This is a genomic window from Corynebacterium sp. ACRPF, from assembly GCF_022347395.1.
GTDB classification, from domain to species: domain Bacteria; phylum Actinomycetota; class Actinomycetes; order Mycobacteriales; family Mycobacteriaceae; genus Corynebacterium; species Corynebacterium tuberculostearicum_D.
This window is the reverse complement of the sequence record NZ_JAKRNB010000019.1, coordinates 1-45,950: the sequence shown is the minus strand read 5'-3', so window position 1 is coordinate 45,950 and position 45,950 is coordinate 1. Positions and strand designations below refer to the sequence as shown.

The window sequence follows — 45,950 nt, the reverse complement described above, 5'->3', positions numbered from 1 at the left end:
CGACAACGCTATCCCAACCGAGTACGAACACTCGATAGGAATCAGAAAAGGCCCCATGAAGTAACTAACCGTGTACCCGCCCGCGACACGCCGAGCGGACACACATTCTGCTACTTAACCCCGACCTCGTCTACAGTGTATAGCTTATATAACTGGAGAAGGTTGGGAAGCTTTCGAGGTGGGCATATTAAATATTGCTTAACGCTGATCCTGGTAGGGTTGCAGCGGCTTGACCAACTATGAAGAAAAGCCTAGTGGATAACTCCACTAGGCTACTTGCTCCTCCAACTGGGCTCGAACCAGTGACCCTTCGATTAACAGTCGAATGCTCTGCCAACTGAGCTATGGAGGAATACATGCTGTACGTCGAACTCTGTGTTCTCTGTGCAACGAGGAATAACTATATAGGGTTCATGCGATTTCAACAAATTGCCAGCACACGGCGGTAAAATGACTGAATTCGTTGTCCTTATGTAGCGGGAACGCGTCAGGAATGGGTCAGGACTCCACTCACGGGGGTTCCTGTGCAAAAATGGTGGGTAAGAAGACTAGTTCTATGGGAACCAGTAAGCTGGAAATAGTGGCTCAGTACGCTATTGAGGCTTGAGAGCGACGGATTTAGTACTAACGAAAGAGAGAAAATTGCGGATCCTCATCATTTCGCAGTATTGGTCGCCAGAAAGTAACGTGCCGCAGCGTCGCTGGGAATGGATCGCTAGCATTCTAAAGTCTCAAGGCCACGAGATTAGAGTCATTGCTCCTCCGCCGGCTTCTGTTCGACGGGCCTCTATTAAGCACTGGTGGAGCGCATCTCTTTTCCGTCCTCGAACAGAAGAAGAAAAGAATGACGCCGTAGATTTAGTCATCCGGAGTGGGTTTATCCCGTGCGGTGGCTCATTGATACAGCGTGCAATCGGTCAAGCAGGCATCGCTCTGGGGTCTCTCTATGCAGTACTAGTAGAGTTTGGCTTTCGGAAATCTTGGAAGCCTGAATTGGTTATAGGTACAGTGCCGGCTTTGCCAACCGCCGTGGTCGCCTTTGTAGCAGCGAAAATCTCAAGGGCGAAATTGGCTATCGACTTAAGAGACGCCTGGCCCGACCTCTTAGCCTATTCGAGTGAGTGGAATAAGGGGATCAAGAGTGCTTCGCTAAAGCATAAAATCTTGAGCAGAGGGCCGATTCAGTTCGTTAGTTTTGTGGTTGCTAGGACTCTCTACTACGTCTTGGGGAAAGCCCAAGGTGTCATTTTTACGGCAGAAGATTTGAAATTAGATTTTCAGAATCGACCTCAGCTGCGGAAGAACTCAAAACTTCTGAACAATATGGTTACTATCCGGAATGTTTTTCCCCGAGAGGGATTGGGGCAGAAGAAGGCTCCAGGCTCAGGGGAAGGACCTCTAAAGGTGCTGTATGCCGGCACTATAGGTCGCGCCCAACGACTTCAAAACGTGATTGATGCAGCGGTGATCGCGGCGGAGCGTGGAGTGCCGATTGAGCTAAAGTTCGTGGGCGCAGGAGATGCTCGCTTGTCAGTAAAAGATTATGCAAAGCAAAGAAAAGTTCCCGCAACTTTCATTAAGCGGAAGTCAGCTGACTCCATCTCAGACTATTACGACTGGGCAGATACCGCGCTTGTCCATTTAACTGATTGGAAGCCATTAGAAAGAACTGTTCCCTCTAAACTGTTCGAGCTTATGGAGTACGGGGTGCCAATAACAGGTGTTGTAGCCGGGGAATCGGTCAGGTTGATCGAGTCCTTGGAAGCCGGTTATGCGGTTCCTCCCGAGTCGCCGGAAGCTCTAGCGAACCTGTGGTGTGCCTTAGCTCAGGGCGAATTGTCTCTCAAGGCTAGCGAAAGAGCTAAACATTGGGTTGAGAACGAACAGAACAACGTTGTGCCCAGCTTGATTGCTAAGTTCTTGAAGCAGATGGAGTCATAAGCATGCCGGCTGGAATTGGTCGCTCGGTCATCAAATTTTGGTCCATCAATGTTGTGGGACTTGTACAGGATCCTGTGCGATTTTCGAATCAAATGGTTGAATTCGTGCGCTTAAACTCAGAGTCCAAGGTAGCCCGAGCATGTGTGAAGGGGGCGCACTTTGTACTTTCGGCAATGAGGAGCCCCGGGTACGAGACCGCCGAGGCCGGGGAATTGAGTAGGGCGATAAAACAGCTGAAAAAGGCGCGATTCCTTAGGCCATTGACGTTTTCGTTTGAGAGATATCTCCGCGGGAAACTTTTGCAACTCCAGTCAGTTGAATGCTTTGAGGGAGCAGTTGAACGCAGCGGTAGCGCAGCCGCCCCGCGGGTACTGTTTCATTTCACGAATGCATTGCCCTATACCCAATCTGGATACACGCTTCGGTCTAAAGCACTATTCAAGAGTTTAAGGGCAAGGGGAGTAGAAGCGTTTGCTTGTACGCGCTACGGATATCCGGAGAATATCGGTAGATTCCATCATGGTCCATATTTTGTCAACGATGGTCTCGAATATTTCGTGTTGGGCTCCTTATTTGCTCCGTTTTCAATTACTCGCCAGGAGGATCTGGCCGTCCGCCAACTAGTAAGACTCGCGAAGGAAAAGCAAGTAAACATACTTCACACCACCACCCCGTACACAAACGCGCGCGTGGTGGCTCGCGCAGCCGCTCTACTTGACGTCCCATGGATCTATGAGGTCCGAGGCGAGCCCGAGAGCACGTGGGCTTCGCAGTCTCCAGACCCAGAAAAACGCCGCAGCTCGGAGTTTTTTGAATTAGCGCGTCAGGCCGAAACAGCGGCGATGATGGCTGCAAATCAAGTAATAGCGTTAAGTGAGGTGTCGAAAGGGGACCTAACGCGTCGAGGCGTTCCAGAATCGAAAATCAAGGTCGTTCCGAACGCTCTGGAGGCTGATCAGCTTAAAACTCATACTGACAAAGCGCACGCCCGAAAACGATTGGGCCTAGGCGACGAGTTCTTAATCGGTGCAATTACCTCAGTCGTGGATTACGAAGGGCTAGACATTGCTATAGCTGCGATGAAGGAGATTCCAGACGCAACTCTCATTATCGTAGGAGATGGAGTGGCTCGACCAGGTCTTGAAGACCTAGCCGATGAGCTTGATTTGAATGATCGGGTTGTCTTTACTGGTAAGCAGCCGGCTACTGATATTCACCTTTGGTACTCTGCCTTGGATGTGTTCGTGGTACCGCGGCGAGACGTTGAAGTTTGTAGGAAAGTCACTCCGCTTAAGCCGCTACAGGCGATGGCCTGCGGAGTACCGGTAATCGGAACTGACCTACCAGCGTTAAAGGAAATCACCGGTGGATTAATGGTTGAAGTTGAACCGGATAACCCCTCCGCGCTGGCCAAATCAGTTGATTTAGTCCGGCAGGTGGAACTCATCGTGAATCCTCGGGAGCTTGAAGAATGGGCCAAGAAGCGATCATGGGAGCGGAATGCGCACATCTTGGAGGGTCTGTACTTAGAGCTACTGAGGGGAAGATGAATGGGTCAAAAACTTTGCGGCTTCAGAATCCAGTAGGATTTTGTGCGGCTTAAACGCCTTCCGTTGCCGCTTGATGATGCGGTCAGCTTCTTCAAGTTTTCCTGTACTAACTCTGTTTCCCCAGACACGGTAAGTTGTAGTTACGGTTTCCGCATCTCCGTCAGCAATCATGTCGCCTTCGTGCAGCCATATGGCACGAGTGCAGTGAGTTTGAATTGTCGCAGCACCATGAGACACGAGAAAGACTGTTCCGGATCCAGCGAGAAACTCGTCCATACGATCCTTAGCCTTAGCTTTGAACGTGGAATCTCCGGTGGAAAGGGCTTCGTCAATTAGTAGTAGCTCGCGTCGAACTGCTGTAGAGATCGCAAAAGTCAGGCGAGATTTCATGCCCGACGAATAAGTCTTTAAGGGACGATCGATTGCAGACCGGAGATCCGCCCAATCGATAATCGGATCCACTAGCTTCGAAGATTCCGCTGGGGTTAGCCCCATTGCCAAGAGGCCTAAATTAATATTTTGGCGACCGCTTAAATTCGATTGGAGAGCCGCCCCGACGCCGAGCAAGGTGGGCTGGGAGGAAACAAACACGTCGCCGGAATCGGGCTTTGATGACCCAGCAATCATTCGTAGAAGGGTTGACTTTCCTGAGCCGTTTTTACCCAGGATGCCGATCGATTCTCCAGAATAAGCTACAAAGCTAACGTCTTTTACTGCTTCCACAGTATGCTTCGAAAGTTTTTTGGATAAAACATGCTCAGAACCGGAGCGATTAAGGTAGTAAGACTTCTTGAGATTACGAGCGACAACCGTTGGGTTATTTGACAACTGCGTACCTTTCCTCGGCTTGCCAAAAGTAGAAGTATCCAATAATCAATACCCCGAATGACCAAGCTGCAATATACAGCCAAGTGCCTAAGGGCGGTACCTCACCGTCCAAAACCAGTTGCCGTACGGCGGTAAGAAACTGGTAAATGGGATTAGCTTGCATGATCTCTTGAATGTGGGGATTTTTATCAAATTTGCTCAGATCGAAGAATACACCCGAGATGAAAAAGAGACCTCGATTGATGATTCCCACTACTGACTTTAGATCCGGGATGAATGCTGTAGCTCGTCCCACAATGAACATGCAACCGAGCGAGAAGCAGTGGATTAAGAAATACAAGGGAACCACTAGAATGATGGTCCAAGGAATTCCTTTATCGAGCTGAAAGAGAAGTGCGCCTATTATCGCAACCATGGCGGGGATTGCATGGTCGATCATTTGCTTAATAGTCGTTGAAATAGGGACGGCTGCTGTGGGGAAGTTAAAACTGCTAATCAACCCTTTTGATCCACGGATGATGGAAGTGCCAGCTGACAAACCGCCAGTTGCGAATTTGAGGTAAATTACACCGATTGTTAGGAAGCCAATGAAATTGTCCATTCCCCTAGATACGTGAAGAACGTAGCCGAAAATGAAAGCGTAGACTGCCACGTCTAGGATCGGTTGAAGGATAAGCCAAGCGCGTCCGAGGAACATATTTCTACCTCGGCTAAGCGATTTACTGCGTGCATAAGCCAAGATGAAATGTCGGCGGTCAAAAAGACGACGAGTATAAGACGCTAGGTTATCTCGGCTCCGTAGGTTATATAACTGGGAATCGTCAACGAGCTCCAAGTTGCGGAAACTAGCGTTTTTAACGCGCTTGGGCTTTTCTTGTTTTGCGTTGGTTCCCTCGGGAGCACTGTCGCTGTCGTTGTTCAATTGTGATTCCACAATTTCTCCACTGTGATGATTGCTCTGTAGTTACGGTCTAAGCTGTCACTGAGGATAGTCTAGAATCATCGTATGCAGTTAGGAAACTTTGAGCCGGCATCTTCCAAAGAAGAAGCCACGCCTGTCCGTACCTTTATTTTTGGTGGGTGTGTGAGTCGGGACACTGTTGAGTTTGCGAAGCACACCGACTTCAAGGTGCTCCGCTATGTAGCGCGTCAGTCTCTACTTTCCGTGGGCTCAGACGCGAAATCCAACATTCCTGATTTCAAACTGAAAAGCTCTTTTCAGCAGCGCATGTTAGAGAGTGATTTGTCGGGAAACCTCATGCGCGAGATATCGAAGAAAAACGGTATTGATGTTTTTGTCTGGGACTTGGTCGTTGAGCGGACCGGGGTTTGGGAGTTTCCAGATGGGAGCATTGCTACCAATAGCGCGGAACTCAGGCGGCTGGACGGCATGCCCCAAAATCTGAAAAAGGCCAGAAAGATTCCTTTCGGGTCCGCCGAGCACTTCCAGCGTTGGCAGGGGGCTGCAGCTTTATTTACTGAGTTTTTGGATTTTCTGGGGTTGAAGCAAAAATGCCTAGTCTTGGCACCGGAATGGGCCGAGTATCGCTCAGACAATAAGAAGACTGGCCGGATACGTGGTTTATCTGCCTCGCAGTATAATGAGATGTTCCGTAGATATTACGTGGTTCTAGAAAGGCTGGGGATTACTGTGTCAAGGATCGACGGCACAGTAGCTGACGAGAACCATAAGTGGGGAAATGCACCATTCCACTTCACTCGTTCGGCGTATGCTTCGATGGAGTACGAGATTAAGAAATCAGTGCACCAGACCAGGAATTAGCGGCATAGATATGAAACTAGAAGGTTTGCTGGCTTCCTTGCTGAAGAGAGCTCGTCAAATCCTGCACGGTATTAGAGCGCGAGTATACTGGGGGCGTTCCAGAGTCGAGGCGACTGTGGGTACTCGCTTTCTCGGACCGGAATTGGACGAAAACGCGAAATCCACCCTGCAAGGAGCTTGGCGCGGGTTGTCAGACGCTGCGGTGGGAGAGAAACGGCGAACGTCTAGCAGTAGCGGGGAAGTGCGGGCTTTTTCGCGTGGATATGAGTTCAGCAACCAAGGGTTCCTTCAACCACCGCCTTCACCGCGTTGGAAGGAGCTGGCTCTAGGTGAGGGGCGCCTTCGGGTTGAAGAAAACCTTCCTGTTGCATTGGCCCAGAAACGTGGAGTCTCAGTTGCCGTGCTGGGGCTTGCTATCGACTCGGAGGAAGGAATATCTGATAGCGACCTCATCGCTGACCGTATTGCTGATTTAATATTGTCTGGAAATAGCCTCGAGGCGATTGATGAGTACGTCCTGTGGCTAGGGGGCCGGTTCGTCCTTATCGCCGGGTGTGAAGACCAGTGGCGTATTCACGTAGATGCAATGGCAAGCAGAAGTTGTTACTGGACCGTCAGAAATAAACAACTTTTCGCTGCATCGCATTCTGCGTTGGTCGCTAGAGAGATAGAAGAATTCTCGAGGAAGCGGGCATATTGGGTTCTTTCAAATCCTGACTATGTGAGTGCTGCGGGAAAATGGTTGCCAGGCCGCATAACGCCGCATGATTGCACCGAGCTAGTAAGTGCTAATTGTGTGCTGTCTTTTGACGGGGAAAGGGCCCTGCACTCCCGCATTTTCCCATTGGAAAAGCACCGAGTATCCGCGGAATATTCGCCAAAAGAGGTCGCTCGCATTCTGATTGGTGAGCTTAGGGTGCAGACTTCGGCGTGGCTCAATACCTCTGATAAAACCTATCTCGCTTTGACCTCAGGCCAAGACTCTTTGGTAGTGCTGTTGTCGTGTATTGATCTTTTCCAAAAGCACTTCACCAAAGCTATGACCTACATTTTCGCGGAGAGAAAGGATCCTTTAGGGATCAATGACCTCCAAGGAGCCAATTTCCTAGCTATGCTGTCTGGTCTGCAGCACAAGGTAGTGAAAGTGGAACCGTTCATTTTTGAAGGAAAGTTTGCTTCCGCGTACAAACGATCGTTTCCTACTTGGGCTCGTTTTCCGGCTTTAGCCAAATCTTTGTGGCAGAACTTCCCCAAAGAATCCGTAGTCCTTTTTGGGATCGGTGGTGAAATCGGCACAGTCTTTTATAAAGATAGGACCGAGAGTCCGGTTAACGGCGAAATCCTAGCCGGAAAGTTTACGACGAGTAAATTCTCCTCCAATTCTCGCCTTGTCGCAGACATGGAGGAGTACATAGCTTATACCCAGCTAGATTCAGTCTCCCCGTCGCTTGCAAGCTTCTATGACCTCTATTATTGGGAAAATCGAATGACCAGTTGGGCGGCTGCGGGATACTCCGAATATGAATTAGGGCCCTCAATAGGTCTTCCGTTCAATACTAGGAGAATAATCTGGCCAATGCTCAACTTGTCGTACGAGAATCGGTTAAACAAAGCAGTGTACAAAACAATAATTCGTTGGAGTGGGTGGCCTCTGTGACTCAAAATGGAAGATTAAACAAGATGGTGAATAAAACTGAATATTATTTTAAACGAGCGCGTCAGGTGGCCCGAGACGAAGGCCCTTCTGAATTAATTCGCCAAACGAAAAAGCGATTTAACGTAGGAACGGTAAGCAAAAGGACCGCTACGTTTGACCCGCTGGCAGTAACCGCCCAAGGGAAAACTAACAGGACAAGCCCATTTAAGGGCCTACGCGTTGGCGTAATCATGGATGAATTTTCTCTCCTGGCATGGGGAGAGGAATTTACAATCGTGCCAATCTTGCCTGGGGAAGAATCGAAACTTCAATCCCTTGAGCTTGATTTATTCTTGGTCGAGAGTGCTTGGGACGGAAATGGAGGAGCCTGGAAATACCAATTGACTGGCGGTGCCGCTCCCAGCACCGCGCTTTCCGTGATCGTCGAGCAATGTAAGCAACTTGGGATTCCTACGGCCTTCTGGAATAAAGAGGATCCTCCCCATTTTGAGGACTTCTTGGATACTGCACGATTGTTCGATTTCGTGTTTACGAGTGATGTCAATTTGGTAGGTGCCTATAAGCAGGCTTTGGGGCATGACCGAGTGTGGCCTTTGAGCTTTGCTGCTCAGCCTGCGATTCATAACCCTATCCGGACTGATATGCCTAACTATCAGAAAGGAGACGTGGCTTTTGCAGGCATGTATTTTGCTCACAAATATCCAGAACGCCGTGAGCAAATGGAGATGCTGCTGGGCGGAGCTATGGACGCATCAGGGCATCTTGAAGACGGTCTCCGTATCTTCTCTAGATTCGAGGGAAAAGACGAGCGTTATCTTTTCCCGCAGCCGTTTTCCCAAAGAGTTGTGGGGTCTCTGCCGTACGAAAAAATGATTGCGGCTTACAAGAATTTCAAAGTCTTCCTAAATGTGAACTCTGTAGTCGACAGTCCCAGTATGTGCTCCCGTAGAGTGTTTGAACTTCTTGCTTCTGGCACGCCTGTAGTCTCTACATGGAGCAAGGCACTTGAGGTGACTTTTCCTTCTACTGAATTAGTGCTTGTAGATAGTAGGGAAGAAGCCACGTTGTCTATTCGTGCCTTGGTTAATTCTCCTGAGTTGAGAGACAGGCTGGTACATCGGGCGCAAAGAAGGATCTGGGAGAGCCATACCTATACAACTCGGGCAATGGAGATTTTGGAACGAGTTAGTCCCTCTGAATGTGAAGGTCTGAAGACTAAACCAAAAGTTAGTGTTATTTGCTCTACGGTGCGGGAAGGGCAATTGAAGCATGTATTTGAGCAGGTAGGTCGGCAATCCGGAGTGGATGTCGAGCTGATTTTGGTTCTGCACGGGATTCAAGTTGGTGACAAGGAGATTGCAAACTTCGCTGAGGAGGCGAAAGTTCATCAATACCGTGTACTTAGGGAGGAGCGAAGTTCCTCGCTAGGAGAGTGCTTAAATGCAGGTATCGCTGCTTCGTCAGGCGATTTCATCGCCAAGTTTGATGATGATGATTTTTACTTTGCTTCATATCTTTTGGATATGTATAACTCGTGGTCCTTTTCTGGTGCTGACCTGGTAGGCAAACAGGCAAACTATGCGTTTTTGGGCAATGAAGAATTGCTGATAGTTAGGCGGCCGGAGAGGGAACATCGCTGGACGAACTTCGTAGCTGGCCCTACTTTCTTCGGTCCCCGCAATACGTTTGCGGAAAATAAATTTGAGGCGCGTTCCCGAGGGGAAGACACTGCGTTTATTCGTTCTCTTTTGAGGAAAGGGGGGAAAATATATTCCACAGACCGCTTCAACTTTGTTCAGATGAGAAATGCTGGACAACATACTTGGGAAGTCTCAAATGCATCGTTTTTGGCTAATGGGCAGGTCGTGGGGATTGGTCGGAATTTCGAGGCTGTTGAATGCTAGATGGACCGCGTGCTCCCCAAGGGTTTTCGATGTAGGAGCGTCCCCTTTGTGGAATAATATACTGCGGTTCTAAAACGTCGAATTAAAATTTGAAAATACTTTTTCTCCCGAGGAGGGGTTTTAGTGAGCATTGAAGAGAAACAATTGGGACCCATAAACAAGGTTTGTGTTGTTGGGCTGGGATACATTGGTCTCCCGACTGCAGCTTTTATCGCTGATTCTGGTATCTCCGTAGTGGGGGTGGACATCAATGAGCGCCATGTGGAGAAGATCAACAATGGTGAAATGCCCTTTTTTGAACCTGGCTTCGAAGCTTTATTAAAAAGCGTAGTCGCCGATGGACATCTCAAGGCTGATACAGAAGTAGCGGAAGCAGACGCGTTCATTGTGGCTGTCCCGACGCCGTTCAATGATGACTATTCAGTCAATATGTCCTACATCGAAGCGGCAGCGAAGAATATTGCTCCTGTGCTTCGACCGGGGGCGCTCGTGGTCCTAGAATCAACCTCCCCTCCAGGGACCACTGAAAAGATGGCTGAAATTCTTTTAGCCGAAAGGCCGGACCTATCGACGGATCCTGAAAGTGCTAACCGTCTCTTAGTCGCACACTGCCCTGAGCGGGTATTACCGGGCAAGATTATGGAGGAGATGGCCGCTAATGACCGAGTTATCGGAGGCCTAAATCCCCTGTCGACGGATAGGGCGAAACAGCTATACTCCTCTTTCTGCAATGGCGAGATGCTATTGACGAATGCAACAACCGCTGAGATGGCAAAGCTGACCGAGAACTCGTTCAGGGACGTGAATATTGCCTTTGCAAACGAGCTGTCAATCATCTCAGACAAGCTTGGAATTGATGTTTGGGAATTGATTGAACTCGCCAACCATCACCCACGAGTCAATATTCTGAATCCGGGCCCTGGTGTGGGTGGCCACTGTATTGCAGTTGATCCTTGGTTCATTGTTTCTTCGGCTCAGGAGGAGGCCAAGCTGATCCGTACGGCGAGGGAGGTTAATGACGGCAAGCCTGCCTACGTTATTGCCAAAATTACTGAAGCAGTCGAGGCCGAAGGCGCAGACTCAATCGCCGCACTGGGAATAGCATTTAAGCCGGATATCGATGATTTGAGAGAATCCCCTGCTCTGTCTATCGTGCAACAAATGGCCGAGAAGTGGCCGGAGAAAAACATCCTAGTAGCTGAGCCTAATGTGAATGAGCTGCCCGAGAGTCTAACCGCATATCAAAACGTGCAGCTAGTTGACGCTTCTCACGCGATATCTTCAAGCCCCGTGGTTGCTGTCTTAGTGGACCATACACCTTTCAAGAGCCTCGAAAAGAGCGTCTTGGAAGGAAAGAATGTCGTTGACACACGTGGCATGTGGAGCTGATCCTAGGGATGAAGAGGTTGGAATCCGGCAAGTCGCTTGCAAGTCTTGCCGTGTTAGCCGCTGTGTTGTTAATTGCCGCGGTGCTGTCAAGCAACTTAGTTCGCGCTGGGCTGTTGATTTTGGCGGTGGTAGTAGCGGCTTTGATCTTGATTTTAAGCGTTTCTTGGGCACGACGAGTAGAGGCACAACGCCGACAGGATTACCGCAGTGTAATGTCCGTTGCTAAAGAGTTGTCGCTGCTCCGAAACATGTCGGGAAGTATAGCCAAATCGCGAGAGAGTCAACGCTTTCAAGAAGAACAACTAACCCAAATCAATTCCGCGGTCGAGGAATGGCGCCACGGGGAGACGGGCTCAGAGGGCGCAATCTCAGAACCTTTATCCTATTTTTCCCCTAGGCGTATCTCTGCATCGAAGCCCGTGGAGAAACCCAACTCTCATGTGGCCGGGCGACAGGCGGCGCTGCAAGACACTGGTGAGGGGTCCAAGGAAAAGCTACGGGAACTCCTTTATCCTTCCAACGAAATGACTCGAGTAGTGGCCGTTTTGGGCTCTTCCGACCTCCGTGAAAGTCTCTCGGGCTTCTGCTCCGTCCGGAAAATAGATTCTGCCGTTGACCTAGCGAAGGCAGGGAACGACATTTCTTGTCTTGTTATCGAAGAGGCGTCTTTAACCTGTGGTCGCTGGTTTGGGAGTCTGTCAGCTCAAGGGACGCATCTTTTTCAGGAGCTCCATAGCCAGATTGTGAAAGCGCAACGAAAGAATAATGTCCTTACGGCGGTCGTGGCTAATGCACCGGCCTCACATATGACGAGCGTTTTGCGTGACACCGCTGATGTTGTGCTTCCTGAGAAGCCAGGACAAGATTCTCGGGGCGCCGAAATGGCGAACCCAGTGATAAAGGCTATCGATGCATACGCGTGTAAGTGAGGTTAAGAAGTGAGCACCGCTGTAGTTTATGGGGACATCAGCCCGAATGTTGTAGATGGCTCGTCGATCTGGCTCATGTCAATAACCGAAACGCTTTCAAAGACATGCGATGAGGTCCATCTCCAGCTCAAAATGAAGCCGGATAACTATCGTCTCTTACAGTCCGTAGACAAGATTGAAAACGTCGTTCTACATCTTCCTCCGGACACCAGTTCTCCACTCAACGAGGAAGCCGCGGTTCCTGTCCTTGAATCGTTGGCCAATAAGGTCGGTGCTGACATCCTCGTTTCTCGAGGACTGAATTTGGCACACACATTAAGTCGCTCTTCGACCTTGGCGCCGATACTTTGGGCTTATATAACGGATCTTCCTTTCCCAATCACCAAGCTTTCTAAAACCAATGTAGGCCGTTTGCAAAGAATCTCGGCGAACTCTCGGAGAGTATTTGTACAAACTGAAGCGGCCCGAAGCTATCTAGAATCGATCGCTCCATTCGCGGCAGGGAAGACCTGCTTGATGCTCCCGATGGTACCGAGTGAGGCGTTTTCCAAGGAGAAACGCGGGGAGAACTACGAACAGTCGGACAAGCTCCGCATTGTCTATGCGGGAAAGATGGCTAAGGACTGGAAGACACTCGAAATGCTGGAGATTCCTAAGCATCTGAGAAAGTTGGGAATCGACTCAGAGCTATTAGTTGTCGGAGACAAGATAAATAGGGATAAGAGAGATCCTTCTTGGCACATCCACATGAAAGAGGCACTAGAGAAGGCAGCGGCAGATGCTGATAGCGGAGTTGAATGGTTAGGTGGTGTATCTCGGGATGAATCCATGGCAGCCATTTCGTCCGCCCATATTGGATTAGGTTGGCGGACAGCGGTACTAGATTCAAGCCTTGAGGTTTCCACAAAGGCGCTAGAATATTCTGCCCTTGGAACTCCTGCCTTAGTTAATTTTAACGATGACAGCCGTGCTCTGTTCGGTAGCGATTATCCATTCTTTATTGATGCGCAAGCTACTGCCGTGGATGCCGCAAAGGTCATAGCTAAAGCCGCAAACTCTATTGACCTAATGAGCCCACAGGTTCGGGGTAAGGTAGCAAACTTTTCAATGGATTCAGCGGTAGAGCGTCTAACTGGCTACTTCGAGGCGGCCGGCATAGTCCGTTCTAGTAAGCGTGCGGTGCCTATGGATGCGATTAAGGTCGTAATCGCATCCCACGATTTCAAGTTCATGGGCGAATTAGTGGATGCGCTTGAGAAGGATCCACGGTTCATACTCGAGAAGGACGTGTGGTCGTCTCTGCATCAGCATGACGAAGAACGCAGCCGAAAACTAGTCGATTGGGCGGACGTTGTATTTTGCGAATGGTGTGGTCCGTCAGTTCGGTGGTATGCAGAGCATAAGCGACCAGCGCAGAGGCTAATTAGTCGTCTACATGGATTCGAACTTCGTGGTCCCGGCCCATGGATGAAGGAAATCGACTGGCAAGGCGTGGACGAATTGATTTTCGTTTCGCAGCATTACGAGGAAATGGCGCTGGAACGACTTCCGCTGCAATCCACGGCTACTCGGGTAATTCCAAATGCAATTGATTTAGTGGACTTTGACCGGGAAAAGCTTTTTGGAGCTCAGTTCCATATTGGTCTGGTCGGCTACGTTCCCTTCTTGAAGCGACCAGATAGAGCTGTTTCATTTTTTGAAGAGCTATTGGAACAAGACGACCGGTACATCCTTCACATAAGAGGCAGGGCCCCATGGGAATACCCTCACGAATGGAGTAAGCCGCTGCAGAAGCAGTTGTATCTAGATTTTTTCTCATCTATTGCCTCGAACGAGCGACTACGGGATCACTTAGTGTTTGAAGATTTTGGGCCAGATATGGCGTCTTGGTTTAGGAAGATCGGCATCGTGTTGTCGCCAAGTGATGAGGAAAGTTTCCATCTTGCGCCTGCAGAAGGAATGGCCTCGCGTGCAGTCCCCATCGTGTGGGAGAGAGACGGGGCGAAGAACATTTTTGGTCCGTATGTAGATGGAGGTAGTGACCTCGCAATCGATCGCGTACTCGCCCTACGTGAACCGGAGACATTTGCAGAAGAGGGGCAAAAGGCACGTGAATACGCCTCCCGTTGGGGAGTTAAGAAAATTATTTCCGAATGGATCGATGCCTTGAACGGGCAAAATATTGCCGTCAAGGAGTCTGAGCGTACGGAAACTATCTAGGAGCTAGGATGTCCATTTACCTTTTGGCGGTGCCTAAGAAGAAGCTTCGCTCTACCGTTTCTGACGACCTTGCAGAGCATAATTCCGAATTGCTACGGCGGTGCTTCCAGAAATACCGCAGTTTGGTCAGTGATCACTATCGCAGTGAAATAAAAGTTTCCACACCGGGACAGCATGGGACTGCCTCTATAGGCGTGTGGAAAAGGGAGAACGAGTCGAACCGCGTCGTCGCAAAGAAAGACTGGTGGGCGCATTCGAGCGGCCAGGATGTTTCCGAGCTCCTGTTAGAGAAGGTGTCCAGGCGTGGCGGCGAGGTTGTTTACACCGATCCTGTTTGGGGTAGCTATACGGCGATCTGGGGTGAGCGCTATCGCGATCGCGTCCTACTATGGAACACAATTCCGGCTCTAGAAGCGGTACATTATGCGGAGACGGAAGATTATGTTTTCGCTAGCAACAGACCACTTCTTGCTGCAGTAGCAAGAGCAGAGGGAGAAGCTTCTCCAGTGGCATTGGAAACTGACTTTTTAGATCAGTATTTGATGTTTGGGTTTAACCTCGATGCCGTATCTCCGTTTGAAGGCGTATCTACGATTGCAGTGGACGAGGCACTCGAGGTTAATGGCGGAGAAGTAAAGATTATTCCTCGTCCAGCAGGTCTAACCGCGAACCTCCCTAACCTTCACTCTGAAGAGGAAGCAGCTGAAGCACTCGCCGACGCGCTAAAGGCCTCTACGCACAGAGCTTTAGCGAATTTTTCGGGCAAAAACGTCCAAGTACGAATGAGTGGCGGTAAAGACAGCCGGTTATTGCTCGGACTAGTTAGGGACTCGGAGCAATCTGTCTATGGGGTAACCTTTGGCAAGCCGAATGATGAAGAAGTCCGAGTGGCGCATAATTTGTGCCGAGCAGCTAAAAAGAACTTGGAAGTAACTGCACCAGCCCCAGTTGATCGGTCAAGCTTGGCGGAAAAGGTTGATCGAACAATTCTCATGTCTGATGGCATCCCGGCATCTGAACCACATACTTCTATTTATTATGGATCCTCGCCGCGTGTTGCCGGTGACGCAATTATGCTGGGGCAGTGGCCACTAATGAAGGGCGGTCAGGCAAAGAAGCTGCACTATTCTGGGTCGGGCTTGCAAAACGCTTTGCGACGACAAGCCGGGTGGTTCGTAAACGAGGGAATCCGAGCGCAGTACGCTTATTTCCTTGAACAATGGCAGCGTGAAGTAGAGACGTCTATCGACCTCGAGTACTTGTATCTCTTTGCCCGAAACTTTAGGTCGGGACGTTGGCTGCATGCACATATAAACCTTTACGAGCGTGATGCAGTCATTGCTTATCCAATCGCTGATGAAGAGGTAGCTGCGATTTCTGACGCTATGACGATGTCAGAGAAGGTTTCACAGCGTGTTCTCTTTAGGGCCTTAGAAATGATTTGGCCCGAAGCGAACCGCATTCCTTTGTCCAACGGCAATAAATGGCGGTTTGAGAGTGCTGGTCCGGCGGAGAATCTTGGGGAAGACTCCTTTGCCGAGCGATATGCCGAAGTTCCTGCTCATGAGAGCGATGAATTCCTACAGGTGGATCCTCGGCTTAAAGACTCAAAAGCGATAGAGTACACCAAAGCTGTGGCCGTTCAGATGGCCAGTGAGTTGGTGGAATCTGCTAACTGGGATCTGCTCATTTCAAAGGTCACTCCCGAATTTGGGAAGATCTTGGAAGCGGCCGCAAACGGAGAACTTATCGTTCCCGAAAAGTCGTCTCAAAGAGAGATCGTGAAATTCATTTGGCGTTTGTACGTGGCTGACCGTTGGCTGCGGAAGGAATGGCTAGCGGCGAAAGATGACTAGCCCAAGGCTGTAGGTCGGTGAACATGATGTGCTCATGCTCACCGACCTCACTTTTAGTCTTGGGTGGGAAATAGCTGCAGCTTTAGTTTGCAGAAGTCATGGCGAGAAGAAAGCATCTGCTTTTCTTTCAATGAGAAGGTCTCTTCTGTGCCTTTTGCAAACTTGTGCTGGGCGTAGTACGAGTCCAGATAGTGCGCGATGGGGTTTATAGATTCCCCGTAAGTGGGGTAGATAAAGGATGTCGCGTGAGGGAAAGAGTTGACTTCCAAAACTCGTGGCATGTCGTCTTTCAAACTACGCACCATGATATCGACGCCGCCAGTGTATAGACCCGGAATCGCGGCAACTGCTCGAACAGCGGTGTCCCTAATTTCCTCCGAAATGATATCGGTGATATTTGCAGTTTCAGCACCGAAAGAAATATTAGAGATTGCGCTGAGGAGAACGCGTTCTCCTGCTTCGGGAATATCGGAGAAAGACAATGAATTGGAGCGCATGAACGCTTCCATGTTCGCGTTTCGGCGAAGAAGCCGCTTGCTTCGTGCGCGGTCCTTCTGACGCTCTTCATTCTTAAGCGCCATCAGTTCTTCGATATTGTGGGTTCCGTCGCCGGTAACGTAGGCAGGGATTCGGATGATTGAACCGAAAAACTCTCCCTCCACAACGGTGACGCGCAATTCAAAGCCGTCAACCATTTCTTGGACAATTACCGAGGGCTCTCGCTTTCGTTCCTTTTGCATCTCCACGCATTCGTGGAAGCGCTCTTTGAAGTCCTGTTCAGTAACGTTGAGAAAAACTCCGAGACCTTGGGAGAAGCTTGGTGCTTTGACCACAACTTCCCTCCGGCCTTGAGCAAAAGCGGTGTCGAAGGCTTTGTCAGCCTCGTCCGGTCCAAAAACCTGGTACCAGGGAACATTAATGCCAGCAGTGTGCAGGATTTTTTGTGTTTTTACTTTGTTCTGGCAGATTCGCCCAGCTGTCTTAGTGCAGGTAGGTACGTTCCAAGGAGTAACTACTCCGATGGGTGCATCTGCAGAATCCTTTAGAGTGATATACGGACGGTTCTTTTTCGAGCGGTCAATATGGAAGTTGCGCCCCGAGCGGCGGACAGTCCGAATCCACGCGTTGTGAATGCCTGTGGTGTAGCCATCTTGCCAATAATTTTGTTCAAGGCTGGGCAGAGAGTCCAGAATATGGTTTAGGTGCTCGGTACGCATGTAGTTCCAATCATCTGAGCTAGGAGTGGGTTGCTTATCGCACAGATTCTAGCAACGAGGGCAGGCTGACAAGTTAGTTCGCCTTGGTTCTCACTATTAAGCCCGAGGCAGTGCAGAGGTTCAGCGGTGTTACGCCGACCCAGCAAAGCCTAGAGTCTTAACTAGTGCCTAAGAGTAGAGCAGCTGTGTTCGCTCGATCTGGTCGACAATATAGCTAGCCGCATTAACAGGCTCTCCGTAACTTACATAGTGGTGAATGTCGAAGAAAGGCTGCGTATTGATTTCTAGAACTGTGATGTCGGCGTCAGGCTGTAGGGAAGAGGTGAAAATGTCTACTCCCACTGTTCCCGTTCCTGGGAAAGCCCGAGCAGCGCGCTCCGCAACCGCGATGTGTTGACGAGAAATTTTATCGATGACATTAAGCGTGAAGCCGCCTCCACCTACGGAGGATATTGGATTTAGAACGACTACTTCGCCGTGCTCGGGCACTTGCTCGAGTGTCCAAGGGCTTTCGGCTAGCCAATCTTCATCTATGTTGATCTCCGTAGATTTTAGGTAAGCATCGGCCTGTCGGCGTTGGAGCTCGAGATCCACCAGTTCTTGAACCGTATGCTTCCCGTCACCTACTACAAATGCGTTTAGCCTAGAGCAAGCAACGCGTACACGGCCACCGATGACTAAGACGCGAATGTCGAAACCAGCGAAGTATTCTTCGATTACAATTTCATCGCCGTAGCCGCTGTCAGCTGCTTTAGTCCAAGCTTTTTCAAACGACTCGGTATCTTTGATATTGAGAGACACGCCTCGCCCTCGGGTACCGCCATTCGGTTTAACCACGACAGGGCGATCTTGCGCCTTAAAATATTCGAGGGCCTCAGCCTTAGTCGCTGAATTGAACTTCTGGCCGTTAGGCGTCGGCACGTTATTGGCTTGAAGGGTCAATTTTGTGGCCTGTTTGTCGTTGGAAACCCGTCTAGCGAACATGCTCTGGGTAGAAGGGCCGTGGTAAACGGTTCCTCCCACCGTTTTACCGTTATTCAAAAATATCCATGTGCCGTCTTTGACTTTTTGGGTCTCCCAGCCGCGGGACCTCGCTTCGCCCAGCATAAGTTTTGTGCGGGACTTAATCCGGTCATAAGTATTGATTGGCAGCTTTGGTTTCAAAATTTCGTCACTTACCAAAGCAATTAGGTTTCTAGGATCATAGCTCACGTAGTCATAGTACATTTAAGGTTCTCGCTTTTGCACCGACTAACTCACTAATTCGCCCCATCGATGAGCCTGCAAAATCTCCGCAACACGTGCGGCGTGAGTGGAGGCAGTTCCTTGAGCTTTCATAAGATGCTGTCTCTGATGTGGCGGGGCTTCTATGCTTGGTCGGTAGAGTCCTGAGAGCATTTGGCTTATAGCATGTGGTCCTTCACGCTTATGGCAGAAGAGGCTGGGGGAAGGAAAAGGGGGAGTAATCCCTGGTCCTCTTTGTGCTCACAGTTAATTGGCAGGGAATTTTGAAGCGGTGCTATTGTTAAGGGCATGCGCGCTCTAGTTACCGGAGGAGCCGGGTTTATCGGTTCTCACTTGGTGGATTTACTTGTTTCTGGGGGACACTCTGTGTCTGTGCTGGACAATTTTTCATCGGGTCAGAAAGTCAATCTAGAATCCGCCATGAAATCCGGAACAGTTGAAATCATTGAAGGCGATATAAAGAATTTTGATTTCGGTGCCTTCTTCCAAGAACATCCCACTGATGTTGTGTTCCACCTTGCGGCCCAGATTGATGTGCGGCATTCGGTGGCAGACCCAGTTGAAGACGCTGAGTCGAACATTATTGCAACGATCAAACTGGCAGATGCGGCCCGCCGCAGTGGTGTACAGAAAATCGTTCACACTAGCTCCGGAGGATCGATTTATGGCAGGCCCGAAACTTTTCCTGTAAGCGAGGATAATCCGCTCGCTCCCGAGTCCCCCTACGCTGCCAGCAAAGCTGCCGGCGAACTATATCTGGAGATGTTCCACCGGTTGTATGGCATCAGCGTAAGTTTCGTAGCGCCGGCTAACGTTTATGGTCCACGCCAGAACCCCCATGGTGAAGCCGGGGTCGTTGCGATTTTCAGCCAGCGGCTTCTGAGCGGTAAACCCACCAAGGTATTTGGTTCGGGCTCCAATACTCGTGACTACGTGTACGTCAAAGATGTTGCTCGAGCTTTCTATTTGGCGGCTACCACACCCGGTGACTTCGGGCGTTTCAATATCGGTACGGGAGTGGAGACTAGCGATAGGGAACTACACACAGCAGTAGCGAAGGCGGCGGGTGTGGCCGATGACCCGGAGTTTGCCCTGGCTCGATTGGGCGATGTTCCTCGTTCTTCGCTAAATTCTTCAAAAGCAAAAAGGTATTTGGGCTGGCAGCCGGAGTATGACCTTGGGCGGGGAATTGAGGAAACCCTTGATTATTTCCGTGGCCTCGGCGCTGAATAGAGTTAAGGGCTCTCGCTAGAACTTGCGAGAGCCCTTATTTCTGTGTGGTTAGCCCTGTGTAGCCTTAAAACCCAAGCGGACGCTTGAAAGAAGCTCGGCTATTCGGTTCTCTTCACTTTCGGCAAGATTAGCTCGGACACAAACAGAATCGGCGTTCAGATCCTCAGCGAAAAGAACGGCGATTCCTACTAGCGGGGCTACGTCTTCGGGGGTTTCCTGAAACACAAAGGCGTTAGAAGAAACCATGAGCGAATCGAAACCTCTCACTGCGCCAGACCAAGAGTGAGCGGGAAGGACTGAAACCGTACTTTGCTCGTTGCCAACCTCGACTGAGTCGGTGCATAAGAGGTCTCGGTTGCCTATAGGAAGGCCCTTTGGGTAGTACTCAAAAGGCGTTGGGTGAACAGTGATAGGTGATGCTGCCCGCGCAATGGTTTCACCGGTATGAGGGGACATCCACTGCGGGACTGCGAAATCAGAACCTACCCACTTTCCAAAGATGAGATATAGCGCAATGGCCTCGCGGTTCGGGTCAATCTTTTCCGGCAGTTCATCAATGATGACCTTGTTGCTCGGGGGAATAGAGTCGTATTCCGAGAGAACGGCTTCGTAGCCAGTTCGGTTTCCTGGTTCCTGAATTCGTTTAAACTTCATTGTCTGCCTCGAAGTGCTTCGGTCCTACTACAAACGCGTTGGCTTTGTTCTCTAGAGTGTCGAACTTGTCGGCGATCAAGCCATGGTCGCCTACGAACACGTCAAACTTGCCTTCCGGTGCGAGCCGGATGAAAAGTGCAAATACTGCATCGGGCTCGCTGGCATTCAGGGAAGGAATGATGCCGTTTGCTAGTACATTTAACGGATCACTAGGTGCATCTCCGTCCGCCAGGGCAACGCTGAATTCGGCCCCACTTTGGCGCAGCTTAACCATATCTTCGTAGCTAGCGGTGAGAATGATTGAAACGTCGGTGATGACTTCCTCGGCTTCGTCTTCCCCGTGTTTTAGTAGATGTACCTTCGTGGCAGTAACTTGGCCGGTCCATTCCGCTTGGGGTAGGGGCGAGGTGACGATTAAATTCTTGGTGCTGAGGTGATCGGGGAGGTAGCGGCGTGCTTCCTCCATCATCTCCTTTTTGTCACCAATCTTTGGCCACTGTGGTGTGGCATTGGCCCGTTCTTCAGCGATTTTGCGCTGTGCTTCGTCATATCGCCAGCGCAAGAAGTTGAGGGTTTCTGCGGCCGCACGCGTTTGATTGCCTACGTCGGTATTAGTTACCTGGCTTGAATGCATACGGCGAAGCGTGAGGGGCTTGCCTGTGTGGGTTACTTTGTAGCCAGAGCGGAGCAGGCGAAGGAAGAAATTGTTGTCTACGCCGCTGGAAAGAGAAGTGTCATATTTTAGCTTTCGAATGACATCTGTTTGCAGCATCCAAGTACCATGACCCGGTGCAGAACCGGTAGGAATGGAACGCTCCGCGGTAGGATTCTTACCCACGAAGAGTTGCATGGTTCCGTCGTCGTGCTCAAAGTTGATGAAGCTGCCAACGTTTCCAACGGCGCCGGCCTCGATTCCCTCGAGCTGCCATTGGAGCCGGTGAGGGTGCATGAGATCATCATCATCGATGACGGCAGTGTAGAAGCCAGTGCTTTTCTCGGCTGCAAGGTTTCGTGCAGCCGAAATGCCTTGATTCTCTTGCCAATAGTACTTAATCCGGGAGTCGTTAAATTCGTCTACGACCTGCTTCGTGTGGTCAGAGCCGCCATCGTCGACGATTACGATTTCGAAATCTTGCATCGTTTGGTTAAGTACCGAGAGAATCGTTTCTCTCAGGAAATCTGCGCGGTTGTATGTGGAAATGGCCACTGAAACCGCCGGGTTCTCGTCGCCGCGGCGATGCTTCCACTGATTGGTATTTCGCACGAACGACTTGTCGTGGTGGACGACGGACCTGTTGAAGCGTACTGCTTCTCTTCCCTCGTCGGTTTGATTAACGGTGTTGATCGTCTTGGGGTGCCACATGTGGTACATGCGCACCTCGGGGTCATCTATCCAGACCGTCCTGTATCCAGCTCGACGGGCGCGTTGCGCGAAATCGAGATCCTCACCGCCGTAGGTGTGAAGGCGTTCATCGAACCCACGAATGAGGTCGAAGCCTTCTCGAGGAATCGCCATCATTCCGCCCATTCCCCAGCGTGGACGTAGCCGAGAAGCTCGTTCCATTTCCTTCCAGCTATTGGGGTGCTCAGCTACCCAAGAATCGTCCATTCCCTCGGGAAGGTCCCGGCACTGCAAGAAGTAAGCAGATTGCCCATCCTGTTTGGCTACGGCGGCAATGCGCTCAAACGCCTTAGGCGTGAAAACCATGTCTGCATCGGTAGATACCAGGATTTCGCCGTCCGCGTGCACGAATCCTGCATTAAGAGCTTCAGAACGAGACCAATAACCTTGGTCCGGCGTAAATACGTATTTCACGCCCAGTCGCTGTGCAAGCCTGCGGTTTGCTTCATGGTCAGTAGAGCCAAAGTCAGAGAGAATAACCTCACCATCGAACTGGCCAAAGGATTGACGGATAGACTCCAGTGCTAGCTCAAGCCGGAGTGCGCCCCAATCGCGGAATCCAATTACTACAGAAATGTCAGTCATTAAGCGGCTCTCCAAAAATAGTAACTACATTTGCCCCAGGCCAATTGGCCGTGACAACTAGTTCGAATGGTGGGGTGGGAATTGGGTTAGCCCGATCTTTCCACTGGACGGGCTCGATGATTACTTCGTCACAGCCTTGGGGCAGTTTGAAGGGGGAGTTGTACGTGGTTTCGCCTCCCTGAGAGCTACTGGAATATCGGTAGAGGGAGTTGAGGCCGGGGCTCCATTTGAGTCCAGTCGACTCTGTCAAAGATTCAGGGTTTTCAATCTTTGGGAAATCGATTTTGAAAGCATAAAAAGCCCAGCGTAAGTCCTTGTCGGTCCGAAGAGCTATGGAACAACTAGTGGCGTCGAAAGGAATGGAAAATCTTTTCTTCATAGAGAGAGTCCTTTACTGGTCTAGACCAAGATCTTTAATGATACTGGGCATAGGTGCGACAGGCGAGACAAGGTCGGGACCTGAGATAGGCTTTAATAAAAGCTTGGTCCATCATCGTCCCATTATTTGAGACTCAATCAAATGTGTACTGCCGATGAATTCGAAGCTCTAGTGTTCATCGTTCTAACTAATGCGTGGTCACAGCGCGTCTAGCATACAGAGGCAAAGAACCGTTTGGAGTCTCATTAAGCGTGGGCGAAGCCAGCCCTATTGTCGGCGCGAGTCAGAAATTTGCTTGCCGGAAATCTGGAGGGTGTAACCATGGTCAGAGTGCACAATATAATACGATTGCCTCATGGCTAACTCTCAATCTGTCCGCACCGTCGTAGTCCCAGCCGCTGGCATGGGGACTCGTTTCTTGCCCGCTACCAAGACTGTTCCCAAGGAATTGCTCCCGGTTGTGGACACCCCAGGCATTGAAATGATCGCCGAGGAAGCTGCGGCGGCGGGGGCAGCGAGGCTGGCTATTGTGACGTCGCCAAGCAAAGATGAAGTACTGCGCCACTTTGATGAATTCCCGGACCTTGTAGAGATTCTCCGTGCTCGTGGAAAGGATGAGCAGGCGGCAAAGGTTGAGCGTGCCGCGGAGATCATTCACCCAGTTGCCGTAACCCAGGAAAAACCACTGGGATTGGGGCACGCAGTGGGATTGGCTGAACCTGTATTGGATGACGATGAGGACTACTTTGCCGTCATGCTTCCCGATGACGTCATTGAGCCGACTGCAGCCATGAGTGAAATGATTAGGGTGCGCCAGGAGCAGGGCGGTTCGGTGTTACTGGCGGTCGAAGTCGACCCCGCCCACGTCTCCAGCTACGGGGTGTTTGATATTGAGGCTACTGGCGACGCCCGCGTGAAGAAGGTCGTGGGCATGGTGGAAAAGCCTGCGGTCGAGGATGCACCGTCGAACCTAGTGGCTACCGGCCGCTACCTGCTGGACCGCGCGATTTTCGACGCCCTCCGTCGCATCAAACCCGGCAAGGGCGGGGAGCTGCAGCTTACCGACGCCATCGATCTGCTCATCTCCGAAGGCCATCCCGTCCACGTCGTGGTCCACGATGGCATCCGCCACGACCTAGGAAACCCGGCCGGCTTCATTCCCGCCAGCGTGGAGTTCGGACTGCGCCATCCAAAGTACGGTCCTGCGCTGTTCCGTGATTTGGAGGAAATTATGGACAAGTACCGGCATGAACTGGGATAGGGAGACCCGAACGCGTTAACCCGGTATATGCCCATGCCTTGGCCGACTATGTTTTGAGCTTGCCTAAAACTAGAAATATTCATTTAGATGATCATAGTTCTGAGGCCAAACTATCTAGTCACTAGGGAACCCCGTCCGAGGCTATTTTCGGTTTTCGGGAGCAATCGTGGGATCAAGTACGGAATATTCCAGACCTAAGGATTGGTTTGGGTGCTTGTAATGGTGAAGTCTTGCAGTTTCTTCTGGGAGCCTTTCAAAAGAGCCGCGAGAAATTGAGTGTACAGAACTCATTGGGAGGGCTTCCGAAATCTTTACAATTGATTTGACTCTGTTGTCCCAGCCCTTTCCGTATTCAACGATGTCTTCGCGAGCCCAGCGATGAACTTGATTTCGTACAAGCTGATCGGGTGTCCAATTCGACATATCAAAATTGAAATTTAATAGTCGAAGTCTGGGGCTTTTGGCGTTTTTAATAATCGACTTCAGGGTCGATGTGCTAGGCAATGCGATGTACTCATCAACGTCAATAACGGCGACCCAATCTTCTGGGAATGATTCACTTAGCTCAGCTAACTTTTCTGGCAAGTACTTGTACTGACGGTCAGAAAGTGGATCTACAATTGGCAGGCCGCTGTTGTTTATATACTCGGCGTGTTCGGATCGCCACTTTTTAACTTCAGTCCACTTCTCCTCAGGGGATAAATTGTCGAAGTAAGAGCCGTTTGCCTCCTTGACGGTAATGTCAAGGTTCAACGGAACTGCTGCCGAGATTTCTTTAAGTACGTTTTCGCTTTCGTCATTCGGAGCGTCGAGAATGATATGAAAGTAGTTGAAGCCGATTTCGTGGTGGTACAAAACCCAGTCCCTGAGGCGATACGCATCACCACGAGACATGGTTAAAATGTGCAGGTCCATTATTGCTTCCTTAATTCATGCGTCGCAAATTCTTTCTGGACTAGTTTAGCTAACCCGCGACCGAATTCGGTCTGTGATTGCTGAATTTTAATTCTTCTTTTGGAAGCCTTTGACCAAAGGCAGTTAAAGAGCGCCCAAGGAGGATTCTCTCCGGCCACTGGTTTCCTCAGTATTCCGATAAACATGGAGGAATCTGCGGCGGCATCTAGGGTTGGTGATGGTGACGTCTTTAGTAAGTACGAGGTGCTTAGCCATGTTGATAAGTGCGCAGCTCTAGTTGAGAATCTTCGTGCTCGAGGAATAGCTGAGCAGGCAGCGAAGGCACAGTGTGTAGCGGAAAGTATTCATGCAGATTCGATTATTCAAGACGAGTCTTTAGGCTGGGGCATGCAGTTAACTTGGCAGTGTCTGTATTGACTGCGGATGAGGACTCTCTTACAGGTATGCTTTCGGACCACGGTCTTGAGCCCACCGTTGCCGTGAGCGAGATGATTCGGGTGCGTTAAGAGCGTGGCGGCTTGGTGTTGTTGGCAGTGGAGGTGCGGCCGTCGCTGGTGCCGAATTATGGCGAATTTGATGTTGCGGCTACCGACGATGATCGGGTGAAGAAGGTTGTGGACATGGTGGAAAAGCCCGCGCCTTGGGATGCGCCGTTGGATTTGGTGGTTACGGGGCGCTACCTTTTGGACCGCGCGATTTTTGGCGCCCTCTGCTGTATCACTCCCGGTCAAGGCGGGGAGCTGTAGCTTACTGACGCCATCGATTTGCTCATCTCTCAGGGCCATCCCGGCCACGTCGTGGTGCATGATGGCATCCCCCACGACCTCGGCAATCCCGCCGGCTTCATTCCAGCCAGCGTCGAATTCGGTCTCCGCCACCCGAAGTACGGACCGGCATTGTTCCATGACTTGGAAGCGATTATGGAAAAATTCCGGCTGGAGCGAAACTAGACGTCGGAAAAGGCAGCGTCGGCCGCGGCCTCAACCTTGTCCATGTAGAAGAGTGATTGGGACTTCTTTAGCGACTCGAGTGAATGCGCGGAAATGTGGGCAATCTTGGTTTAAGGATTGGGATAGAGGGGTTGGGGGAGGCGTCGTTAAGCGCCCGCTCCTTTTATGCCCCGGCCCTAACGAGCTCCCGCGGCGCGGCTCATGCTTGGCTGAGGCTGCGGAGTTTCGATTTACCGGCGTTAGTTTTCTCTACGGGCCAGAATCTCTCCGGGCGCAGGGTGGCAGCTTCATGGAAGGGCGGTGCGTCGGTGCGGATGAGGGGGTATGCGGGAGGCAGTGCTAAGCGGCGTGCAGCAGGTAGGCCGCATCGTGTACCAATGCGCGGGGTGCGGACTGCGGCCCAAAAGTACTGGGTCGCTGTGAGCGGGGGTGGAAAGGGGCGTCGGCAAGCGAGGCTGTGGCAGAGGACTCGATGGTGGGCAGAGCGAAGGTGTGGGCGTCTGCGCGGCGCGGATGCTGCGGAAGTCGGGCAAGCTAAAGGCCTTAAGGGCGCAGGACTACAGGCGCGACAAATGTTTGGGCCTATAAGTTTCTCCGTGGCCGGTGTGCTTTCTGCGCACGTATTTTGTTTAGTCTCATGCCTTACTCAGCGGGCACTGGTAGCGTTTTATTGCATACTGCCACCAGCAGCCACAGGAGGCCATATCCATGGACGCGGATACTTCCGATTTGCTCTTTTACATCGGGTTGGTGCTTGTCATGGTGCTCTTTTGGGCCTACTACATCCTGGAGGTGCGGCGGCATCCCAGATCGGAACAGTGGTACGACGAAAGCGCCTGGGAAGGTAAAGAAAGTGATGGCGTCCTCTTCTATTATCCTTATTGCTCGCTAATGCTGGGTGCTGGTGGTGTCCTAGGGTTGGTTGAAAGCATGAACCCTCCCGAGTTTGTCGGCTCAGTGCTGCGGGTTGTGTTCTTGACAGCTGTCTTTATCGGAGCGGTCGGGATGACGGGTGGTTTCGGGGTTCCACTTCCGTGGCCTTTTGTTCCGCGTTGGGTCGTCGACATTCGCAAAGCGAAACGTGCTCGAAGGCGCGAGCGTAGGGAAGCTAGGAGGAGGGGAGAGTAGGACTGGGGACTTTTCTAGGGTCTGGGGTTCGGTGGAATTTTGGCCATTAAGGTGGGGGTCCTTCGGTCTGAGTGGAAAGTATCGGAAGATGGTTTGGGAGGTTTGCAGCCCGGCCCGGCCAAAAAATTGGAATGACCCTTGTGATTGTTCCCCTTCTTTAATGGGCATCCCTTTTTTGAACGGACTTGACCCTGCTCAGATGAAACAAAACCTGAGACACTTCAGTTTCAATCATGAGTCGCTTCATAGATCTATAAACCGGAGGTGGAAAACGCGAAAGTAACTTACCATGAAATGTATGGGTATTTTCTCAGGACTAAATAGTGGAGACGACCGCGTGGTCGAACTTGACCCCGCGAAAATTTTCCGCAAATTTGCTAAGGCCAATGATTCGATCTACCGGATGCCGTGGGACATTCAGACTGAAGTTTGGAATAAGTGGTTTGGGCGACGTTTTGAACGAGATTCAGTAATCAAGATGAATACTGGAAGTGGAAAGACAGTCGTGGGGTTGATGATCCTGCAGTCTTGCTTAAACGAACTAAAAGAGCCCTGCGCCTATTTTACGCCGAATAAACAGCTTCAACAGCAGGTTCTGGCTACTGCGAATGACCTAGATGTGCAAGTGGCGACAGAGCTGGACGACCCTAACTTCCTTCGGGGGAAGTCAATTTTAGTTGCTCCGATACATAAACTGTTTAACGGCCAAAGTCGGTTTGGTATTCGGTCAAGATCGCAGCATTTTCAACAGTGCGGGGCCATTTTAGTAGATGATGTGCACGCCAGCATGGATACCATTAAAGATTGCTATTCAATCAAAATAGAGTCCGGCGACAAGTGCTACGCCCAGTTATTGGAGCTGTTTGAAAGCGCGATTAAGGGTCAGTCTATTCACTCGTATTCTGCGATCAGCTCTGGAGAGGAAAGCGACACCGTTCAGATACCTTATTGGGATTGGCAGAAACTAATTGAGCGAGTTGAATCCATACTTGACAGTAATCTTCCAGCAGACACCCGTAAGTTTGGGTTCTCTATGGTTCGGCAACACCTTACACTCTGTGAGGTTTTCGTAAACAGAGACGAATTTGAGATCCGTCTTCCTTATCCAGACTTGGAACTTTTTCCTACTTACGTGGACGCGGAGCGTAGGATTTTCATGACGGCAACTCTCACAGATGATTCTTCGCTATGTACTTTACTGGGGGTGGACCGAGAAGCGGTTGAGTTTCCGATTGCTCCTAAAGAGGCGGGGGACATCGGCGACAGGATAATTTTGGCTCCGAGCCGCCTGAGTAAAGTTAGTAAAGAGCAAGTTCAAAGCAAGTTAAAGGAGTGGTCAGCTAACTATAATGTCGTGGTTTTGGTTCCATCCTTTAACTCTGCCGAGGACTGGAGGGGGATAGCGGACAAAGTCGCCGAAGCTGGAGAAGTGTCTGAGGTAGTTGTGCGTTTGCGTCAGGGGCATGTCGGGTTGGTTGTCTTGGTCAACCGATACGATGGGGTGGATCTGCCAGACGATGCTTGCAGAATTTTGGTTATTGACGGGTTGCCCCAATATAGGCGCCCTCATTCAATCGTCGAACAAGCTGTCCTAAACGACAGCGATGCTCTAAGTCGCCTGCAAATGCAGCGCGTTGAGCAAGGTATGGGACGAGGGGTTCGGTCGAGTGATGACTTCTGTGCTGTCCTCTTACTTGGGCCCCACTTAATTTATAATGCCTATAGAACTGGTGCTAGGGAGAATTTTTCACCGGCAACTCGGGCTCAGTTTGAACTATCTGAAAAATTCTCCGAATCCATTACTAAGGAACACTTTAAACAGTTTGTTGAAGCCGTTGAGTCCTTCTTGGAGCGTGACCCGGAATGGGTAGAGGTAAGCCATGCCGCTTTAGCAAAGGTGAAATATCCAGAGCGGTACGAAATTAATGATTGGGCAATCGCGGAGCGACTTGCTTTTGATGACGCTACAAGTCAGCAAGGCGAAGAAGCAGCGACCAAATTGAAGGATGCGGTGAAGGAGTTGCCTATTCGAGAAAGAGGGTTTTATGAGCAGCGAGCTGCTGCTTACATGAATACTCACTCTCCGAAGAGGGCAATTGGTATTCAGCGTTCTGCAAGGGGAAAAAATAAATTTCTTTTGAAACGTAGCGATTTATCCAAGGCTAAGCGGTCTACGATTTCGGGCGCACAAAGTAAGCGAGCGTTGGATTTCTTGGAAAACAAAAAGTTTGAAACTAGCGATGATTTTAAGCTTTGGGGTGAATCGGTTTTGTGCGACTTAGTTCCTGACCCTACTCACGGCAGTTCGGCCAGCTTCGAGGCTGCCGTCGAAACTGTCGGCTGCCTTTTAGGGTTTGAATCCACACGACCTGAAAATGAAGGCAATGTAGGTCCGGACAATTTGTGGCGATCTAATGACGGCCCCGCTCTGCTGCTGGAGGCAAAAAGCGAGTCCGAGGCGAAAAGAATTTCCCGCAGAGACTTAACTCAGTGCGCTCATTCGGTAGATTGGTTTGCTAGTTCATTTGGCCAAGAAGACAATCTTGGGGTGCTGGTGCACGGTTCAAACTGCGCTGAAAGCAACGCGGTTCCACGGAAAAACTTGCAAGTGTTCACGTTTAAGAAACTGGAGCAATTTCGGGAAAACGTCAGCAAATATGTAGAGGAAATCGCAAACGGTTGGGGCAGTATTGATGAGGATGAGATTGAAAGCCTCATCCAACTCTATAAATTAGGTGCCAAGAAATTTAGGCAGAATTGGCTCCAAGATGTTAAAGGATGATACTCAAGGTAATGGAGACGAAAGGTGGCCTTGATGTCAATTTCTGCTTCAAGAAAAACCATTGTAGTAATGTTTTGAATCGCATCTAAGCAGCTCAATGTAAAAATGAAGATGTAACTCTCCGCTCCCTCGTAAAAACTGGTAACAATGGTGCCATTTCGGTGCTCCGCATTAGTTGCAGCGTAGTGGCATTGTTGAAGCCGTCGGTGCTGCCGGCATCCATGGCTGCGCTGCCGCCAATGGAGAAGGAAGTAACCAGTAGGAGGAATGCCCGGGGTGGTGGTTATGGCGATGAAGGGGGACGGTTTGGGCGATTGGTGTGGGGAGAGGAGCATCGGAAACCTGAAGCCGGGCAACGTCGTGGAAGAAGCGTTCCTCACTTAAGGCATAGAAAATGGGTTTGTTTAAAGAATGGCCCTCTGCCGCGTCACATTTATCTTGCAGGTCGCTAAAGGTCAGGTTGGAGACCAGATATGGCTCACGATGAGTGCGCCGAGGGAGAAAAAGACTAAGGGCGCGGTGCCGAGCGCGGCACCAAAATAGTCTTTAAAGAGCGATAGGTAATTGTTATAGAGCACTCTCCCAATTGTTAAAAATCGCCGATTTTATAAAATAGGCGCTCCAGCTGGCAGGCTAATTGATAAAAACCCGCGGTTTTAAGAAATAGGATTTGGACCTTGCTGAATCACCGAGCGGTCGACGGGGCGCCGACAAAAGCGTTTGTAGGAGGCATAAAAATACCCACGCGGCGCTGAAAGTAGCGCGGCGTGGGCTGGGGGAGAGGACTAGAAATTAGTCCTGTGCAACACCAACGTTGACTTCGATGTTGCCGCGGGTGGCCTTGGAGTAAGGGCACATCTGGTGGGCGGCGTCGGCAAGCTCCTGTGCCTTGGCATCCTCAACGCCTGGGATGGTGACCTCGAGGTCTACGCCGAGGTAGAAGCCCTCGTCGTTCTTGCCCAGGGAAACGCGGGCACCGACGGTGGAGTTCTCCACGTCTACGCCCTTGTCCTTGGCCACTGCCTTCAGGGCGGAGTGGTAGCAAGCGGCGTAACCGGCAGCGAAGAGCTGCTCCGGGTTAGCGCCCTCACCGCTGCCGCCCATCTCCTTTGGGGCGGTCATGGTGAAGTCCAGATCGGAATCCTTGACTACAGAGCGGCCGTCGCGGCCTGCGCCGGTGGAGAGTGCTTCGGTGGTGTAAACGGCGTCCATGATGACTCCTTTTCTATTGGGACTTTGTACGTCCGCCGATTGTACGCAAGAACGCTAGTCTTCGACGACGCTGACGGTGACCTCGATATTGCCGGGGGTGGCGTTGGAGTAGGGGCAGACTTGGTGGGCGGTGTGGGTAAGGTGCTGGGTAGTGGCGCGTTCCCACCGCCCGCTGTTGGTCGAGCTAGGCCTGTCCTATCCGCAGTACCTGGTCATGCTGGTGCTGTGGGAGGCGGATGAGCCGGTGCCGCTGAAAATTCATCGACTCCCTGCTGGGCCTGGATAGTGGTACGCTCACGCTGCTGCTCAAGCGCCTGGAAAAGCAGGGCTATGCGGAGCGCTGGTGCGACCCCGATGATGGGCGCCGCACCCTCGCTGCCCTGACTGCAGACGGCGCCTCCCTCCGTACCCGCGCCGAATGCATCCCCGAAGCCATGGCCGAGGCTATAAGGAGGTAGGCCTCGACCTTGCCGAGTTCAAGAAATCGCTGGACACCCTCGCCGGCGTGCCTGTGGACGTGGAGCTGCTGACCTTCTGAGGATGATTTTGCGGGCTAAAGTGTGGCCTTCATATAGCAGATGAGGAAGGCTATACTGGCTTAAGAATTTTGGCTTTATACACGTAAAAATTGTTTCGCACTATGAGAGGAGGGGCCATGGCTACAGCAGTAGACGTCGCGCAGGTTATCTACAACAAACTGGGGTGGGTTGATGCTTGGAAGCTGGAGAAGCTTACGTATTACTGCCAAGCATGGAGCCTGGGCTGGTACGGGCGACCTCTTGTCTCGAATGAGTTTCAGGCGTGGAAAGACGGTCCGGTTGAACCCAACCTCTATCGCGAGAATAAATATCAACGCTCCGAGACAACCTCTACGGTGTTACCGGGAGCTGATGTAGAGGCTATAGGGGACGAAGCCGAAAAGATCATCGATGCCGTGATTGCCTTTTATGGTGATAAGACATCCGATGAATTGATTGAACTTACGCACTCGGAACGTCCATGGATCGTCGCTCGTGGTCAGATGGGCCCCGAGGCGAATGCTAACGAGCCGATTTCGCAGCTGGAAATGAAAAAATACTATGCCTTGCAGGAAGCTCGTGGTGCTGAAGGGCCGACGCGGCCTATGCTTTCTGTGCAGAATCTTTCCGGTGCCGATCTGCAGCAGCGCTTGCAAGCTTCAGCAGAACGCTGGAAGGGCGCTCTTGAGATCCTTGCAACCCGATGAATGAGTATTGCCTTCCGGTGGAAGACGTAGTTCGACTGAACCGTCAACTCATCGGTCGGGATGGCAACCTCCTCGACCGCTCGAAACTTGAGTCAGCATTGGCCACCCCTTTACAGACCTTCGGCGGAGAGTACTTGCACCCATCTGCACTGGATAGGGCTGCAGCGTTGTTGCACTATCTGGCAAAAGCGCATGCATTCGTCGACGGCAATAAGCGAATCGCCTGGGTATGTGCCTCTACCTATTTAGAAATCGAAGGCTTTGGGCTGGGGTCAATCGCCGATGAAGAGATTGTGGAGCTCGTTGAAACCGTGGCCGCTGCGCGCGATAAGAAGGAAGGCTTCATTGCAGAATGGTTTGCTGAACGGTTGATCTAGTTCGGTCTGGTTAGTTCCTGGAGTAGCGGTTAATTGGTAGTGGCCACGCGCTTGCTCCACACGCTTCTGTCCGCGGTTTCAAACGAGGCACTCACCGTTCTATCGCCGGGCTTTTCGCAGGTGAGATTCCGCTGGTCGCTGCCCATGTGGCAATCCAGGTTATAGGACTGCTTGGTCACCGGGCTGCTGGCGGTGATATCTGCGTGGTATACCGCCGTCACCGTGGGATCTTTTGAGCGCATGGTGTAGCTGGCCTGCATCGCGGCATCGAAGACCGCGGCGGCGAATTCGCAGGAGGTCGCATCGCCGGCGTCGATGGAATTGCCAGACGAGGACGTCCCGCAGTAGCCGCCAATCTGGCCCGCGTTGATGTTGTGGTTGCCGCCGGCTGGCGGTGCGGGTTGCTCCGGTTCGGCCTGTTTGGTGACCGTCTCGGTGCGGCGTTGTTTCGTGTCCTTTTCCGGGCTGGATTCTTCTTCGGTCTCGCCCGCGGCGGAGTTATTTTCCTGTGCGGTGGAAAAGGCCGGCTCATTCGCCGAAGTGGAGTTGTTATGGAAATCGGAGCCGGAGCCGCAGGCGCTTACGGTGAGGCCAGCGGCGAGAAGGATGGACGCTACGGGGAATAAGGAAGGGCGCTGCATAGGGATACTGTAGCGCCCTTTGGGGTGTGGTGCGGGGTTACTGCTCGATGCGGGCCGGTGGAACCGGCGCGCCCTCAGGCGGTAGCACCTTGGGATACTTCTTGGCGGTGCCGGAAGAAATGGCAGCCGCGGTTGCGCCCTCGGTGGTGCCGGCAGTGCTGGTAGGGGAAGGACGGTGCGGGGAGGGGTCCCAGTGGGCGTCGACAAGCGTGCGCTGGCATACCCAGCCCAAGGCCAAGATGGCCAGCGCGATAAGGGCAATGAAGAAAAGCCCCAGAGCGCCATCGGCGTGGATGGACCAGCCCAGCAGCAGGCCAAGCCAGCCAAAGTCAGCATCGCCGAAGGTGGTATTCGCAGAGCCGAAGGAACCCAGGACGCTGAGGAGGAATGCCGGCAGGAAGGTAATGATGAGGCCGTTGACAAAGGCACCGAGGGCCGCGCCGCGGCGACCACCGGTGGCATTGCCGTAGACGCCGGCCGCGCCACCGGTAAAGAAGTGCGGCACGAGGCCCGGCAGAATCAGGGCAACGCCAAAGGCCGGGTTGAGCCAGGTGGAAAGCACGGCAAGGCCCACCAGTCCGCCCACGAAGGAAGAGATGAAGCCGATGAGGACTGCATTCTGGGCATAGGGGAAGACGATGGGCGCATCCAGTGCGGGAATCGCGCCGGGCACGACCTTGGCTGCGATGCCCTGGAACGCGGGTACGAGCTCGCCCAAAATGGTGCGTACGCCAAAGAGGATAACGGCCACGGCTACGCCGAACTGGAGGCCCTGGGTGACGGACTGCATCAAGAAATTGCCCACATTGGTGGCGCCATCAGGGAAGGCGGTAAAGGCTTCTTCAGAACCGGCGCGGGCAATGAACAGCACGGCGAGCACCACGTACATCAACGCCATGGAAAGCGCGGTTGCCACCATAGAATCGCGCAAGAAGCGCAGGCCTTCCGGCAGCTTCAGGTCTTCAGTGGAGGGCGACATTTTCTTTCCCTTGCCGCCCACCAGCTTGCCGACGCCGCCCGCAGCCAAGTACCCCACAGTGCCGAAATGCCCGATGGCAACGGAGTCATCGCCGGTAATGCGGCGGGTAAATGGGTGCGCGATAGCCGGCAGCGAGACCATGAGGATGCCGAGAAGGGCCGCGCCAAAGGCGATGACGACCCAAGACGAGTACCCAGCAGGGGCAAGCACCATGGTGAGAAGCGTGGCCATGAAGAGGACGTGGTGGCCGGTGAGGAACACATAGCTCATGGGCGTGAAGCGGGCGAGCAGTAGCGAAACCACAAAGCCGAGGATCATAATCCAGGCGACCTGGCTGCCGAACTGGTCTTGGGCAATGCCTACGATTGCCTCATTGGTGGGAACCACGCCTTGCGCGCCGGTAGCGCCCGTAATCATGGCGCCGAGCGGCTCCAGCGAATCGGTGACTAGACCGGCGCCGGCACCAATGAGCAAGAAGCCAAGCGTGGCCTTGATGGCGCCGCCGATGGTTTTGCCAGTGCCGCGCCCCATCGCGGCCAAGCCGACCGCGGTGATGATACCGATGAGGAATGCCGGTACGGAGAGGATCTCATTGACAAGGAAGTTTGCTATAGCAAGAAGAAAATCCATGAGGATGCTCCTTAGATGTCATAGAGCTCGCGCAGAGCCCCATCGATTTCAGACATAGAGGTGAAGTCTTGGATGACGTAGACGGGAACGCCGACATCGCCAAGCGTTGCGGCGATTTCGCCGGAGGTGAGCAAGAAATCCGCCTCGCTCGCACGACCCTTGGCGGAGATGGTGTCTGTGGCTTCTACATTCAGGTATGGTCCCCAGCCCCATTCATCGAGGACCTGCTCGAGCGTGTTCTTAAGGAACAAAGATGTGCCCAGGCCGTTGCCGCATACCGTGAGGATCTTGCCTTTGGAGGCGATGGAATCCGCGGATTTTTGTTTCGCAGGGCGGGCTGCCAGTTCGGTCGGTGCTGCGGAAGACGCGCGCTTCTTACTCGAAGCCGCTGCTTTGAGAACCGCACGGAGCTCCTCTTCAGAGTCCACGCGATTGAGCTCATCTCGCTTTGTAGCTAGCAACTTTGCTAGCTGCTTCATGGCCTGTAAATGCTCGGAGTCATTGCGCGCGGCAAAAGCTACGACTAGGTCTACGGGATCATTGGACTCGTGGCCGAATTTCACCGGCTTATTCAGCCGTGCCCATGACAGCGAGGTTTCCTTTACCGACTCCGAAGGGCGTGCGTGCGCGAAGGCAAAGCCTGGGGCCACAACAATGTAGGGGCCCGTCTCTTCCACAGAGCGCACCATTGCTTCTGTGTAGTCTGCGGTGATCGTGCCTGCATCTTCGAGCAACGATCCTGCAAGCCGGATAGTTTCTCGCCAGTCCTTGGCGGCGCCGTGCAGCTCTACCGCGCCGGGCACCAGGAGGGAATCTAGTGTCGCCATATGTATCTCCCATCACAGAAATAGTGACATCGGGGTTAATGTCACTAACGATTCTATTCCGTGGAGAAACCGGAGGTAAAAGCAGGGGTAACGTTTGCACTGGCGGGAAAGCTGGGTGGCTCTATGGTGTCCGGTGTCCCGAGGGTTTTGGACTTGTGTGGGGCTACCCGTACTGAGGGTGTGAAAGTTAAAAGCCCCGCTAGCGCGGGGAGGGGTACAGCTCAAATGCTGCTTTGAGCACTGCAACAGGCTCATCCCGTTGGGTGCGGGAAGGTGGTGTTAACACCTGCAAAAGAGTGTACTCTACTGCGGTTTCGATTTAGCGTAGAAAAATAATGAACGTTGCAGTGCTAAGGGTGCTAATATCTTGGGTAGTGAATGGTTTAGTCGACTGAGGTCGAAGCTTCGGTGGCATGAGAGTCTTGCGGAGGAATGGAAAATGGAATTGCCGGCAGCCACGGTTGAATTCTGTAAGCGTGCCGAGGGTTGGGCGCAGCAAAGGAGACCGCAGACGCGCAGTTTGTGGGCGAAACCGGGAGATGGAGTTGATTTCCTTAATGTGCCGCAACACTTGGTGGATACGGCATGTGCTGCGTCGCTAATCTTTAACTCTTGGGTATCGCAGCCGGTTAAAGATTTCCTGAGTGGAGAATTGCAGATATCAGAACCCGAATTGGAAGGGCTGTACCTATGGTTGGTGGGGTGTCATGACCTGGGGAAAATTTTAAAAACTTTCCAGCGGCAAATTCTGACCCAGGGAGGGCGGGAACACCTTGTTAACGCTGTTGATGATGCCGGGCTGGCTACGGAGCTCAGCGTTGACGAAGCCAACTTTAGCAAGCTCCCTCACAGTATAGTTTCCGGAGAAATTCTGTCTCTGTGGTTAGAGGGGCAGGGGGTTCGACGGCCAAAAGCTAATGCGGTAGCTGGAGTGGTGAACGCACATCATGGCATTGCGACCGGCCCTAATCCTTCAGTGCGCAATCTCGTGGAAAATTACCCGGCTGAGTGGAAGGCCGTTCACCGAGAGCTGGTGGAGGCAATGGAGGAATTATGTGGGGTGGAAGGGGGCGTCGGCAAGCTGGTGGCATCCATGCCTAAAATGTCTGGACCTGCGGCGCAAACGCTGACTGGTCTGGTGGTGATGGCTGATTGGATTGCCTCTAATGAAAAAGCTTTTACTCTCCGCGTTCAAAGCAGCCAGTTGGAGCGAACTGCTGCTGCAGCCGAATTCATTGATCTCACCTCGCCGTGGGCCCCTGGGATTACCAGGTGGGCGGATATTAATGAGTATTTCCGTAAGTCATTTAATTGGCCTGCGGAATTTCAGGCGCGCCGGGTTCAGCGGGCGATGGTGGAAGCAGTTCAAGACTTGGATGAGCCTGCTTTGGTGGTCCTTGAAGCGGAGACCGGTGTGGGCAAGACTGAGGCGGCGCTCGCTGCTGCGGAGATTATGGCAGCCCGCAACGGCGCGCAAGGAGTATTCTTTGCGGCCCCGACGATGGCTACCGCTAATGGCTTGCTAGAGCGGACAATCGAGTGGGCTGGAAATGTGGCAGGGAACTCGGTGCGGTCCATGTACCTCGCGCACTCGAAGAATGCTTTGTCCAAACCCTTTGCTGAGTTGAAGTTCAACGGTATTAATGACCTGGAAGAATCTGGTGGTGAGGTAGTGGCCTCGCAATGGATGTCTGGGCGCCGATTGGGCATTCTCTCGAATTTCGTCGTGGGAACTGTGGACCAGGTGCTGATGATGGTGTTGCAGCAGAGGTATTCCATGCTGCGGCATGTGGGGCTAGCGGGGAAAGTGGTCATATTCGATGAAATTCATTCGTTCGATGTCTATACCTCTGACTATCTGCGCAGCACCATTGCCTGGCTGGGACATTATGGAGCCAGCGTCATTCTGATGTCCGCAACCTTGCCGCCGCACAAGCGTAAGGAGCTGGTGGAGGCTTATTCATGGGGAAATATGCCGGAAGGTGAGCAGGGCTATCCGCTCATTACCGTAGCTACGGCAGAGGAGATTCATGCTACCTCCGTGGAACCATCGCCTACCAACTTGGTGGGAGATATTCAGATACTCGATGAAGAAGAGGGGCCCCTTTCCGTATTGCTTGATGAGCTACTAGATGAGGGTGGCTGTGCTCTTGTTATTTGCAACACTATTGGCCGCGCTCAAGCTACATACTCGCGCCTGTCGGAAATGTATGGCGAGTGTGTGGAGCTTTACCACGCGGGCTTTGTGGCCTGGGAAAGGGTGGAAAAGGAAAGCTCGCTAAGGAAAGAGCTTGGCCCTGATTCTCACCGTGGAGCTGGTCGTCCGTGGCGCAAAATTGTGGTAGCCACCCAGGTTGCAGAGCAGAGTCTCGATATTGACGCCGATGTTCTCATCACGGATATCGCGCCTATAGACTTGCTCATCCAACGCATTGGTAGGCTGCACCGTCATGCGCGCCCCGAAACTGATAGGCCTCGCCGTCTCCGGGATCCGAAGATTTTCATTCGCGGTGTGCTGCAGAAAGACCCAGTTCCGGAGTTCGATTCTGGTGCGGAAGCAATCTATGGTCGAGCGATCCTGATGTCCACTCTGGCTGTGTTGCCAGAGGAGTTTCGACGACCAGATGATACTGCCAAGCTCGTCGCTGAGGCTTATAACCCGGATTTTAAACCCCCAGCACCGTGGCTGGAAGCGTGGACCGAAGCAGAAGATGAGAGGCGACATGGGGAAGCTACGGCTCATTTGAAGTCCGCAGATTATCGATTACCTGACCCTAGGCATGGTCTGCAATTTAAAGCGCTCTTTGAGCGATTGGTCGATGATTCTGAGCACAGTGCTGGGGAAGGGGGAGCGGCACAGGTTCGTGATATTGAGCCGAGCGTGGAGGTCATCCCCATTATCGCTACCGATTATGGATATCGGCCTTGGGGTTGGGACAGCGAGGTTCTTGATGGGGGCGAAGTTTCATACGAGCTGGCCTTTCATTTGGCGTCGAGTACAGTTCGCTTGCCAGGCAGGATGACTCGTTATGGAACAGACTTTGACGCGGTTGTAAGCCAGCTTGAGGAATCTACACCAGGTGAATGGGTAGATCACTATCTGCTCCGAGGACAACTAGCTCTTGTGCTTAACGAAAATAATGAAGCAATGGTTGGACGCTTTGAAATCCGCTATTCCTCCGAGCTTGGAATCGAAATAATGAGCGACGGTAGGGGTTAGCATGTCCAAGGCCAAAGCTACCCTGAGGGCACCTCCGGCCCAGGAGTATTTACTACACACCACCAATTCATCTTTACAGAAAGGAGGCGAAAGATAATGACTGAAAAACCAACATTTAATTTGCTCGATGAGCCGTGGATCTCGTGCATTGACAGCGCAGACGCCCCAGTCGCATTAAGTATCCGGGATATATTCTCGGGTCGCGGCGATGCTCAAAAAGTCTTGGGTGATTCACCCACCCAGGACTATGCGGTAATCCGTGTACTGCTTGCTATTTTTTGGCGGGCCCATGCTCTGGATATCGCTCGTGCCCATTCGCACAATTCTCGGCGGGCTCATTTTGATTGGGGAGAATGGTTCGCTGATCAGCGAGAAACCCTGATCAAGGAGCGACGTGATGAGGTTGTTCTGGATTATCTCGACGCCTTTGCTGATCGCTTTGATCTTCTCTCTGAAACCCAACCCTTTATGCAGGTAGCTACCCTGCATTCGAAGAAGGGGGACACTCGTCCCATCTCTTATATCGTTCCCGAGGCCGCGGAAGATTTCTTCACCATGCGCACTGGGGATGGCCGTCAAAGTTTGTCTTTAGCTGAGGCTGCTCGGTGGCTTATCCACCTGCAGGCCTATGACTATTCGGGTATTAAGACCGGCGCGGAGGGCGATCCACGCGTCAAAGGTGGTAAGGGCTATCCCATCGGTACCGGTTGGTCCGGCCGAACGGGCGGAACACTCGTTCTTGGGACGGGTGGACTATTAGAGACGTTGCTGCTTAACACTTCCCAGTATGTTGTCACCAGCAAGCAGGATTCAAACCCCATCGAAGGCGATAAGCCGGTGTGGGAGCGTGAACCCGATACGGCAGCGCAGCGCCCCGGATCCGACGATAAGCTCGGTGCATTTCCTCGCGGTGCTGCTGACTTAGCGACCTGGCAAGCGCGGCGAGTGCGTCTCGTTGTCGAAGGCGGACGGGTTACTCGAGTAGTAGTTTCCAACGGGGACCGTATTCCGGATGCAGGAAAGAACGTGCTGGCCGATCCAATGACGCCGTATCGTTATAGCCCGAATCAGTCAAAGAAAGGCGTGACAGCGTACTACGCTCGCCCCTACGACTCGACGCAAACCATGTGGCGTGGTCTTGATTCCTTGATCGCGCTTGAGGATGACCCCGGCTTTGATCAAAAGAAGGATAAGGCTCCGCTACGCCCCGCAAACCTGAGTAACCTGGCGGCTCTAGACGCCGATGGATACTTGGAAAAGCATGTCTTCGATGTCGCTCTAGTCTCCATGGAGTACGGGCCGCAAGAGTCTTCGGTGGCCAGTACGTTTAGCTCTACTATCGGGCTTCCTGTTTTGGTGCTTCGGGACGATGACGCAGGCCGCAAAGTGAGAAATGCTGTTCGAGCCTCCGCTAAACAGACCTATCAGGCAGCGATCAGCATGGGCTGGTTCGCTGGCCAATTGCGGGTAGCCGCGGGCAATGACTACGAGTTTGGAGTAGCTGCCAAAGATCGCTTCTATGCCCAGCTAGAACCGCAGTTTATCGAGTGGATGTCTACCGTTGCGGTGGATACTACCGATGAATCTCAAAAAATATGGCAAAAGCGTGCCAGAGGTGTAGCTCTGGCGCACGCTCGAGAATTGCTCCGAGGAGCTGGTCAAAAGGCGGTCATTGGTAGGGAAATTGATGCCGGAGAAGATGGAAAGGGCCGAATCATTTCTGCAGGTTCTTTGTACCGGCAACTTCTTCGCCGCCTTGATAACGACCTGCCGCTTACCGCACCACCGGCTGAGAGCCGAAGTAACGATTCATCTCTGAAGGAGGGCAAGGCCCATGCATGAGAATCAAAACACCTCTAAGACAGGCTCGCAACGTAGCGGTGGTCCAAGGCTTCGCGCCTCGGTGGCTCGGACCGCAGATTCGCTGCAACGAGATCTTTTTCATTCGCCGAACCACGCTAAGCAGGCACACGCCCGAGCAGTGCTAGCAACATTGCGGAAGTACTCTGCAGTAAGACTGGAGAATCACCCCCTTGCCTTGGAGGAAGTTCTGCTTCTACTGGAACCACCCTTGAGCGAGTTGGAGTTGGGCCGAGGAGATAAACCATCGGCCTCAGAACTGGCAGCATTTCAAGCCCTCACAATGTTGGGTGTGCATATGCAAAGCGCTACTACTGATGCCCACATCGCTGGGCAAAGTTTTGCTAAAGCATGCGGGCGCTTTTATTCCCAGAGCCAATCCCAGTCCACCAAGCCTCGTTTCGACGCCATGATGGTGGCGCAAGACGAGGCCTCCAGGATGGTTCACATTCGCTCTTTGGTCACGCTGCTTCGACGCGCCAAGCTGGGGTTTGACTATGGGCAATTTGCCAATGACCTCCGCGTTTTAGGCGACCAGACAGTAACCCAGAAAGAAAAAGCTCGTCGCCAAGGCGTCCTACTGCGGTGGGGTCGCGATTTCGCCACTGGCGTTTATGCCTCGACTCACAACGAGTCAGAATCCTAAACCCTTACTTTTTGAAAGGAAGTTGAAAACCATGTCTCTTATCATTGATATCCACGCTCTGCACACCCTTCCGCCATCGCTTATTAACCGTGACGATACCGGTGCACCAAAGTCCGCAGTGTATGGCGGTGTACCGCGCCAGCGTGTTTCTTCCCAGTCGTGGAAGCGTGCAATCCGTAAGTACTTTGAGACCCACGCTGATGTGGAATCCGTCGGAGATCGTTCGAAGCGCATTCCCGCAAAAATCGGCCGTAAGGTAGAAGACCACGAGGGGTGGGACGCTGAGCGCGCCCGGGCTGCAGTGGCCGATCTCTTCAAGTCCGCCGGAATCACGACGGAAGTAGATTCCAAAAAGCTTAAGGCTCTCGAGGAGTCGGAAGAGATTACTAAGGAAGAACTCGAGGCAGCACAGTACCCACAGACCAAGTACCTACTCTTCTTGAGCCCCCACCAGATAGACCGCGCTGCAGAAGCCATTGTCGAGGCAGACGGCGAGAAAATCAAGAAGAAAGAAGCGCAGAAAATCCTCGATACCGAGCACTCGGTGGATATGGCGCTCTTCGGCCGTATGGTCGCCGATGATGCTGCTTTCAATATTGATGCCTCAGTGCAGGTGGCGCACGCCCTTGGCATTCATGCCAGTGCACCCGAGTTTGATTACTTCACCGCAGTAGATGATTTGGCAGAAGAAGGGGAGGAGACAGGCGCCGGAATGATCGGCACCGTGCAGATGATGTCTTCGACGCTCTACCGCTATGCCACAGTAAACCTTGATGGTCTGAGCGAAAACCTAGATTCTGAGGAAAATGCGAAGCAAGCCGCCGTTGACTTCGTGGATGCGTTCATCAAGTCCATGCCCACCGGCAAAATCAACACTTTCGCAAACCAGACCCTGCCAGAGCTGGTTTATATTGCGGTACGCGATACCCGACCGGTAAGCCTTGTCACCGCCTTTGAAGAGCCGGTCGAGGCAATGGCTGGAACGAGTTTGCGCGTAGCCGGTGCTGAAACCTTGGCTAAAGAAGAGGCGGAGTTTGAGGAAAACTATGGTCTTAAGCCGCAAGCTTCCTTCGTCGTAGGCGTCAGCGAAGCCCGTAAAGCCTTTGCGGATCTTGCAGAAGAAGTAACTCTTCCTGAGCTCGCGGATCGATTGGCTGCCGCGCTAGAGAAGTAGGAAGGACGCCGACAATGACATACTCGTTGTTATTGCTCCTTAAAGGTCCGATGCAGTCGTGGGGAACCGAGTCTCGCTACGCCACGCGAGCTACATCTACCCTTCCTTCTAAGTCGGGGGTGTTGGGGATGCTTGCTGCAGCTGAAGGCAGGCGCCGCACCGATGGAGTAGAAGATCTGGCAGGACTGAGCTTCGCGGTGCGAGTAGATCAATCTGGTAGTTTGCTCCGTGATTATCAGACTGCTCAAGATTGGCAGAATAACCCGAAGAGCCAAGCCAAGCTGATTACTCGATACTTCTTAACCGATGCTGCCTTTGTTGCTGCTATCGAAAGTGAAGATCAAGCTCTCTTAGAAGGCTTTGCCGAGAGTCTGAAACGGCCGGCCTATCCCATTTTCCTCGGCCGTAGATCGTGCCCAGCTCCGCCGAATATCGTGCTTGGCGTGGTTAATGAGTCTGCGGTGGAAGCACTGCAGGACCACTCGACGTGGCATGCAACGAAAGACTATATGCGCACGTGTGGGCAAGAAGTAGAGTTGCCTATCTACCGTGACTCACTTGCCGGCGAAACCGGTACGGCCTGCCAGGACGTGCCAGTTTCTTTCGACCCTGAGCATCGTAAGTATTCGTGGCGCACCGTTGTTCAAAAGGAATTCGCCACCGTGGAAAACCCGATTGAACCGGAAAACCGGCGTCCTGATCCCTTCTTGGAAGCGGTGATGAATGTATGAGTACGTTGACAAAGATTTTGATTAACCCGCGGCGTCGCCAAGGGCGAAAACTTTTGACCAATCCGCAGGCTATGCACGCGGCTGTGGCAGCTTCTTTCCCGCCCGACTTAGACCAGTCTTCTGGTCGCATATTGTGGCGCCTTGACGAAAGTGCTCACCACCATGCGCTCTATGTCGTTGGGCCAGAAAAGCCGACTGCCAGCGTGATAGCTGAGCAGGCAGGGTGGGATACAAGACCTGCGCAATCAGTCGAGTATGACCGCCTCTTGGGTTCTCTGGCTAAGGGGCAGAGGTGGCATTTTGAGCTCTTGGCCAACCCCACATACTCGCAGTCCAATGGTGGAAAGCGAGGAAAAGTTAAGGCGCACGTTTCAGTAGACCACCAATTGGGCTGGCTGTACCAACGCTCTGAACGAGCCGGATTCAAACTCGCCCCGCGCGCCCAGGATGAGACTAGTAATGCCGAACGTGACCGCTGGTCCGTTCATGAGCAGACCACCATCGTGGAGCGAAAATCCTTGGATTTCCGTAAAGGCGATAGCCGCCGTCGCGTGCACATCGCTACTGCACGCTACCGCGGAACCTTGGAGGTCAGTGATCCAGACGCACTGCGCGCGACTTTAGTCAATGGCATCGGTAGGGCTCGCGGTTATGGCTGTGGTCTATTGACCTTGGCCCGACCTACGGGTGCATAATGTCCACACCGAGTGAAGTCCCCATCACACGCCAGGCACTAGCGCGGATGTCGGACCGGATAAGCTTCCTTTACGCTGAGCGGTGCGTGGTCAATAGAGATGGAAATTCCCTTACTATTACCGATCAGCGTGGGGTGGCTTATGTACCGGCTACCCAGCTAGCTGCCTTATTGCTCGGTCCTGGCACGAAGATCACCTACGCTGCTATGGCTTTGCTTGGCGACGCCGGCGTGACCACCCTCTGGGGAGGTGAGCGCGGGGTTCGCTATTACGCCCACGGTCGCCCGCCGGCTAAGTCTTCCCGCATGGCTGAAATCCATGCGCAAGTTATATGTAACCAGCGCAAACGGTTGGATTGCGCTCGCCGCATGTATGCACTGCGGTTTCCTGGCGAAGATGTTTCTGGGTTGACGATGTCGCAGTTGCGCGGTCGTGAGGGTGCGCGTATGAAGCGGATTTATGCCGCCGAAGCGGAGCGCACGGGTGTGTATTGGAATCGTCGATCTTATGACCCCAATGATTTCGATTCCTCGGACCCCATCAACCAGGCACTCACGGCAGGAAGCGCTGCTTTGTATGGCGTTGCACATGCCGTAATCGCAGCACTGGGTTTCGTCCCGGCGTTGGGCGTTGTACACACTGGCACCGATCGCTCCTTTGTCTATGATGTTGCCGACCTGTACAAAGCGGAGATTTCTATTCCAGCAGCATTCGATGCCGTGGCAGCACAGCAGGGAAGTCCCTCCATTGAGGTGCGCCGCCGGATTCGCGATCAGGTGGTATCTCATCGCTTGATGCCCCGGATGGTGCGCGACCTTAAAGCTCTTTTCGATGCCCCCGATGATGTCCTGGTCAGCGATGCCGAGCTAATGCTGTGGAGTGAGCTCGAGGTTATTGCCTCCGGGGTGAATTGGGCAGAGGAGGAGTCGTTGTCATGATGGTGCTGGTCGTTACGGCCTGCCCAGCAGGTCTGCGAGGCGATCTCAGCAAATGGCTCATTGAGCTGACCCCTGGAACATTTGTGGGACGCCCTGCCGCGCGCATCCGGGAATTGCTCTGGGAGAGAACCGTGGATCTTTGTAAAGATGGTCGTGCCTTATTGGTGTATCCCGCCGCTAATGAGCAAGGCATGGAGTTTCGAACTCACCGGCATCACTGGGAACCCACCGATTTCGATGGCGTCACGTTAATGATGCGCCCACATAAACCAAAACAAATGAAGCGTCGGACGGGTTGGTCGAAAGCACGCCAAGCCCGCAAAATGTACAACCGACAGAAAAGAGGAGGTTAGCGTATTCGATTAAATGAGCTTTTGACCTCCTGCTTGAAGCCGTATGTAAAATAACCTTTAGGCTCCTATCATTCCTGCTCAGCAAGTGTGTTCCCCGCGTAAGCGGGGATGAGCCGCTAACCCGGCTCATGGACGATGAATTGCCGAAGTGTTCCCCGCGTAAGCGGGGATGAGCCCAGTGACCTTTTCTCCCGTAGCCGGGTCGGTCAGTGTTCCCCGCGTAAGCGGGGATGAGCCCCATGTTCTTGAGTCTTATGGTCTCGCGCCGGAGTGTTCCCCGCGTAAGCGGGGATGAGCCCTTTCGCAGCAAGATTCTGCTCCATTGGGGTGCGTGCTCCCCGCGTAAGCGGGGATGAGCCCCAGACCTGGACGCAAAAGGTGGACGGGTGGCAGTGCTCCCCGCGTAAGCGGGGATGAGCCCGGCGCGTGGGGCACTGTTAAGCAGCGCATGAGTGCTCCCCGCGTAAGCGGGGATGAGCCCCGTGCTGTGCCGGAGTCGCTGAAATACCGTCAGTGCTCCCCGCGTAAGCGGGGATGAGCCCCAGACCTGGACGCAAAAGGTGGACGGGTGGCAGTGCTCCCCGCGTAAGCGGGGATGAGCCCGGCGCGTGGGGCACTGTTAAGCAGCGCATGA

The 45,950-nt window shown here is 52.5% G+C and carries 39 protein-coding genes, 1 tRNA gene and 1 CRISPR repeat array; of the genes, 27 read left to right on the top strand and 13 right to left on the bottom strand.

The features are described from left to right. Positions 1-279: 279 nt before the first annotated feature. A tRNA-Asn gene (locus MHX61_RS09245) sits at positions 280-352 on the bottom strand. 251 nt (positions 353-603) lie between these two features. Between MHX61_RS09245 and MHX61_RS09240 the strand changes: the two genes are divergently transcribed. Beyond that, positions 604-1,941 carry a glycosyltransferase family 4 protein gene (locus tag MHX61_RS09240; protein WP_239194325.1) on the top strand — a complete coding sequence of 446 codons (1,338 nt, stop codon included), beginning with the start codon at positions 604-606 and terminating at the stop codon, positions 1,939-1,941. A 143-nt stretch (positions 1,942-2,084) separates the two neighbouring features. Then, positions 2,085-3,491: a glycosyltransferase family 4 protein gene (locus MHX61_RS09235; RefSeq protein ID WP_239194324.1), complete on the top strand. Its 1,407-nt coding sequence runs from the start codon at positions 2,085-2,087 to the stop codon at positions 3,489-3,491. On the opposite strand, the gene MHX61_RS09230 is transcribed toward MHX61_RS09235, so the two are convergent. Next, positions 3,474-4,319 (bottom strand): ABC transporter ATP-binding protein, encoded by an 846-nt coding sequence (locus MHX61_RS09230; protein WP_218840688.1) that lies wholly within the window; start codon positions 4,317-4,319, stop codon positions 3,474-3,476. The two genes, MHX61_RS09235 and MHX61_RS09230, sit on opposite strands and share 18 nt — an antisense overlap. Continuing rightward, entirely contained in the window at positions 4,309-5,253 is a 945-nt protein-coding gene (locus tag MHX61_RS09225; RefSeq protein ID WP_239194323.1) for an ABC transporter permease, read from the bottom strand. Before MHX61_RS09225 ends, MHX61_RS09230 begins: the two co-directional genes overlap by 11 nt. A gap of 72 nt (positions 5,254-5,325) precedes the next feature. Between MHX61_RS09225 and MHX61_RS09220 the strand changes: the two genes are divergently transcribed. The 7 genes from MHX61_RS09220 to MHX61_RS09190 all read left to right on the top strand — a co-directional run bounded on the left by MHX61_RS09220 (position 5,326) and on the right by MHX61_RS09190 (position 16,057). Further along, positions 5,326-6,102, top strand: a complete 777-nt coding sequence (locus MHX61_RS09220; protein WP_239194322.1) for a DUF6270 domain-containing protein — start codon at positions 5,326-5,328, stop codon at positions 6,100-6,102. Between the two features lie 10 nt (positions 6,103-6,112). Further along, positions 6,113-7,759, top strand: a complete 1,647-nt coding sequence (locus tag MHX61_RS09215) for a hypothetical protein (RefSeq protein ID WP_239194320.1) — start codon at positions 6,113-6,115, stop codon at positions 7,757-7,759. Next, positions 7,756-9,663: a glycosyltransferase gene (locus MHX61_RS09210; RefSeq protein WP_239194318.1), complete on the top strand. Its 1,908-nt coding sequence runs from the start codon at positions 7,756-7,758 to the stop codon at positions 9,661-9,663. Before MHX61_RS09215 ends, MHX61_RS09210 begins: the two co-directional genes overlap by 4 nt. Positions 9,664-9,786: 123 nt before the next feature. Next, a complete protein-coding gene (gene wecC / locus MHX61_RS09205; protein WP_284815461.1) occupies positions 9,787-11,052 on the top strand; it encodes a UDP-N-acetyl-D-mannosamine dehydrogenase in 1,266 nt (421 codons plus the stop codon). A gap of 8 nt (positions 11,053-11,060) precedes the next feature. Next, positions 11,061-11,981 carry a hypothetical protein gene (locus tag MHX61_RS09200; RefSeq protein ID WP_239194316.1) on the top strand — a complete coding sequence of 307 codons (921 nt, stop codon included), beginning with the start codon at positions 11,061-11,063 and terminating at the stop codon, positions 11,979-11,981. A gap of 9 nt (positions 11,982-11,990) precedes the next feature. Then, complete coding sequence (locus MHX61_RS11405) at positions 11,991-14,201, top strand: glycosyltransferase (RefSeq protein ID WP_239194314.1); 2,211 nt, start codon at positions 11,991-11,993, stop codon at positions 14,199-14,201. A gap of 8 nt (positions 14,202-14,209) precedes the next feature. Then, positions 14,210-16,057: a hypothetical protein gene (locus MHX61_RS09190; RefSeq protein WP_239194312.1), complete on the top strand. Its 1,848-nt coding sequence runs from the start codon at positions 14,210-14,212 to the stop codon at positions 16,055-16,057. Positions 16,058-16,110: 53 nt separating this feature from the next. Here the strand turns inward: MHX61_RS09190 and MHX61_RS09185 are convergent, their stop codons facing one another. After that, positions 16,111-17,274, bottom strand: coding sequence for a hypothetical protein (locus MHX61_RS09185; RefSeq protein ID WP_239194310.1), 1,164 nt, complete (start codon positions 17,272-17,274; stop codon positions 16,111-16,113). A gap of 168 nt (positions 17,275-17,442) precedes the next feature. Then, complete coding sequence (locus tag MHX61_RS09180; protein WP_239194308.1) at positions 17,443-18,486, bottom strand: ATP-grasp domain-containing protein; 1,044 nt, start codon at positions 18,484-18,486, stop codon at positions 17,443-17,445. A 321-nt stretch (positions 18,487-18,807) separates the two neighbouring features. On the opposite strand from MHX61_RS09180, the gene MHX61_RS09175 reads away from it, so the two are divergent. Further along, entirely contained in the window at positions 18,808-19,752 is a 945-nt protein-coding gene (locus MHX61_RS09175; protein WP_239194306.1) for an NAD-dependent epimerase/dehydratase family protein, read from the top strand. A 48-nt stretch (positions 19,753-19,800) separates the two neighbouring features. Here MHX61_RS09175 and MHX61_RS09170 read toward each other — a convergent pair whose 3' ends face one another. Together MHX61_RS09170 and MHX61_RS09165 are read right to left on the bottom strand one after the other, a co-directional pair. Continuing rightward, a complete protein-coding gene (locus tag MHX61_RS09170) occupies positions 19,801-20,406 on the bottom strand; it encodes a hypothetical protein (protein ID WP_239194304.1) in 606 nt (201 codons plus the stop codon). Beyond that, a complete protein-coding gene (locus MHX61_RS09165; RefSeq protein WP_239194302.1) occupies positions 20,396-22,393 on the bottom strand; it encodes a glycosyltransferase in 1,998 nt (665 codons plus the stop codon). Before MHX61_RS09165 ends, MHX61_RS09170 begins: the two co-directional genes overlap by 11 nt. A gap of 734 nt (positions 22,394-23,127) precedes the next feature. Between MHX61_RS09165 and MHX61_RS09160 the strand changes: the two genes are divergently transcribed. Beyond that, on the top strand, positions 23,128-24,033 hold the full coding sequence (locus MHX61_RS09160; protein WP_239194300.1) for a UTP--glucose-1-phosphate uridylyltransferase: 906 nt from the start codon (positions 23,128-23,130) through the stop codon (positions 24,031-24,033). 141 nt (positions 24,034-24,174) lie between these two features. Here the strand turns inward: MHX61_RS09160 and MHX61_RS09155 are convergent, their stop codons facing one another. Beyond that, positions 24,175-24,948, bottom strand: coding sequence for a glycosyltransferase family 2 protein (locus MHX61_RS09155; protein ID WP_239194298.1), 774 nt, complete (start codon positions 24,946-24,948; stop codon positions 24,175-24,177). A gap of 521 nt (positions 24,949-25,469) precedes the next feature. Between MHX61_RS09155 and MHX61_RS09150 the strand changes: the two genes are divergently transcribed. From MHX61_RS09150 to MHX61_RS09135, 4 genes are all read left to right on the top strand, one after another. Then, positions 25,470-25,694, top strand: coding sequence for a hypothetical protein (locus MHX61_RS09150; RefSeq protein WP_239194296.1), 225 nt, complete (start codon positions 25,470-25,472; stop codon positions 25,692-25,694). Between the two features lie 18 nt (positions 25,695-25,712). Next, complete coding sequence (locus tag MHX61_RS09145) at positions 25,713-25,898, top strand: hypothetical protein (protein ID WP_239194294.1); 186 nt, start codon at positions 25,713-25,715, stop codon at positions 25,896-25,898. A 708-nt stretch (positions 25,899-26,606) separates the two neighbouring features. After that, entirely contained in the window at positions 26,607-27,026 is a 420-nt protein-coding gene (locus tag MHX61_RS09140) for a hypothetical protein (RefSeq protein WP_239194292.1), read from the top strand. A 298-nt stretch (positions 27,027-27,324) separates the two neighbouring features. Next, the gene (locus MHX61_RS09135) at positions 27,325-29,808 is read left to right on the top strand and encodes a helicase C-terminal domain-containing protein (protein ID WP_239194290.1); all 2,484 of its coding nucleotides are present in this window, start codon (positions 27,325-27,327) and stop codon (positions 29,806-29,808) included. Between the two features lie 455 nt (positions 29,809-30,263). On the opposite strand, the gene MHX61_RS11330 is transcribed toward MHX61_RS09135, so the two are convergent. Both MHX61_RS11330 and MHX61_RS09130 read right to left on the bottom strand, forming a co-directional pair. Then, positions 30,264-30,386 (bottom strand): hypothetical protein, encoded by a 123-nt coding sequence (locus MHX61_RS11330; RefSeq protein ID WP_255717671.1) that lies wholly within the window; start codon positions 30,384-30,386, stop codon positions 30,264-30,266. Between the two features lie 214 nt (positions 30,387-30,600). Next, positions 30,601-31,020 carry an organic hydroperoxide resistance protein gene (locus tag MHX61_RS09130; protein ID WP_239194288.1) on the bottom strand — a complete coding sequence of 140 codons (420 nt, stop codon included), beginning with the start codon at positions 31,018-31,020 and terminating at the stop codon, positions 30,601-30,603. A 151-nt stretch (positions 31,021-31,171) separates the two neighbouring features. On the opposite strand from MHX61_RS09130, the gene MHX61_RS11325 reads away from it, so the two are divergent. The 4 genes from MHX61_RS11325 (at position 31,172) to MHX61_RS09115 (ending at position 32,622) form a co-directional block, all read left to right on the top strand. Continuing rightward, positions 31,172-31,306, top strand: coding sequence for a hypothetical protein (locus tag MHX61_RS11325; RefSeq protein WP_255717670.1), 135 nt, complete (start codon positions 31,172-31,174; stop codon positions 31,304-31,306). Continuing rightward, complete coding sequence (locus MHX61_RS09125) at positions 31,281-31,478, top strand: MarR family transcriptional regulator (protein ID WP_316987330.1); 198 nt, start codon at positions 31,281-31,283, stop codon at positions 31,476-31,478. The genes MHX61_RS11325 and MHX61_RS09125 overlap by 26 nt, the downstream gene beginning before the upstream one ends. Before the next feature lie 197 nt (positions 31,479-31,675). Beyond that, a complete protein-coding gene (locus MHX61_RS09120; protein ID WP_239194286.1) occupies positions 31,676-32,245 on the top strand; it encodes a Panacea domain-containing protein in 570 nt (189 codons plus the stop codon). 17 nt (positions 32,246-32,262) lie between these two features. Further along, positions 32,263-32,622 (top strand): Fic family protein, encoded by a 360-nt coding sequence (locus MHX61_RS09115; RefSeq protein WP_239194284.1) that lies wholly within the window; start codon positions 32,263-32,265, stop codon positions 32,620-32,622. Between the two features lie 29 nt (positions 32,623-32,651). Here the strand turns inward: MHX61_RS09115 and MHX61_RS09110 are convergent, their stop codons facing one another. The 3 genes from MHX61_RS09110 to MHX61_RS09100 are packed head-to-tail and all read right to left on the bottom strand — an operon-like array spanning position 32,652 to position 35,699. Further along, positions 32,652-33,263 carry a hypothetical protein gene (locus MHX61_RS09110; RefSeq protein ID WP_239194282.1) on the bottom strand — a complete coding sequence of 204 codons (612 nt, stop codon included), beginning with the start codon at positions 33,261-33,263 and terminating at the stop codon, positions 32,652-32,654. 37 nt (positions 33,264-33,300) lie between these two features. Then, positions 33,301-34,872, bottom strand: a complete 1,572-nt coding sequence (locus tag MHX61_RS09105; RefSeq protein ID WP_239194281.1) for a PTS ascorbate transporter subunit IIC — start codon at positions 34,870-34,872, stop codon at positions 33,301-33,303. Between the two features lie 11 nt (positions 34,873-34,883). Then, positions 34,884-35,699, bottom strand: coding sequence for a PTS sugar transporter subunit IIA (locus tag MHX61_RS09100; protein ID WP_239194279.1), 816 nt, complete (start codon positions 35,697-35,699; stop codon positions 34,884-34,886). Positions 35,700-36,138: 439 nt separating this feature from the next. On the opposite strand from MHX61_RS09100, the gene cas3 reads away from it, so the two are divergent. The 8 genes from cas3 to cas2e all read left to right on the top strand — a co-directional run bounded on the left by cas3 (position 36,139) and on the right by cas2e (position 45,316). Continuing rightward, the gene (gene cas3 / locus MHX61_RS09095; RefSeq protein ID WP_239194277.1) at positions 36,139-38,919 is read left to right on the top strand and encodes a CRISPR-associated helicase Cas3'; all 2,781 of its coding nucleotides are present in this window, start codon (positions 36,139-36,141) and stop codon (positions 38,917-38,919) included. Between the two features lie 96 nt (positions 38,920-39,015). Beyond that, a complete protein-coding gene (gene casA, locus MHX61_RS09090) occupies positions 39,016-40,761 on the top strand; it encodes a type I-E CRISPR-associated protein Cse1/CasA (protein WP_239194275.1) in 1,746 nt (581 codons plus the stop codon). Continuing rightward, complete coding sequence (casB, locus tag MHX61_RS09085) at positions 40,754-41,425, top strand: type I-E CRISPR-associated protein Cse2/CasB (protein ID WP_239194273.1); 672 nt, start codon at positions 40,754-40,756, stop codon at positions 41,423-41,425. The genes casA and casB overlap by 8 nt, the downstream gene beginning before the upstream one ends. Before the next feature lie 31 nt (positions 41,426-41,456). Further along, positions 41,457-42,599: a type I-E CRISPR-associated protein Cas7/Cse4/CasC gene (gene cas7e / locus MHX61_RS09080; RefSeq protein ID WP_239194271.1), complete on the top strand. Its 1,143-nt coding sequence runs from the start codon at positions 41,457-41,459 to the stop codon at positions 42,597-42,599. A 14-nt stretch (positions 42,600-42,613) separates the two neighbouring features. Then, positions 42,614-43,330, top strand: coding sequence for a type I-E CRISPR-associated protein Cas5/CasD (gene cas5e, locus MHX61_RS09075; protein WP_239194269.1), 717 nt, complete (start codon positions 42,614-42,616; stop codon positions 43,328-43,330). Continuing rightward, a complete protein-coding gene (cas6e, locus tag MHX61_RS09070) occupies positions 43,327-44,025 on the top strand; it encodes a type I-E CRISPR-associated protein Cas6/Cse3/CasE (RefSeq protein ID WP_239194267.1) in 699 nt (232 codons plus the stop codon). Before cas5e ends, cas6e begins: the two co-directional genes overlap by 4 nt. Next, positions 44,025-44,963: a type I-E CRISPR-associated endonuclease Cas1e gene (gene cas1e / locus MHX61_RS09065; protein WP_255717667.1), complete on the top strand. Its 939-nt coding sequence runs from the start codon at positions 44,025-44,027 to the stop codon at positions 44,961-44,963. Before cas6e ends, cas1e begins: the two co-directional genes overlap by 1 nt. Further along, on the top strand, positions 44,960-45,316 hold the full coding sequence (cas2e, locus tag MHX61_RS09060) for a type I-E CRISPR-associated endoribonuclease Cas2e (RefSeq protein WP_239194265.1): 357 nt from the start codon (positions 44,960-44,962) through the stop codon (positions 45,314-45,316). Before cas1e ends, cas2e begins: the two co-directional genes overlap by 4 nt. Positions 45,317-45,403: 87 nt before the next feature. Continuing rightward, positions 45,404-45,919: direct repeats of the CRISPR family, unit length 25 nt; unit sequence TCCCCGCGTAAGCGGGGATGAGCCC. Positions 45,920-45,950: the final 31 nt, after the last annotated feature.

Bases quoted from the DNA above. Each gene is read 5' to 3' on its own strand.
- MHX61_RS09160 (WP_239194300.1), top strand. From the start codon at position 23,128: ATGGCTAACTCTCAATCTGTCCGCACCGTCGTAGTCCCAGCCGCTGGC.
- cas2e (WP_239194265.1), top strand. From the start codon at position 44,960: ATGATGGTGCTGGTCGTTACGGCCTGCCCAGCAGGTCTGCGAGGCGAT.
- cas1e (WP_255717667.1), top strand. From the start codon at position 44,025: ATGTCCACACCGAGTGAAGTCCCCATCACACGCCAGGCACTAGCGCGG.
- MHX61_RS09110 (WP_239194282.1), bottom strand. From the start codon at position 33,263: ATGCAGCGCCCTTCCTTATTCCCCGTAGCGTCCATCCTTCTCGCCGCT.
- MHX61_RS09105 (WP_239194281.1), bottom strand. From the start codon at position 34,872: ATGGATTTTCTTCTTGCTATAGCAAACTTCCTTGTCAATGAGATCCTC.
- MHX61_RS09140 (WP_239194292.1), top strand. From the start codon at position 26,607: ATGGACGCGGATACTTCCGATTTGCTCTTTTACATCGGGTTGGTGCTT.
- MHX61_RS09165 (WP_239194302.1), bottom strand. From the start codon at position 22,393: ATGACTGACATTTCTGTAGTAATTGGATTCCGCGATTGGGGCGCACTC.
- MHX61_RS09220 (WP_239194322.1), top strand. From the start codon at position 5,326: ATGCAGTTAGGAAACTTTGAGCCGGCATCTTCCAAAGAAGAAGCCACG.
- MHX61_RS09135 (WP_239194290.1), top strand. From the start codon at position 27,325: ATGGGTATTTTCTCAGGACTAAATAGTGGAGACGACCGCGTGGTCGAA.
- cas7e (WP_239194271.1), top strand. From the start codon at position 41,457: ATGTCTCTTATCATTGATATCCACGCTCTGCACACCCTTCCGCCATCG.
- MHX61_RS09120 (WP_239194286.1), top strand. From the start codon at position 31,676: ATGGCTACAGCAGTAGACGTCGCGCAGGTTATCTACAACAAACTGGGG.
- MHX61_RS09130 (WP_239194288.1), bottom strand. From the start codon at position 31,020: ATGGACGCCGTTTACACCACCGAAGCACTCTCCACCGGCGCAGGCCGC.
- casB (WP_239194273.1), top strand. From the start codon at position 40,754: ATGCATGAGAATCAAAACACCTCTAAGACAGGCTCGCAACGTAGCGGT.
- MHX61_RS09175 (WP_239194306.1), top strand. From the start codon at position 18,808: ATGCGCGCTCTAGTTACCGGAGGAGCCGGGTTTATCGGTTCTCACTTG.
- cas6e (WP_239194267.1), top strand. From the start codon at position 43,327: ATGAGTACGTTGACAAAGATTTTGATTAACCCGCGGCGTCGCCAAGGG.
- MHX61_RS09190 (WP_239194312.1), top strand. From the start codon at position 14,210: ATGTCCATTTACCTTTTGGCGGTGCCTAAGAAGAAGCTTCGCTCTACC.
- casA (WP_239194275.1), top strand. From the start codon at position 39,016: ATGACTGAAAAACCAACATTTAATTTGCTCGATGAGCCGTGGATCTCG.
- cas3 (WP_239194277.1), top strand. From the start codon at position 36,139: ATGGAATTGCCGGCAGCCACGGTTGAATTCTGTAAGCGTGCCGAGGGT.
- MHX61_RS09215 (WP_239194320.1), top strand. From the start codon at position 6,113: ATGAAACTAGAAGGTTTGCTGGCTTCCTTGCTGAAGAGAGCTCGTCAA.
- MHX61_RS09170 (WP_239194304.1), bottom strand. From the start codon at position 20,406: ATGAAGTTTAAACGAATTCAGGAACCAGGAAACCGAACTGGCTACGAA.
- MHX61_RS09185 (WP_239194310.1), bottom strand. From the start codon at position 17,274: ATGCGTACCGAGCACCTAAACCATATTCTGGACTCTCTGCCCAGCCTT.
- MHX61_RS09155 (WP_239194298.1), bottom strand. From the start codon at position 24,948: ATGGACCTGCACATTTTAACCATGTCTCGTGGTGATGCGTATCGCCTC.
- cas5e (WP_239194269.1), top strand. From the start codon at position 42,614: ATGACATACTCGTTGTTATTGCTCCTTAAAGGTCCGATGCAGTCGTGG.
- MHX61_RS09200 (WP_239194316.1), top strand. From the start codon at position 11,061: ATGAAGAGGTTGGAATCCGGCAAGTCGCTTGCAAGTCTTGCCGTGTTA.
- MHX61_RS09100 (WP_239194279.1), bottom strand. From the start codon at position 35,699: ATGGCGACACTAGATTCCCTCCTGGTGCCCGGCGCGGTAGAGCTGCAC.